The sequence below is a fragment of the Bifidobacterium sp. LH_730 genome (assembly GCF_056355835.1).
Genome location: NZ_JBKETB010000002.1, coordinates 223,353 through 281,023 on the forward strand (window position 1 = coordinate 223,353; position 57,671 = coordinate 281,023).

50 protein-coding genes and 1 riboswitch (2 of these 51 cut by a window edge) are annotated in these 57,671 nt (G+C 65.6%); of the genes, 34 read left to right on the forward strand and 16 right to left on the reverse strand.

Annotated elements, in window-relative coordinates; all coding sequences use genetic code 11:
• The 23 genes from AC1AUD_RS03750 to AC1AUD_RS03860 form a co-directional block, all read left to right on the forward strand.
• Positions 1–120, forward strand: partial view of a terminase small subunit gene (locus AC1AUD_RS03750; RefSeq protein ID WP_476572216.1) — the 3' portion only. The gene continues 240 nt to the left of window position 1, outside the view; only the last 120 of its 360 coding nucleotides appear in the window; the start codon falls outside the window, past its left edge; it ends in the stop codon at positions 118–120.
• A 14-nt stretch (positions 121–134) separates the two neighbouring features.
• Positions 135–1,745: a terminase gene (locus tag AC1AUD_RS03755; RefSeq protein WP_476572218.1), complete on the forward strand. Its 1,611-nt coding sequence runs from the start codon at positions 135–137 to the stop codon at positions 1,743–1,745.
• A 22-nt stretch (positions 1,746–1,767) separates the two neighbouring features.
• Positions 1,768–3,174, forward strand: a complete 1,407-nt coding sequence (locus AC1AUD_RS03760; RefSeq protein ID WP_476572220.1) for a phage portal protein — start codon at positions 1,768–1,770, stop codon at positions 3,172–3,174.
• Positions 3,171–3,920, forward strand: a complete 750-nt coding sequence (locus AC1AUD_RS03765) for an HK97 family phage prohead protease (RefSeq protein WP_476572222.1) — start codon at positions 3,171–3,173, stop codon at positions 3,918–3,920. Before AC1AUD_RS03760 ends, AC1AUD_RS03765 begins: the two co-directional genes overlap by 4 nt.
• A gap of 11 nt (positions 3,921–3,931) precedes the next feature.
• Entirely contained in the window at positions 3,932–5,137 is a 1,206-nt protein-coding gene (locus AC1AUD_RS03770; RefSeq protein ID WP_476572224.1) for a phage major capsid protein, read from the forward strand.
• Positions 5,138–5,148: 11 nt separating this feature from the next.
• Complete coding sequence (locus AC1AUD_RS03775) at positions 5,149–5,427, forward strand: hypothetical protein (RefSeq protein WP_476572226.1); 279 nt, start codon at positions 5,149–5,151, stop codon at positions 5,425–5,427.
• Between the two features lie 122 nt (positions 5,428–5,549).
• On the forward strand, positions 5,550–6,086 hold the full coding sequence (locus AC1AUD_RS03780) for a hypothetical protein (RefSeq protein WP_476572228.1): 537 nt from the start codon (positions 5,550–5,552) through the stop codon (positions 6,084–6,086).
• On the forward strand, positions 6,083–6,472 hold the full coding sequence (locus AC1AUD_RS03785; RefSeq protein WP_476572230.1) for a hypothetical protein: 390 nt from the start codon (positions 6,083–6,085) through the stop codon (positions 6,470–6,472). The genes AC1AUD_RS03780 and AC1AUD_RS03785 overlap by 4 nt, the downstream gene beginning before the upstream one ends.
• Positions 6,473–6,474: 2 nt before the next feature.
• Positions 6,475–6,765 (forward strand): HK97 gp10 family phage protein, encoded by a 291-nt coding sequence (locus AC1AUD_RS03790; protein WP_476572232.1) that lies wholly within the window; start codon positions 6,475–6,477, stop codon positions 6,763–6,765.
• 1 nt (position 6,766) lies between these two features.
• Complete coding sequence (locus AC1AUD_RS03795; RefSeq protein ID WP_476572234.1) at positions 6,767–7,189, forward strand: hypothetical protein; 423 nt, start codon at positions 6,767–6,769, stop codon at positions 7,187–7,189.
• A gap of 80 nt (positions 7,190–7,269) precedes the next feature.
• The gene (locus AC1AUD_RS03800) at positions 7,270–8,124 is read left to right on the forward strand and encodes an Ig-like domain-containing protein (protein WP_476572236.1); all 855 of its coding nucleotides are present in this window, start codon (positions 7,270–7,272) and stop codon (positions 8,122–8,124) included.
• 164 nt (positions 8,125–8,288) lie between these two features.
• The gene (locus AC1AUD_RS03805; protein ID WP_476572237.1) at positions 8,289–10,529 is read left to right on the forward strand and encodes a hypothetical protein; all 2,241 of its coding nucleotides are present in this window, start codon (positions 8,289–8,291) and stop codon (positions 10,527–10,529) included.
• 365 nt (positions 10,530–10,894) lie between these two features.
• Positions 10,895–11,962, forward strand: coding sequence for an RNA-directed DNA polymerase (locus AC1AUD_RS03810; RefSeq protein ID WP_476572238.1), 1,068 nt, complete (start codon positions 10,895–10,897; stop codon positions 11,960–11,962).
• On the forward strand, positions 11,959–12,267 hold the full coding sequence (locus AC1AUD_RS03815; RefSeq protein WP_476572239.1) for a hypothetical protein: 309 nt from the start codon (positions 11,959–11,961) through the stop codon (positions 12,265–12,267). Before AC1AUD_RS03810 ends, AC1AUD_RS03815 begins: the two co-directional genes overlap by 4 nt.
• A 130-nt stretch (positions 12,268–12,397) precedes the next feature.
• Positions 12,398–12,862 (forward strand): hypothetical protein, encoded by a 465-nt coding sequence (locus tag AC1AUD_RS03820; protein ID WP_476572241.1) that lies wholly within the window; start codon positions 12,398–12,400, stop codon positions 12,860–12,862.
• Positions 12,863–13,002: 140 nt separating this feature from the next.
• A complete protein-coding gene (locus AC1AUD_RS03825) occupies positions 13,003–13,155 on the forward strand; it encodes a hypothetical protein (RefSeq protein ID WP_476572243.1) in 153 nt (50 codons plus the stop codon).
• Positions 13,156–13,171: 16 nt separating this feature from the next.
• Positions 13,172–17,185 (forward strand): phage tail tape measure protein, encoded by a 4,014-nt coding sequence (locus AC1AUD_RS03830; protein WP_476572244.1) that lies wholly within the window; start codon positions 13,172–13,174, stop codon positions 17,183–17,185.
• A 1-nt stretch (position 17,186) separates the two neighbouring features.
• Positions 17,187–17,987 (forward strand): hypothetical protein, encoded by an 801-nt coding sequence (locus AC1AUD_RS03835; protein ID WP_476572246.1) that lies wholly within the window; start codon positions 17,187–17,189, stop codon positions 17,985–17,987.
• 11 nt (positions 17,988–17,998) lie between these two features.
• Positions 17,999–21,619: a phage tail spike protein gene (locus AC1AUD_RS03840; RefSeq protein ID WP_476572248.1), complete on the forward strand. Its 3,621-nt coding sequence runs from the start codon at positions 17,999–18,001 to the stop codon at positions 21,617–21,619.
• A gap of 90 nt (positions 21,620–21,709) precedes the next feature.
• Positions 21,710–23,839, forward strand: a complete 2,130-nt coding sequence (locus AC1AUD_RS03845; protein WP_476572250.1) for a collagen-like domain-containing protein — start codon at positions 21,710–21,712, stop codon at positions 23,837–23,839.
• A 12-nt stretch (positions 23,840–23,851) separates the two neighbouring features.
• Positions 23,852–24,253: a hypothetical protein gene (locus AC1AUD_RS03850; protein ID WP_476572252.1), complete on the forward strand. Its 402-nt coding sequence runs from the start codon at positions 23,852–23,854 to the stop codon at positions 24,251–24,253.
• Positions 24,253–24,720 carry a holin gene (locus AC1AUD_RS03855; protein ID WP_476572254.1) on the forward strand — a complete coding sequence of 156 codons (468 nt, stop codon included), beginning with the start codon at positions 24,253–24,255 and terminating at the stop codon, positions 24,718–24,720. Before AC1AUD_RS03850 ends, AC1AUD_RS03855 begins: the two co-directional genes overlap by 1 nt.
• Positions 24,717–25,529, forward strand: a complete 813-nt coding sequence (locus tag AC1AUD_RS03860) for an N-acetylmuramoyl-L-alanine amidase (protein WP_476572256.1) — start codon at positions 24,717–24,719, stop codon at positions 25,527–25,529. The genes AC1AUD_RS03855 and AC1AUD_RS03860 overlap by 4 nt, the downstream gene beginning before the upstream one ends.
• Positions 25,530–25,840: 311 nt before the next feature.
• On the opposite strand, the gene AC1AUD_RS03865 is transcribed toward AC1AUD_RS03860, so the two are convergent.
• The gene (locus AC1AUD_RS03865; RefSeq protein WP_476572258.1) at positions 25,841–26,266 is read right to left on the reverse strand and encodes a DUF3052 domain-containing protein; all 426 of its coding nucleotides are present in this window, start codon (positions 26,264–26,266) and stop codon (positions 25,841–25,843) included.
• A gap of 74 nt (positions 26,267–26,340) precedes the next feature.
• Complete coding sequence (locus AC1AUD_RS03870; RefSeq protein WP_476572260.1) at positions 26,341–27,171, reverse strand: YlbL family protein; 831 nt, start codon at positions 27,169–27,171, stop codon at positions 26,341–26,343.
• Between the two features lie 116 nt (positions 27,172–27,287).
• On the opposite strand from AC1AUD_RS03870, the gene AC1AUD_RS03875 reads away from it, so the two are divergent.
• Positions 27,288–28,961 carry a zinc-dependent metalloprotease gene (locus AC1AUD_RS03875; protein WP_476572261.1) on the forward strand — a complete coding sequence of 558 codons (1,674 nt, stop codon included), beginning with the start codon at positions 27,288–27,290 and terminating at the stop codon, positions 28,959–28,961.
• A gap of 55 nt (positions 28,962–29,016) precedes the next feature.
• Here the strand turns inward: AC1AUD_RS03875 and AC1AUD_RS03880 are convergent, their stop codons facing one another.
• A complete protein-coding gene (locus AC1AUD_RS03880) occupies positions 29,017–30,531 on the reverse strand; it encodes an ATP-dependent helicase (protein ID WP_476572263.1) in 1,515 nt (504 codons plus the stop codon).
• Between the two features lie 183 nt (positions 30,532–30,714).
• On the opposite strand from AC1AUD_RS03880, the gene AC1AUD_RS03885 reads away from it, so the two are divergent.
• Positions 30,715–32,256, forward strand: coding sequence for a phosphotransferase (locus tag AC1AUD_RS03885; protein WP_476572572.1), 1,542 nt, complete (start codon positions 30,715–30,717; stop codon positions 32,254–32,256).
• A gap of 44 nt (positions 32,257–32,300) precedes the next feature.
• Positions 32,301–32,525, forward strand: a complete 225-nt coding sequence (locus AC1AUD_RS03890) for a DUF3107 domain-containing protein (RefSeq protein WP_476572264.1) — start codon at positions 32,301–32,303, stop codon at positions 32,523–32,525.
• Positions 32,526–32,529: 4 nt separating this feature from the next.
• Here the strand turns inward: AC1AUD_RS03890 and AC1AUD_RS03895 are convergent, their stop codons facing one another.
• A complete protein-coding gene (locus AC1AUD_RS03895; RefSeq protein ID WP_476572266.1) occupies positions 32,530–33,411 on the reverse strand; it encodes a PHP domain-containing protein in 882 nt (293 codons plus the stop codon).
• 96 nt (positions 33,412–33,507) lie between these two features.
• Here AC1AUD_RS03895 and AC1AUD_RS03900 point away from each other — a divergent pair, with 96 nt between their 5' ends.
• The gene (locus AC1AUD_RS03900) at positions 33,508–34,155 is read left to right on the forward strand and encodes a vitamin K epoxide reductase family protein (RefSeq protein ID WP_476572267.1); all 648 of its coding nucleotides are present in this window, start codon (positions 33,508–33,510) and stop codon (positions 34,153–34,155) included.
• Positions 34,156–34,170: 15 nt separating this feature from the next.
• Here the strand turns inward: AC1AUD_RS03900 and dapF are convergent, their stop codons facing one another.
• Complete coding sequence (gene dapF, locus AC1AUD_RS03905; protein WP_476572268.1) at positions 34,171–35,118, reverse strand: diaminopimelate epimerase; 948 nt, start codon at positions 35,116–35,118, stop codon at positions 34,171–34,173.
• Between the two features lie 96 nt (positions 35,119–35,214).
• Here dapF and murI point away from each other — a divergent pair, with 96 nt between their 5' ends.
• Together murI and AC1AUD_RS03915 are read left to right on the forward strand one after the other, a co-directional pair.
• Positions 35,215–36,000: a glutamate racemase gene (gene murI, locus AC1AUD_RS03910; protein WP_476572269.1), complete on the forward strand. Its 786-nt coding sequence runs from the start codon at positions 35,215–35,217 to the stop codon at positions 35,998–36,000.
• A gap of 97 nt (positions 36,001–36,097) precedes the next feature.
• A complete protein-coding gene (locus AC1AUD_RS03915; protein ID WP_476572271.1) occupies positions 36,098–36,958 on the forward strand; it encodes a patatin-like phospholipase family protein in 861 nt (286 codons plus the stop codon).
• Positions 36,959–36,996: 38 nt separating this feature from the next.
• On the opposite strand, the gene AC1AUD_RS03920 is transcribed toward AC1AUD_RS03915, so the two are convergent.
• Complete coding sequence (locus AC1AUD_RS03920; protein ID WP_476572272.1) at positions 36,997–37,917, reverse strand: SPFH domain-containing protein; 921 nt, start codon at positions 37,915–37,917, stop codon at positions 36,997–36,999.
• A gap of 260 nt (positions 37,918–38,177) precedes the next feature.
• Between AC1AUD_RS03920 and AC1AUD_RS03925 the strand changes: the two genes are divergently transcribed.
• Together AC1AUD_RS03925 and AC1AUD_RS03930 are read left to right on the forward strand one after the other, a co-directional pair.
• Entirely contained in the window at positions 38,178–39,827 is a 1,650-nt protein-coding gene (locus tag AC1AUD_RS03925) for a peptide ABC transporter substrate-binding protein (protein WP_476572274.1), read from the forward strand.
• Between the two features lie 272 nt (positions 39,828–40,099).
• Complete coding sequence (locus AC1AUD_RS03930; RefSeq protein WP_476572276.1) at positions 40,100–40,666, forward strand: hypothetical protein; 567 nt, start codon at positions 40,100–40,102, stop codon at positions 40,664–40,666.
• Between the two features lie 259 nt (positions 40,667–40,925).
• Here AC1AUD_RS03930 and AC1AUD_RS03935 read toward each other — a convergent pair whose 3' ends face one another.
• The 4 genes from AC1AUD_RS03935 to AC1AUD_RS03950 all read right to left on the reverse strand — a co-directional run bounded on the left by AC1AUD_RS03935 (position 40,926) and on the right by AC1AUD_RS03950 (position 43,815).
• Complete coding sequence (locus tag AC1AUD_RS03935; protein WP_476572278.1) at positions 40,926–41,183, reverse strand: glutaredoxin domain-containing protein; 258 nt, start codon at positions 41,181–41,183, stop codon at positions 40,926–40,928.
• 61 nt (positions 41,184–41,244) lie between these two features.
• A complete protein-coding gene (locus AC1AUD_RS03940; protein ID WP_476572280.1) occupies positions 41,245–41,922 on the reverse strand; it encodes a methionine ABC transporter permease in 678 nt (225 codons plus the stop codon).
• Complete coding sequence (locus tag AC1AUD_RS03945) at positions 41,915–42,964, reverse strand: methionine ABC transporter ATP-binding protein (protein WP_476572282.1); 1,050 nt, start codon at positions 42,962–42,964, stop codon at positions 41,915–41,917. Before AC1AUD_RS03945 ends, AC1AUD_RS03940 begins: the two co-directional genes overlap by 8 nt.
• The gene (locus AC1AUD_RS03950) at positions 42,961–43,815 is read right to left on the reverse strand and encodes a MetQ/NlpA family ABC transporter substrate-binding protein (protein ID WP_476572284.1); all 855 of its coding nucleotides are present in this window, start codon (positions 43,813–43,815) and stop codon (positions 42,961–42,963) included. The genes AC1AUD_RS03945 and AC1AUD_RS03950 overlap by 4 nt, the downstream gene beginning before the upstream one ends.
• A 305-nt stretch (positions 43,816–44,120) precedes the next feature.
• On the opposite strand from AC1AUD_RS03950, the gene AC1AUD_RS03955 reads away from it, so the two are divergent.
• A complete protein-coding gene (locus tag AC1AUD_RS03955) occupies positions 44,121–45,467 on the forward strand; it encodes an O-acetylhomoserine aminocarboxypropyltransferase/cysteine synthase family protein (RefSeq protein ID WP_476572286.1) in 1,347 nt (448 codons plus the stop codon).
• 123 nt (positions 45,468–45,590) lie between these two features.
• Here AC1AUD_RS03955 and AC1AUD_RS03960 read toward each other — a convergent pair whose 3' ends face one another.
• Positions 45,591–46,748 (reverse strand): amidohydrolase, encoded by a 1,158-nt coding sequence (locus AC1AUD_RS03960; RefSeq protein WP_476572288.1) that lies wholly within the window; start codon positions 46,746–46,748, stop codon positions 45,591–45,593.
• 127 nt (positions 46,749–46,875) lie between these two features.
• A complete protein-coding gene (locus AC1AUD_RS03965) occupies positions 46,876–48,126 on the reverse strand; it encodes a trans-sulfuration enzyme family protein (protein ID WP_476572290.1) in 1,251 nt (416 codons plus the stop codon).
• Positions 48,127–48,504: 378 nt separating this feature from the next.
• Between AC1AUD_RS03965 and AC1AUD_RS03970 the strand changes: the two genes are divergently transcribed.
• Both AC1AUD_RS03970 and AC1AUD_RS03975 read left to right on the forward strand, forming a co-directional pair.
• Positions 48,505–49,260, forward strand: a complete 756-nt coding sequence (locus tag AC1AUD_RS03970) for a 3'-5' exonuclease (RefSeq protein ID WP_476572292.1) — start codon at positions 48,505–48,507, stop codon at positions 49,258–49,260.
• A 37-nt stretch (positions 49,261–49,297) separates the two neighbouring features.
• Positions 49,298–49,407, forward strand: a riboswitch (TPP riboswitch).
• 40 nt (positions 49,408–49,447) lie between these two features.
• A complete protein-coding gene (locus AC1AUD_RS03975) occupies positions 49,448–50,173 on the forward strand; it encodes a TenA family protein (RefSeq protein ID WP_476572294.1) in 726 nt (241 codons plus the stop codon).
• Positions 50,174–50,398: 225 nt separating this feature from the next.
• Here the strand turns inward: AC1AUD_RS03975 and AC1AUD_RS03980 are convergent, their stop codons facing one another.
• From AC1AUD_RS03980 to AC1AUD_RS03995, 4 genes are all read right to left on the reverse strand, one after another.
• Positions 50,399–51,442 carry an NAD(P)-dependent oxidoreductase gene (locus tag AC1AUD_RS03980; RefSeq protein ID WP_476572296.1) on the reverse strand — a complete coding sequence of 348 codons (1,044 nt, stop codon included), beginning with the start codon at positions 51,440–51,442 and terminating at the stop codon, positions 50,399–50,401.
• A gap of 52 nt (positions 51,443–51,494) precedes the next feature.
• Positions 51,495–53,750: a GTP-binding protein gene (locus AC1AUD_RS03985; protein WP_476572573.1), complete on the reverse strand. Its 2,256-nt coding sequence runs from the start codon at positions 53,748–53,750 to the stop codon at positions 51,495–51,497.
• A gap of 178 nt (positions 53,751–53,928) precedes the next feature.
• On the reverse strand, positions 53,929–57,258 hold the full coding sequence (gene ileS, locus AC1AUD_RS03990) for a mupirocin-resistant isoleucine--tRNA ligase (RefSeq protein WP_476572298.1): 3,330 nt from the start codon (positions 57,256–57,258) through the stop codon (positions 53,929–53,931).
• Between the two features lie 316 nt (positions 57,259–57,574).
• Positions 57,575–57,671 carry the 3' portion of an NADAR family protein gene (locus tag AC1AUD_RS03995; protein WP_476572300.1) on the reverse strand. Its footprint extends 380 nt past the window's final position, so the window shows 97 of its 477 coding nt (coding positions 381–477); its start codon lies beyond the right edge, outside the window; it ends in the stop codon at positions 57,575–57,577.

The following is a 57,671-nucleotide window of genomic DNA, read 5'->3' on the forward strand; positions in this document are numbered from 1 at the left end:
GCGCTCGGTCTGACGCCGGCCGCGGCCGACGCGAAGGCCACGCGGACCGCGTCGGCGGGCGATAGGCCGAAGGCGAGGCGGAAGACCGCCATGGAGGAGTACATGAGCGAGTTCGGCTGACGGGAGGCGGCGTCATGGAGGATTGCATCATCGCCGGCGAGGTCACGGACGCCGATCATGGCGTGACCGTGCCGAGGATCTACACTCCCCCGCTGCGCAAGCTCGACAAGACGACGAGCAACGGCTATTCGGTCATCGCGTTCGCCGAAATGGTGCTCAAGGTGCACCTCTACCCATGGCAATGCTGGCTGCTGATCCACGCGCTCGAACTCAACCCGGACGGCTCCTACCGTTTCCGCAGGGTGATCGTGCTGGTCGCCCGCCAGAACGGCAAGACCACCACGATGGGCGTGCTGGCCGCGTGGTGGCTGTTCGTCGATTCACAACGCCATCCCGAGCGCGTGCCCCCATTGAAATTCCTCGTGGTCGGCGCAGCCCAGACGCTGGACAACGCCAAGGGCCCCTACGAGACGGTGAAGAACTGGTGCAACCCGCAGCCGCAGACCGACGAGGAGTCCGAGCTGGCCGTCCCGGACCTGCAGGCGCTGGTGCAGAAGATATCGAACGTGAACGGCGAGGAGGCGGTCATCTGCCGCAGCAAGGCGAAGTACATCGTCCGCGCGGCGAACAACATCCGCTCCAAGAGCGCCGCCCGCGCCATCTTCGACGAGCTGCGCGAGCAGCATAACGAGGATGGCTGGAATTCCGTCAGCCAAATCACCAAGGCCGTGTGGTCCAGCCAACTGTGGGGCATCAGCAACGCCGGCGACTACCGAAGCGTGGTCCTCAAGAAGCTCGTCGACGCGGGACGCGCGCTCGCCGACTCGTGGAGGGCATACGTCGACGCGGGCCTCGGCAAGGCCGAGGAGTGGGCGAACGACCATGACCCGACCTACGGATACTTCGAGTGGAGCGCGCCGGACAAGTGTGAGCTCGACGACGACGATGCGATACGCCAGGCGAACCCGTCCCTCGGATACGGGGCCATGACGCTTCGCAGCGTGAAGGCCGACATCAACACGATGACCGAGGCCGCATACCGCACCGAGGTGCTATGCCAGTGGGTCACCGCCGACGTCATCCCCTACATTCCGCCAAGACTGTGGCGAGAAGGCATCGACCCCACGTCCACCATCCCCGACGAGAACCGAGTGGTCCTCGCCATCGACACCAGCGCCGACCGCGAGACCACCTACATCGCGGCCGCCGGCATGCGCGCCGACGGATTGCCACACGTGGAGGCCATCGCCAGACGCGACGGCATGATGTGGGTCCCAAGATACCTCCGCCTGCTCAAGGAAAAATGGCCGGCCATCCACGAGATAGCCATCCAATCCAAGGGCTGTCCCGCCGTCGACTTCATCGACCCGTTGACCGAGGCCGGATGGACCGTGCATCTCATCGAGGGCTTCAAGCTCGGCGCCTGCACAGGCCGGTTCCTCGACCGCATCAAGGAAGGCAAGCTGCGCCACCTGCCCCAGCCGCTCGTCGAGCAGCAGGCCGCGCTCGCCGTCACCCGGCGGCTCGGCGAGGTCATGGTGTGGGACCGTGCGAACGCCGCGACCCACACGAGCATGCTCATCGCCGAAAGCGAGGCGTTGTACGCGCTCGAGACCTGCGACGGAGAGCCCGACAAACCGAAATACAACTCAACCAACGGGGACATAAGGATGTCCTTCGCCTAACCGAATCGAGAGGAGGCTTATTTTGAGTTTCCTCGACAGTCTCTTCCATGGCCCGGCGGCCATCGACCTGAAGTCCGGCGAAGCGGATTCCACGGCCGTGACCGTTCCGGCGACCTCCACCCAGTCCGACGTGTCGTGGCCCGACGAGTGGGATTTCATCGGATGGGCCAACGGCATGTACACGCGCCAGTACGCGGTTCGTGTCGTCGTCGATTTCATCGCCCGCAACATCGCCTCGCTGCCGTTCAAGGTTTACCGGCGCGACGCGGACGGCGACGCGATGGAGGTGCGCGACGGATCCTTGGCGCAGCTCATGCGCCGGCCCAGCATGCTGCCGGGCATGACGCGCTACCGGTTCATCGCGCGTCTGCTCGAGGACATGCTCCTCGAGGACAAGTGGCTGTGCGTGCTTGGCATCTCCAAGGGCCGATGGACGCTGCGCCGCATACCGGCAGACTCCTACCAGCTGGAGGGCAACGCGCTCGGCGAAATCACCGGAGTGCGCATCACCGCATCGGAGTCCATGCCGGGAGTCCACTACGACCTGCCAGACCCGCGCATCGCGTTGGACATCGGCTACATCGACGGGCTTCGCTTCGGCAACCCAGTGACCGACGTGCTGCGGCCCTTGCTGGCCGAGGCGCGCGCCCTGGAGCGATACCGGCGCAACATCGCCGAACGCGGAGCGCAGATCCCCGCCTACGTGTACCGGCCCAAGGAGATGGAGTGGCCCAGCCAGGAGGCGTACGACGCGTTCGTGCAGTACATGCGCAACTACACCGCCAACGGGGGCATGGCCGGACGCCTCCCCGTGTTCAAGGACGGCATGGAGATCCGCACCGTCGAGAACCTGTTCAAGCCCATCGACATGAACGACCTCGAGGCGCGCGACAAGATCAACGTGGCCGTGTGCAACGCGTTCCAGGTCTCACCTGAGAACGTGGGCTTCCGTGAGGGCACGAACAGCAACATCGCGGCCTACAAGGAGAAGATGTGGAACGTCGAGCTGATGCCATACATCGTCGCCCTCGAGGAGGCGCTGAACCTCACGCTGCCTGACGCGGTGGGCGAGCCCGAATGCTACGTCAAGGCCAACATCGACGCGAAGCTGCGCGGCACGCTCGAAACCCAATACCAGGCGCTCTCCACGGCCACGGGCCGTCCGTTCATGACCACGAACTACGCGCGCCAGCTGCTCGACATGCCCAGGGTGCCCGGCGGAGACGAGCTGATCACCCCGCTCAACGTGAGCGAGGGCGGCCAGCCCAGTCCGCAGGACGGCGGCGTGACGCAGAACGCGCAGACCAACACCAGTCCCAACGGCAAGACCGCAGCCGGCATGCTGTTGGCCGATTTCAAACGTGCCTACCAATATGACGCCGCATTCCGGCGCGACTGGGACGAACTCACTGGAAGGAACGAATCATGAGCCTCGAACACACCGGGTATCGGATAGACCTCAAGGAGCTCGACACCGGTGACGGCGAGGGCACGTTCACCGGGTACGCGTCGACATTCGGCAACAAGGACCTCGACGGCGACGTGATCCTACGGGGCGCGTTCGCGGACACGCTCGCCAACGACTTCAAGGCCGGCGGCGCGGGAATCCCATTGCACTGGCAGCACAAGGACGGCTCCCCGAACGATGTGATCGGCGAGACGCTGAGCGCCGTCGAGGACGAGAAGGGCCTGCTCATCACCGGCCGCCTCGACATCGACGTGCCCGAGATCAAGCGCGCCTACGACCTGTTGAAGCGCGGGCTCATCCACCAGATGAGCATCGGCTACATCGCCGAGCAGAGCGCGTGGGTCGACGGCGAGAAGGGCTGGATCGACGGATACCGGGAGCTGCGCAAGGTCAAGCTGTTCGAAATCTCGCTCGTGCAGATCGCGGCGAATCAGGAGGCCGAGGTCATCGAGGTCAAGGCCGGACGCGCCATCAGCAAGGCCAACGAGTCGAAAATCCGCACCGCCTACGACGCGCTCGGCGAACTGCTCGACTCCATCACCGAGACCCCGGACGACCGGACCGAGCCAGACCCGCCGAACGATCCCGACGACGACCCGGATGACGCCAACGACGATAAGCCGGAGTCCGGCGCGAAGAGCTTCGCCCCCGAATGGGAGCGGGAATACAAAACCATCAGCGACTTCTTCTCGCTGGCCAACCAATGAAAGGAGATTCCATGACACTCATGGAGCAGCTCGCCGCCGAGAAGAAGGCGGCGAAGGCCATCCTCGCCAAGGGGATGGAGAACATCACCGACGACGAGCAGACGCAGCTCAAGGCGCACTACGAGGAGACCAAGCGCCTCTCCGAGCGCATCAGCCTGTTCAAGGCCGCCAACGACGACCTCGACGAGATCGGCGAGGACGGCGACTCGAAGCGTAAGCCCAACGGAGAGGCGAAGAGCCTCGGCATGCTGTACGCGATGGAGCTCAAGGAGGCCGGCCTGACCGCCAAGGCCGGAGCCAAGCACGGTTTCGCGACCAGCGACTTCAAGGCCGCGACCGACGTGCAGGCCACCGGCGGCGCCGATGGCGCGTATTCGCCGCTGCTCGTGCAGGTCGACCAGAACGGCGTGTGGCCCTTCGAGCGTCCGCTCGTGGTCGCCGACCTGTTCTCCAGCGGCACGATGAGCGGCAATTCCATCAAGTACCCCGTGTACGGCGCGCTCGAAGGCGGCGCCAACATGGTCGCCGAGGGCGCGCAGAAGCCGCAGCTGCATCTGCCCGACCCGACGTGGAAGCTCGACGCCTTGCACGAGGTCGCCGCATGGTGGAAGATCACCGACGACATGGCCGAGGACCTGCCCTACATCGTCTCGGAGATCAACTCTCATGCGCAGTACAACCTCAAGCTCATGGAGGAGATCCAGCTTTTGACCGGCGACGGCACCGGCCAGAACATCGAGGGCCTCCTCACGCGCGACGTGCAGACCCTTGGCGCCGGCGCGGACACGGACCCGGACCGCGTTTTCAAGGCAACCACGCTGATCAACACCGCGACTGGATTCAGCGCCGACGCCGTGGTCATCAACCCGGCCGACTACGAGACGCTGCGCCTTTCCAAGGACAACAACGGCCAGTACTACGGCGGCGGCTTCTTCAACGGCGCGTACGGCAACGGCGGCATCATGCAGAACCCGCCCCTGTGGGGCCTGCGCACCGTGGTCACCGAGGCGATCGCCAAGGGCACCGTCGTGGTCGGCGCGTTCAAGGTCGGCGGCACCGTCTACCGCAAGGGCGGCCTGCGCGTCGAATCCACCAACAGCCACGACGTGGACTTCACCAACGACCTGATCACCTACCGCGTGCGCGAACGCCTCGCCCTGCAGGTCAAATACCCCAAGGCGTTCGTCAAGGTCACGCTCGGCAAGGCCGGCAAGTGAGGCGGTGAGCGATGGCAAGGCAACTTCGAGTCATCCCCGCCGCGCAGGCCACGCCTGACCAATTGCAGTACGCCGCCGAGGTCGCGTTCGTTGACGAAAACGGCAACCCCGTCGACATCGGCGGCGGCTCCGCCGCATCCAGAGTCGCGTGGAGCGACGTGACAGGCAAACCGGCCGCCGCAGCCGCCATCGCGGACCCGGCAGACAACGCCGACGCCTCCGCATTGGCCGCGAACCAGAAGAAGATCCTGGCCGCGCTGCGCACGTGGGGAATCGTCAACCCAAAATGACGGTCGCCGGACTGCGCATCACCAAGGATGACGGCAGTCCGGTGCCCGACGCCATCGACGCGGGCTCGACCCTTCGCATCAGTGTCCTCGCGGAAACGGAATGAACGACGGGAGGCGAAATCATGGCCGACGAACAATCCATTGTGATTCCGGACATCATCGCCGACCCGTCGTCCTTCGACGCGAACGCGGCGTTCTGGCTCAAAGCCGCGCAGGCGGCCATACGCCGCCACTGCGGATGGCACGTCACCCCGAACTGCGAGCTGGCAGGCGTGGCGAACACGCGCGGCGGCAAGGTCCTGCGTCTTCCCGCCCGCAACGTCACCTCGCTGGATGAGCTCACCGACAGGCGTGGGCGCAGCCTCATGCCCGGCGTCGCCTACGATCCGGCGACAGGACTCGTCGAACGCATCGACGGCCAGGCCTTCCCCGAGGGAGTGGCCGCCGTGCGCTACCGCATCCACGCCGGATACAACCAATGCGACGACGTGCGGTCCGTGCTCATATCCGCCGCGCAACGCGCCAGCCTCGCCGCAGGCCCCGGACTGGTCGCAAGCCAATCCACGAACGGCTCCACCGTCACCTACGCCAACCTCGTCACCCTCATGGACGACGAGAAGGCCAAGCTCAACCCATACCGGCTGGAGGCGCTGCCATGAGCCTGCTCGACAGCCTAGGCAAGGCATCCTTCGCTATGGGCGGGGCGACGCCATTCGTGCGCATGCGCGCCGGCCGCAAACCAGACCCATACGACCCCGGCCAACAGATCGAGGACTGGGACCACCCCGATGAGCTCCGATTGCGCGGGGCGCTCGCCAGCTCGTCGAGCACGCGCACGCCCGACGCGTTGCGAGACCAGACGTCGTCCACCGCCTATCTGACGGTGAACGACCCGTTGGCCGACGTGCGTGTGGGCGACCGTATCCGCGCGGATCCCGACGACGGGCGCAAGTGGGAGGTGTCTGGCTTCCCGTCCAAGGACGTGAACGCGTTCACCGGATGGCAGCCGACCTTGGAGATCGCATTGTCGGAATGGAGGGGCTAGGCATGGCGCGCGCAGGCCAGACTTACATCGATTTCAACGATTCGTTCTTCGACGAGATCCTCAACAGCGCGGGAGTCAACGCGTTGACGCAGGCAGCCGCCGAACGAGCGCTGGCCGAGGCCAAGGCCAACGCCCCGGTCAAGACCGTCGCATACCGCGATGGGCTGCGCATCGAGCAGGTCAAACGAGCGCACCGCACGACCCAGATGGTCGTCGGCCACGATCCCAAGACCATGCTCATCGAATCCCAGACCGGCAACCTCGCCAAGGCGTTGAAGAAAGCGAAGACCTGACATGACGTTGGTGCTGCCTCCCGACCTCGAACTGTGGCTGTGCGGATACCTGCGCGGCCGGCTCTCCGACGTGCCTGACCTGCGGGTCTCGAACAAGGAGCCGCCGATGTACGACGGCTCCCATCCGCTCGTCGTCGTGCGCGACGACGGAGGCGCCCAGTCCGAGCGTATCCTGTTCGACCGCAGCATGGGAGTGACCGTGCGCGGCTGGACCCGTCAGAACGACAAGCCCTGCAAGGACTTGGCGCGCCGCGTGTACGCGCTGCTCACCGACGATCCCGGCATTCTCAGCAACCACGCCGAAAACAGTCCGATACTCGCCATCGACGAATCGGGCTGCAACGGGCCCTACCCGGTCACGGAGGACGCGGATGTCTGCCGCTTCTACATGACCGTCGAATACACCGCGCAGGGCGATTACTAGCACCCCGCGCATCAAAAACAAAGACCCAACCCCTTGGCGGAGACCCTGCCAAGGGGTTTCTCACAGGAAAGGAAACCTCAATGGCAAGGGATTCTCAGGGGAACAACCTCGACGACACCGACATCACCGTAACCGGCCGAATCATCCTCGTGCCCTACGCGGCCGAGAACGTCATCACACCGCAGATGATCGCCAGCGACGTGGCCGACCCAGAGCTGCCGGCCGCTTACAATCCCGACGCATGCGTCGGCCTGATCACCAGCGACGGAGCCCCGCAGGACGGCCGCGAGGCCGGCGACGACAATGAATTCTGGCAGCAGGGCTACACGCTGTCCGGCGACCCGACGCTGACCACTCAGTTCACCACGGCCGAGGACAATGACATGACCCGCCGCGTCACCATCGGCGACCCCGACGAATACGGCGTCTACCACGTCACCGACATCGTGCAGAACAAGAAGTGGATGGCCTACAAGGAGAACGTGCTGCGCTCCGGCAAGGTGCGCCGCCGCGCAGGCGTCGTGCAGGTCACCAACAACGAGCCCGGCCAAGAGACGCGAGGCAGCGTCAAGGGCAACGCGCTCACCGCCACATGGCAGGCCGACAGCCTGTACGGCAACGACCGCTACATCGAATCCACGTACGATCCGAGCCAGCACATCGCCGTCACCTCCATCACGGCCAATCCGGCGTCCGTGTCCGTCGAGGTCGGCAAGACCGCCACCGTGGCGCTCGCGATCCTTCCCGCGGAAGCCGCGAACCAGAGGATCACCGTGGAAAGCTCCGACGAGGCGAAGGCCACCGCGACGGTCGACGGCACGTCCCTGACCGTCACGGGCGTGGCAACGACCGAGGACGACAAACCCGCTCAGGTCACCGCCACCGTCGGCGGCAAGAGCGTGGTCATCCCCGTGACCGTCTCCCCAAAAGCGTGACCGGCGTCCGCGTCGCGTTGGCGGATGGCGGTCCGGTGCCGGCTGAAATCGCTGCTGGCGGAGAGCTGCGGTTGCGCGTGTTCGCGCAATACGACGATTGATGGGATCGGAGGGGGCGACGTTGCGGCCGTCCCCTCCGTTTGGAGAACGTTTGGAGTTTGACGATGGCTGAAGAGGATGTGACCGACCGCGCCGATTACACGGTGACGGGAGGGTTGACGCCCGTCGAGGGCGAGAAGGCCGCGTGGCATGTGTCGGAGGACGAGGGGCCGGTGAGCGTGACCGCCAGTTTCGGCGGCAAGAGCATCACGGCGGACTCGCGCATCGTGGGCACGCTCGCGGACATCAAGGTGAGCGTGCGTGCCGAGGAGGCTGGCCAGCGTGTGGCCGCCACGCCCGCCGTGGCCGCGAACCGTCTGCGCCTGTACCACGTGGATGACGCGGACAAGCTGCCGGACGTGAGTTACGGCACGGTGATCGCGGAATCCAGTAATTGGAAGGAACTGACCGCAAACCGCGTCCTGTATGGCACGGAGGGTCAGGTCGTGACGGTCGTGGACGTGGATTCCACGAGCCGCAAGGCGCGCGGCAAGGGCAGCGCCACGCTGCCCGCGCCATTGCTGGGCGCGCTGACCGTGAGTGCGGAGGCCCGGTTGAACGGGCAGACGGTGACCGTTTCGCCCGCTCCGTCGGGAGATGATCTGCGCCGTTACAAGATCACGAACGCGGATGCGAGGCCGACCGTCGAGTGGGGCACGCAGTGCGCGACCGCCGACGGTTGGACGGACCTGCCCTCCAACGGCGAGGTCTCGGGCGCGGAGGGGCAGGTGGTCACGGTCGTGGACCTGACCAACAGCGGAGCGTATGCGCGCGCGAAGGGCGAGACCACGTTGCCGGCGCCGATCTCGGGCGATCTCGAGTGGGACGCGGATGCGGGCGAGTACGTGAATTGGGCGGACTGGGCCATGGCACGCCGCGACGGCAGGCAGTATGGCGTGAGTTTCCCCAAGTATTCGGCCTCGAACTCGCCGGATGGCGAGAAGACCATGGACAACGCCGGTCTCGCGGATCCCGTGGCGAGCACGAACGAGACGGCCGGCGCGGACCCGTACCAGTCGATCCCGCTGTTCGCCACCGTGGACTGCAATGCGACCATCGACGCGGACGGCGTGCCGCACGTGACCGCCATCGACGGCATAGACGACCGCTTCACCCGCACCGGCGCCGACGTGTATGTGATGCAGATGCCCTTCTACTGGAAGTACACGGAGACCGACACGCACAGGGACATCGCGATCAGCGACACCAAGCTCTCCGGCTACGTGCCGTTCGAGGGCATGCTCCTGCCCGACGGCAGCGAGCGTCCGGTGCTCCTGTACGCCAAGTACATGGCCTCCAAGGGCGCGGACGACGTGCCGATGAGCGTGTCGGGCAAGCGTCCCGACTCGTATTTCGGCAGCGTGGCAAACATGTACGACAAGGCTGGAGCGAAGGGCGCGGGCTATTCCGGCCATTCGCAGGCCGACGCCCTATACGTGCAGGTCATGCTCATAGTCAAATACGCCACGAAAAACCTTCAGGCCGCGTTGGGAGGATGCTCTTCGTACGGGAACGCGGAGACGCTCGCGGCAGCGGTGGCGAACTCGAACCGCGTCCCATTGGCCAAGGGCAAGGGCGGCGCGTACGTCCCCGGCTCGCAGGTCATGGTCAACGCGAACGGAGACCACGGCACGGCCGGGGTCACCGGAGTGCGCACCATCACCAGCATCGACACCGATGACACCGCATACGACTACGTCATCCTCGACGGCGACCCGTTCGACGCGGACACCAGCATGAAGCTCGCGACCGCGCCCTACGACACCGGTTTCTGCGACCAGGTGAAGGGCAGGGACGGACGCACCCTGGCGCACGCCGGCCGCGACAGGCAGCCCATCCTCCTGCAGGGCATCGAGATGATGCTCGGCGCCATGGAAACCGACGCGGACGCGATCGTCAGGAACGTCAAGGACAGCGACACGCAGGCCCACAGCGAACTCTGGCGCTGCCACGACAGCCAAAGCATAAACTCGAACGGCGAAGGCTACGTGAAGGTCGGCGACTACCCGGCCACACAGAAACTCGACGGATCGGAGAACTTCTACCTCGAGGACTTCGAACTCCACGAAGGCGTCCTCCTGCCCATCGGCAGAGGCGCGACCAGCACCACCGGCCTCACCGACGCCATATGGGTCAACAGCGGCAGCAGCAGCAGCAGCAACTTCGCCAACCGCCGCTTCGGCACGCTCTGGATCAACGCCTACGCCGGCGCGTTCTACGCCAGCGCGTACGACACGCTCGGGCGCACCTGGTGGGGCTACGCGGGCCGGCTGTCTGCGTTGGGCCGGTCGAAGCCGCAGGCGTAGACCGGTGGGGGTGAAGCCATGGGCGAGGGGGCGAAGCCCCCTCATATCATCCCCACATATTCTTGGGATTTGCGGCCGCCCCCGCGGCCCCGCCACCGGGCTTGCTTCGGCACGCTCAGGAACAACGCCAACGCCGGCGCGTTCTACGCCAACGCGAACGACACGCTCGGGCACACCAGGTGGAACTACGCGGGCCGGACATCTGAACCATTTTTCGAAGACCGCATCTCGCCTCCCATCGATTTGAGGAGGCCCCAGCCACGACGCCAGAAACGGCGTCGAAAATACCCTGACCAACAAAACACGGCCGGTACCCGAACCACTCCAGCACCGGGGACAGCCGTTGGAATCCAGATAGCCTGACAATGAGAACCTTTTGCAAGCACACGCATATCGCCAACCAGGCGATGATGAGGCAGGCGATCGACCATTTCCTCAAGGGCAAACGAGGCCGCAGGGACGTGATGCGTTGGCTCGACGAGCATCCAGACCTCGACCTGACCGCGTTGGACATGGCCATCGCCCTGCAGGAGCATCGCACCGGTTTCCCTCCGATACACTACTTCGAGCGCATCGAACCCATCACCGGCAAGCACCGGGTCATCGGACGCGAGAGCATCGACCAGCAGATCTACGACCACGCGGCCGTGCTCGCGTTGAAGCCGTTGACCGAGGCGCGGATAGGACGCTGGCAGACCTCCACCATCCCCGGGCGCGGCATCCTCGACTCGAGGAACGCGATCAAACGATGGGTCAACGACGGACGATCCCGCTATTTCGTCAAGCTCGACATCGTCCACTACTATCCCACGATCCCGCGCGACCGGTTGAAGACGATGCTCGCCCGTGATGTCGGCGACAGGACCCTATTGTGGCTGATCGGCCGGCTCATCGACACCAACCAAGGCGGCACGGGATTGAACATCGGCTCGTACCTGTCGCAGACCCTCGCCAACTACTACCTGTCCGGCGCGTACCGGCGCGTGCTCTCATTATCCAAGACACGGCGCGGCAAACGCCGCAGGCTCGTGACGCACGCGTTGTTCTACATGGACGACATGCTGCTCATGGGCCGTGACGCGCGCGACCTGACCATGGCCGCGCGCAGCCTCGAACGACACCTGCGCGACAAACTCGGGTTGCGCGTGCATCCCGACTGGCACGTCCAGCGCATCGGTCGCACGCCGGTCGACATGGTCGGATACCGGTTCCTGCCCGATCGCACCACGTTGAGGCCCGCGTTGTTCCTGCGCGCCAGACGCGCCTTCGCCCGCGCATCCAGACCCGACGGCATGTGCCGCTCACGGGCCAAAAGGTGCGCCTCCTACTGGGGGTGGCTGTACAACAGCGACTCCATCCACTTCCGCAAGACCCACCGCATCGACCACACCATGCGCCGGGCCAGACGATACCTATCCAAGGAGCATCAATGACACAGAAGACCTACAGCCTCAACCCATTGGAGGAGATCGACTACTACCCGCGCTACGACGGACTGGCCGACGTGCGCATCCGCGAGAACATCCGCAAGGTCGACCACGTGGGCGAGTTCGGCGACGGCACCGAGTTCGACGAGACCGAATGGGAGGCCGACGAGACCTATCTGGTCACCGACATGACCCTCGAACAGGTCCAGGCCAACAAACAGCACCTGCTCGACTCCAACAAGGACACTTACGCGGCGCGCGTCATGCTCGCCGACATGCCCCGCGCCGACGGCCCCACTGTCGGCGACTGAACCCGTGCCCGCCGGCCTTCCTTTCTTCACGGCGGGCACCCCTACCTGTCCCCATACGGGCTTCCTATCCGGCCCGCATGGGGATTTTCATACGCGGATAGGAAAACACACAAGGATAGGAAACAACATCATGGATGAGAACACCAACACCATTCCCGTCGCAGTGCAGGCCGCGCAGCCCTCGCCGGTAGCCGCGACGGCCCCCGCATCCGAACCGTCGGACGCGGATTTCATGGGAGTCGACGACACCCGTCTCGCGGATGAGATCGCGCGGGCCGGGGAGCGTATCCGCAACAAGTACCTCGTGCGGTTCCCGAATCTGGTCGTGCTCGCTCCGAGCGGCCGGCGCTACCGTCTGCCGTTGAACCCCGAACGTGACCTGATCGAAAGCCTCCGGGACGATTCCGCGCCTGCCGACATCATCTCCAAGCTGCTCGAATCCGTGGACCCTGAGCAAACCACCTTCATCGGGCGCGAGGGCTCGTCCACGCTGGTGTCGATGTTCAACGACTACATGAAGGTCATCGAAAGGGTGCAGGACGCCAGCGTGGGAAAATCCTCGACTTCCTCGCCCGCGTCAGCGAAGACCGAGTAGAGGCCGCTGCCGATTTCGCCCGCCACGGGTGGAGCCTGACGGGCGACCTTGGGGGCCGTCTCCGTTACGGGGATGCGATCGCGCTCTACCTGTCCCTGCTCGCCGACACGTCGACCCTGACCGGCGCCAAGCACGCCGGCTTGGAGTATCCGGTGCGCCGCGAATGGCTGCTCGACCATTACGAGGGGTTGCGGTCGCCCATTCCAGAGCGTGAGGATGCGGCGGCGCCTGTCATCAGCGAAAAGGAAATCCGCAATGCCGAGACGCACTTGAGCAGCGTGTTTGGCCGATGAGACTTGGAGGTGGACCATGACAGGAGGATCGGAGGTCGGCACCGGCCACGTGTCGGTGTTCCCGGTGATGACCGGCTTTCGCAACCGGGTCGCAAAGGAGATGCAGGCATCTGGAAAGTCCGGCGCCAGCATGTTCTCCAAGGCGTTCAACGGGGCGAAGGCCGGCCGCGACGCCGGCCGCGAGATGCGCAAGACCTTCGAGCAGGCCACGCAGGGATTGGGCGGCGCCGGGTTCAAGCGTCTGGCGTCCGCCGCATCGGATGCGGGCCGTCAGATGTCGACGGCCCGCCAGCAGCAGCGGGCCGCAGCGGCGCAAGCCGAGATCGCCGAGCGCAAGCTCGCCGAGGCAATCGGCAAGTATGGCGAGGGATCCTCGCAGGCGTTGGCCGCGCAGGAACGCCTCACGCAGGCGCAGGAGAAGAGCCTGTCCTCGTCCGACCGGCTCACGCAGGCGCAGGAGAAACTCGCGCAGGCACGCAAGGCTGTGTTCGATGTCGCCGCGGATTCCGGAGACAACGGTCTCGCATGGCTCAAAACCGAGACGGAGAACGCCACCCGAGCCGTCGAAACCTCACGGACCCGATTGGCGCAGGCGAACCAGAGCGTCGAGAAGTCCGAGGAGAACCTGCGTCAGGCCATCGCCAAATCCGGCGCGGACAGCGAAGCAGCGGCCAAGGCACAGGCCCGCCTCGCGTCCAGCAAGGCCAGGGCCGGCACCGCCAGCGACCAGCTCGCCGCAGCCGAGCAACGCCTATCCTCGGCGCAGGAAGAGACGCGCAAAGCCACCGAACGCGCCGGTCAGAGCCTCAAGGAAAGCGAATCCGACGCAGGAGCGTTCAAACGGGCCATGGCGGGCGCTCGCGAAACCCTAGCTGGCCTCAAGGGCGGCGCGGACGACGCGAGGAACGGCCTCGAAGGTCTCAAGGGCACTCTCGCGACCATCGGCGTGGGCACCGCGTTCGCCGCGGCCTTCAAGTCCGGCATCGAGCAAGCCGACCTGCAGGGCACCATGAAGGCGGCCCTCGGGGACACCACGGCCGCCGACGAGGCGGCCAAGGTCGCCAGCGGCATCTACATGGACGGATGGGGAGAAAGCCTCGACCAGGTCAACGAGGCCGTCATCCAGACCAAGAACACGCTGCGCGACATCGACCCCGCCGGCCTCGACAAGGTCACGAGAAGCGCATTGGTCATGTCCGACACGTTCGGCGCCGACGTATCCGAAAGCGTGCGCGGCGTCAACGTGCTCATGGAACGCTTCGGACTGAGCGCCAACGAAGCCAGCGACCTGATGGTCGCGGGCATGCAACGCGGCCTGAATTACACCGACGAGCTGGGCGACAACCTCGCCGAATATTCCGGACGGTGGGCAGACGCCGGCATGAGCGCCAGCCAATACTTCAGCCTCCTGCAGGCCGGCACCGACAACGGCGCCTACAACCTCGACAAGGTCGGCGACTTCCTCAACGAATTCCTCACCAGCCTGTCCAACGGACGCCTCGACGAAGGCATCGGGAACTTCTCCGAAGGCACCCAGAACGTCTTCGACAATTTCAAAAACGGAAAGGCCACCGCACAGGACGTGCTCAACGCGGTCATCGGCGAGATGGACAAGATGACCGACAGCACCAAACGCGCCAGCATCGCCTCCGAACTATGGTCCAGCCTCGGCGAAGACAACGCATGGAGCATGATCGGCGCGCTCGCCGACGTCAAGGACTCGTATGGCGATGTCGCCGGCGCGGCCGACAAGGCCGCCGGGAACGCCCAGAGCATGGGTCAGAAATGGCAGGCGTTCGTGCGAACCCTGACCGGTTCGGTCAGCAACGGGCTGATGCCGGTGATCGAGCAGGCCACTTCGTTCGTGGAACGCAACGGCGACAAGATCTCCCGCACCATCGAGGGCGTCTCGCAGGTCGCGGGGAATCTGGTGTCGGCGTTCCTCGACCTTCCCACGCCGGTCCAGGCCGGCATGACGGCGATCGCCCTGTTCGGCGGCAAGCTCAAGCCAATATTCTCCCTTGCTTCTTCGGCGGCGTCGGGCATCGGCGCTGTCGTCAAGGCCGTGGCCGGATTGGCCGGCGGCAGGTCCAACGCCGCGTCCAATCTCGGAGCCATCGCCAAGGGCATGGAGCATGCCGGCGAGTCCGCCGGAACCGCCGCGGGAAAGACGTCGGGATTGTCCGGAGTCCTCGGCGGATTCGGCCCGGCCGGCCTCGCGTTGAGCGCCGCGCTCGGCATCGCTGCCACCGGAATCATCGGATACCAGGAGCAAGTCGAAAAAGCCAAGAACCTGTCCAACGAGCTCAAAACCGCAATGCAGACAAGCGCGGACGCTGTGAAGCAATTCTGGAAAGGAATCGAGCAAGGAACCGATGAGAACGCCGATTTCTCGGTGTTCGAGAAGCTGTTCCAAGGCGTCAACGCCGACAACATCAAGGAACTGGCCGACCAGTACGGCGTCAGCATGAAAACGATCCAAGATGCCGTCGCCGGATCATCGAAGGCATTGGACGAGATCCAAGCCAAAGTCAAGAATTCTCCCCCCGGAAATGCTTTTAAAGGCAAAATCAGCGAATTAGGGAATGAATATAAGACTGCCATTTCCGAGATGATTGCGGCATCACAAGATCTGAAGTCCATTGACTCGGTTTGGTCGGGTGTCAGCGCTTCGGTGTCTGACGTCGGCACCTCACTGAAGGCGAACGGTGATGCGACGAGGGATTTCGCGTCCATGACGGGTGCGAGCAAGTCCGCGCTCGAAGGGTTCTCGGCGTCGGTGCTGCAGAACGCGGCCAGCGTCGTGGCCAACGCCAGCGCGTACGGCGGCATGGACCAGGCGTTGCAGACGGCGAAGAACCGCGTGCAGGAGATGCGCGACGCGCTCGTCAGCCAGCTGACCGCGTTGGGGCAGACCCCGGAGCAGGCGGCGGCCGTCGCGGATTCGCTCGGCCTCATCCCCTCGGACATCACGACGCACATGACCTTCGACGGGGAGAACGCCAAGGCCGAGATTCAGGCGTATGTGGACACGCTGAGCCTGACGCCCGAGCAGAAGACGACGTTCATGAACGCGCTCACCGACGCGGCGAACGGCAACGTCGCGGGGTTGAAGCTCAACATGGACACATTGCCCGATGTGGTCAACACGTTTCTGAACGCGGACCCGTCGAACGCGAACGCGCAGACGAAGGCCGTGGAGGACGAGCTGGTCAAGCTGGGACTCATGCAGCCGACCGCGAAGCTCAAGGCCGACAAGTCCGACGCCGACGCGAAGACCGACGACGCCAAGAGAAAAGTCGACGCATTCGGCGCCACCAAGGCCACGGCCGGTCTCGCCGCCGACAATTCGCAGGCAGTGTCAGGCATCGGCGCGGCGCAGGGACTGGCCGACAAGTACGGTCTCACCAACGCGTCCGCGAGACTCGGCGCCGACAACGGGCAGGCCATCTCGCAGACCACCGCCGCCCAGGTGACGGTCGACAAGTTCGGCAACTGCCACGTCAAGGCCACGGTCGGCGTCACCGACAACGCCAGCGGCCCCATCAACTCGATCCTCGGAGGCTTGCGGAGCATCGCGAGCAACGCGTGGAACGCGGTCGTGAACGTGTTCAAAGGCGGCGACGGCAAGGCCGCCGGCGGACTCATCCGCCGGGCGACCGGAGGAATCGTCGGAGAAAGCCGGTTCGCGGCCCTGAGCGCATACGGTCCGAGCGGACTCGTATCCGGCCCCGGCTCGGCGACATCCGACAGCATCCCCACATGGCTGTCCAACGGCGAGTACGTGATCCGCGCGGCGTCGGTCAGGAAGATCGGCGTCAGGACCCTTGACAGGCTCAACCGCGACGGGACCGTGGGAACCACCGTGGTCAACGGCGGATTGAGCGAGGAGACTCTGACGTCGGCCTTGGTCTCGGCGCTCGCCACGCTCCCAGTGGTCGAGGTGAAGACCCCGCAGGGCATGGCCATGGCGCTGGCCGGCCCGTTGGACGACGAGATAGCACGCAGAGGCTCGAGAGGAGTGAGGTGACATGCCCGCATCCGAACACGGATATTTCCGCCGTCTCGACATACCGCAGGACGACACGGGCCTGTCCCTCGCCGGTTTTCCCTTGTCGGACTACGGGCTGTGGCTGAGACGCGCCGGATGGAGCCTCGGCGAAGGCGACCATAGGACCAGCATGACCGACATGCCCGGCAGGAACGGCACGGTGGACATGAGCCAGCGCGACGAGATGGGCAAGCCCTACGTCGCGCGGCGCACACTCGCCCTGCAACTGGCGACCACAGGCGACGAGGACGAGTACTGGGAAACGCGCCGCAAGCTCAAGCGCATCGATGGCATAGAGACCGACGTCGGCTGGCGTTCCATGCCCGGCACACTGACCGGCATTCCCACGGTGGGAGCGTGGGAGGAGACGCGCACGAGGACCGGAGTCTTCATGTGGGCGAACGTCGAGCTGACCGTCGAATGCGACCCGTTCGCGCGCGGCAGGCTCGAACGCTTCACCGCCACCGTCTCCCCGAAGGATGTGTGGGTCGACACAGACCGGCCCACAGCGCCCACCATCACGACCGTTCCGCCTTACGGCACGAAACGTCTCTACCTGACCATCGGCGACCGCCAGCTCGTCTACAACTTCGACGGGAACGGGGCCGACGGCTCCACGACCCTCAAAGTCGACTGCGACGCCAAGACCAGCGTCTACGGGAGCACTCCGGTGTTCCCGACCATCGACAGCGACTATCCGACGCTCGTGCGCGGATCAAACACTGCCAGCACGACGGCGGGAAGCATGGACGTCGTATACCGGCCGCTCTACGAGTTCTAAGGAGGCCTCATATGCCAGCCACGCGTTTCCTCCTCTATGACGCAGTCGGGAACCTGCTGGATGATTCGCTTCCCGTTTGGTCGGCGACGCGCAAGCAGTCGCTGCAGGGCGCGGACTGGTCCGACACGCTGAACCTCGACGTGGATAAGCCCGTGGAGAAAGGCCGTTACGTGGTGTTTCGCACGGAGGACGGCGAATGGTGCGAGTACCGGGTCACCTCTCCCGACGACATCCGCGAGGACGGATTGCCGTCGTCGAACGTGCAGTGCGTCAACAGCGTGCAGGAGCTTGCCGCGACCCGTCCCGTGCAGTGGATGCGCGAGACGGATGTGGCGGCGAGGACCGTGGCGGACATGTGCACGCAGGGGACGCGATGGAGCGTGGGCACGGTCGACGACGTCATGCTCGAGGAGTTCGAGATGTCGGGCACGAACGGGTGGGACGGATTGAAGAAGCTGGCCGCCTCGGCCGGCTTGGAGATCATCACCCAAGTGCTGCCGGACTCGTCCGGCTCGCGCATCGGCTCCCGCACGGTGGGCCTCGTCAAGCGGCGCGGCTCCGTCTCCGGCAAACGCTTCGAATACGGCGCCGACTTGGAGAAGGTGAGGCGCACATATGACGCGGACGAGGTGTACAGCCGTGTGATCCCGTTGGGCAAGGACACGGACTCCGGCAGGCCTTTGACCATTGCGAGCGTGAACGACGGGCTCGATTACCTCGATTCCATCGACCCGACGTTGTTGGAGCGCTGGGGCATCCCCGACGGGTCCGGCGAGCTCGCGCCACCCACGCTGGTCGTCGTGCATTCCGACATCGACGACCCTGGTTTGCTGAGGACCACGGGTTACACGGATCTCGACGCGCATTCCATGCCGCTGGTCACCTATGAGGCGACCGTGGCCGGCTACGCGATGGCAGGGTTCGACGCATCCGGACTCAAGTTGGGCGACACGGTGCAGATCGTGGACCGCAGCTTCGCTCCACCGCTGCGTCTCGAGGGACGTGTGAGCGGCTTGGAGGAGGATCCGCTGGCGGGCGTGGACTCGACCGTGGTCACGCTGGGCAATGTGATCGAGAGCCTGTCGCAGCGGCAGGCGGTCAATGACAGGACCACGTCGACGGTGAACGTCGGCAAGCCGGTGTGGGACGCGGCGAGTGGTTTGGCGAGCTCGGCGCATGACACGGCGCAGTCGGCCATGAGCGATGTCAATCAGGTCGGTCAGACGGTGCTGACGGTGCAGCAGGTCGCGGAGGCGGCCGGCCAGCAGGCCAATGACGCGCGTTCGGCCGTCGCTCTGATAGGCAGTCCGATTCCCGTCACGTTCCCGGCCGCGTCGTTCGCTTCGAACGTGTGCGACGTTCCGGTCGCGGGTCTTGGCGAGGCGAACCTGATCTCGCCGTACGACCCGTTGACGGAGCGCGCCGACTGGGATGCGTGCCGGCCGGTGTTCGCGTCGCACTCGATGCTGGACGCGGTTCCGGCCGGCAGCATCCGCGCGACGTGCGCGGCCACGCCGGCGAAGGATCTGCGCGCCATGGTGACCGTGCTGCGCGCCCCGGGAGGCGTGGACCGTCTCATACAGACGTATTGGGCCGGCAGCGGAGGCGAAGCGCCGTCCGTGAAGCCGGTGACCAAGCTGACGCCGAGCGTAACAAGTCTGACGCTCACCCTCGCCCCTGCGACGAGGGACACGGGCGCGAAGACGTTCGACGTGACGGTCGAGCCCGCTGACGCGACCGATAGGTCGCTGACCGTGTCCAGCGGAGACACGGCGGTGGCCACGGCGACGGTGGATGGCGCGACGGTCACCGTGGCCCCGGTGGCGGTCGGCTCCACGACGGTCACCGTCGCCAGCAGGGCATGGCCGTCCGCGACCGCCGTGGTGCAGGTGACCGTGGTGGCCCAATCCGTTCCCGTCACTGCCGTGACCGCCGACAAGACGTTGCTGTCCGGCACCGTCGGCGAAACGGGGACGGTCTCGTTCACGATCGAGCCCGCTGACGCGACCGATAGGTCGCTGACCGTCGTCAGTTCGAACACCGACGTGGCGACCGTCACCGGCTCCAATCCATACACGGTCTCTTACGTCGGCGCGGGCAGCGCCGTGATCACCGCGGCCAGCAACAGCGATCCGTCCGTGAAGGCGGAGACGCAGGTCGCCGTGGCGCCCGTGGTCGTGCCGGTCACCGGTGTCTCCGCGTCCCCCACGAGCCTTTCGGGAGAGACGGGAGGAAGCGGAACCATCACGTTCGCGGTCGAACCCTCCGATGCCACTGACCAAACATTGGATGTGTCGAGTTCCGACGAGAAAGTCGCCACCGTCACCGGCGGCAATCCCTGCACGGTCGACTATGTGTCGGCCGGCGAGGCCGTCATCACCGGCGCGAGCCGCTCCGACCCGTCGAAGACGGCAAGCGTGCCGGTGACGGTCACGGACCCCGTCATACCGGTCACGGGAGTGACGGTAAGCCCGGGCAGCGCCACGCTGGACGTGGGCCAATCCATCACGCTCACGGCCAAGGTCAAGCCCGACGACGCGTCCGACAAGTCCGTCGCATGGGCCTCGTCCGACCGAAGCGTCGCGACCGTGGACCAGTCGGGCCGCGTCACCGCGTCCAGCGCCGGCAGCGCGACGATCACCGCGACCAGCGGCATGGATTCCTCCAAGCAGGGGTCCGCGAGCCTGACCGTGCGCGAGGCGTACAGTCTGCGGGTCGATGTGAACGGCACGCGAGTGTCCAACGGCGGAAGGGTGACGGTCGGCGACGACGGGGCGGTGAGCATCGGCTTCACCATCACGGACAGCGCCGGCGGCTATGTCTCCGACAGCATGGACTCCGCGCCATCCGTGTCAGGCGGATACCCCGACACCATCTCCGTCGCCGGCGTGTTCTGGTACCAGATGGACCCGGGCAGCGCGACCATCGCGCTCTCGAACCTCACGTACGACGGGCGTGACTTCGGCACGTTCCGCGTGACCATCACCGTGCCCGAGCCATCGTACGAGCTGCGCCTCGTGTCGGACTCCGATGGCGAGATCACGAGCGGGTCGAGCGTCTACCCGTCGGACGGCAGCTACAGCTTCAGCTACGCGGTCTACAAGGGAGGCTCGTTCGTCTCCTCCAGCTTGGACTCGCCGCCGAGCGTGAGCCCGTCGACCGGCGTGGAGACCGCGTCGTTCCGCTATTTCTACGGGCAGGTCTCATCCACCACCACGTACACGCTGTCGAACCTCACGTACGACGGGCACGATCTGGGCACGTTCCGCGTGACCGTACGCTACACGGCGCCCGTGGTCACATGGAGGGCCTACATCCAGGGCGAGGACAGCGCGACCGGCGGAGCCTCCTACGGCGGCACCGTCTACGTGAAGGCGAACAGCAGCAAGGTCAACTGGAAGTGGTGCGTCATCAAGGAGACCTCCGGCTCGGACAACGAGTACTACGAGAGGGTCACGCTCGACAGCGTGCCGACCGTGTCGGGCAGCGCCTCGTACGGGCACGCGAGCAAGACCGGTCTGGCGTTCAAGCCATACGGCTCCTCCTCCGACAACGGGACCCTCACCGTGAGGGGTCTGTACTACCAAGGCCATTCGCTGCCAAGCCTGACGTTCAACGTCTACTACCGGTAAGACGCAAAGCCGCATCCCATCAAGCCCCGCAAGGCACACGCCCTGCGGGGCTTTCTCATACCCAAATCACAAGCAATCGAAGGAGAAACCATGGCTGTGGAGGACTACCGCACCACGACCGTCCACATGGACCAGGCCGACCAGTACATGAAACCGGTCAGGCTCAACCCCGACGACGTGGACGGGCGCGTCATCAAGGCGGTGCTGACCGACGACCACCGCACCGTCCCGCCGCTCAACAATCTGAAGGCACGGCTGACATGGAACGACCAGCCCGAGAACCCCGCCAACCCTGGCTCCTACGTGGAGATGACCGCCACCAGCGACGAGTCCGGCACGGCGGCATGGTCGACGCCCATCCCCATGGCCGCGGCGCGAGCGGTCCGGCGAGGCCAGATCAGCATGGGCGTGCAGATCCTCGACGGCGACACCGTCATCGCCAGCCGCCCATTCGCCGGACTCATCGACGCGAGCGTTCTCAACACGCAGGGCGGCAAGGACTGGTACGAGGAGCAGACCGCGCAGATCAAGGCCATGGCAGCGCAGGTGCAGGCCATGTACCAGCAGGTCCAGCAGGTCGCCAGCAACTTCGACCTCGAGATCGGCACCGTCACGTCCGGCACGCCGGCCGCCGTGACCGTGCGGAAGAACAACGGTCTGAACACGCTGGACTTCACCCTCCCCAAGGGAGACAAGGGCGACCAGGGCGACCGCGGCCCGTCCGGCGTGGACACCGTGAGGGTCAGCCAACTGGAGCCCGGCGCACTGCCCACCGCAAGCGTCAGGGACGGCGTGCTCTATCTGGGTATCCCGCAGGGCCTGCGCGGCCTGCAGGGCGAGCAGGGCCACGGCCTGCTCATCAAGGGGCAGGCGTCGGATGCGAGCGGACTGCCCGCCTCTGGCAACCAGATCGGCGACGCGCGCCTCGTGGGCGACCACGTGTACGTGTGGTACCAAGCCGACGGCGAGACCGCGCCCGCATGGCACGACGCCGGACAGCTGCAGGGTCCCTCGGGCCATGGCATGTGGACCATGAAGGCCGAGCACGGCAAGGCCGACACGGTCCAGTTCACGGAGTTCAACGGCGTGACCGGCGTGTACAAGCCCATCGCCGGCGACGTCGTGCTCATGCCCTCGGGCAAGGTCTTCTACGTGCTCTCCGTGGACGCGACGAGCGCGATCATCGGCGACCAGTACGCCAACCTCAACGTCGGCGAGCAGGGACCCAAGGGGGACACGGGCGTCACCGAGGTCACGGTCAACATGCTCGCCCCGGACGCGCAGCCGACCACGCAACTGGAGGGCCAGCACCTGACGCTGGGCATCCCCCGCGGCCAGCAGGGAGTCCAAGGCGACCGGGGTCCGTCGGGCGTGCGGTCGGTGACCGCCACCGTCATCGAGGAGGGCCAGCAGCCCGACGCCGACTACAACGCGGACACCGGCGCGTTGACGTTGAAGCTGCCGATGGGCGGCGTGCCCGGCGCGACCCCGGTCATCGGCGCGAACGGGAACTGGTGGGTCTCCGGTGTGGACACGGGCAAGCCGTCCCGCGGCGAGCCGGGCTCCAAGGGCGACCCAGGCGAGGACGGCAAGCAGGGGCCCGTCGGCGTCACCTCGGCCACGGTGACCATGCTCAACGAGAACGCGGAGCCCACCGTCAGCCTCGCCAACCAGCAGCTGCGCCTCGGCATCCCCCGTGGCAAGACCGGCGAGGCCGGCAAGGACGGGGTCCAGCAGTCCGACGTCGACTCCTCGATCAACGAAAAGCTGCAGGACTACACGTCGACGCGCGACCTCGAGAACACGTACGCGACGAAACAGTACGTGGCCGACTCCATCAACAACCTCGACACGTCCCCGAAGCTCGACCACGACGACGGCACGCTCTCCGGCTCGAGCCTGACCAACGGCGCGTCGCTGGGCAGCATCAGGGCCGGCGAGCCGGGCACGTATCTGATCTACTGGACCGCGCGCATCGGCAGCCTGCCTGGCAACGGCACCACCTCTTGCTCGATTCGATGCTCGGCGGGAGGCAAAACCCAGTGCGCGATCGCGGTCGGCGGTGACGGAAGCACCAGCGGCGGCGCCCAATCCTGCACTGGCCTGACGATGGCGTCGCTCGCCCAGGGACAGACCGTCAGCTTCTCGTGGGAGACGACCGCCGCCGGCGGCGCCATCAGCGACGGACGATGCGGCATGGTCCGCATCAGCGGAGACTGAAAGGAGCCGCGGATGACCGGAACCATACCCATATGGGCGACGCTGCTGATCGCCGTCATCGGCTCAGGTGGCTTCGGCGCGTTCGTTCCATGGCTGCTTAACCGACTCGACCACCGGCCGACCGCCGCGCAGAAGTCCCTCGAGGAACGCCTCGACCGCATCGAGGCGCGATACGAACTGCAGTCCGAGGGCATGCGCGTCCTGCTGCGATGCAAGCTCGAGAAAATCGAGACCGACATGGTCAACGCCGACGGCGTATGCGACCTACACACGAAAGCCAGCGCCGAGACCATCTACAACGCCTACGCGGCGCTCGGCGGCAACGGCTTGGGCACCCAGATGATCAACGACATCCGGAACGCCCACATCGAACCAAACGACAGCCAGGACATTCCTGGCGGAAAGGAGGCCTGATGGCCGATCACAAGGAAACCGTCAATTGGGCGCTTGCGTCCATGGATTTCTGGAAGGACGCGTTGGAGCGTGCCATCAAGACGGGAGCGCAGGTCGCGGTCGCCACCATCGGCACCGGGGCAGTCGGCATCCTGCAGGTCGACTGGCTCAACCTATTGTCCGTCACCCTGATGGCGATGATCCTATCCGTGCTCACGTCCATCGCGTCGAGCGGCAAGACGGACACCATGGGCGCGGCCAGCCTCGTGCGCAGCAGCGACGACGCGGCCCTCGCAGGACAGCAGCTCACGGCCGCGTTGCGCGAGACCGGCACGCTGCCGTTGGGCATGACCGCCGGCAAGCGGCAGATCGTCGCCACCGCCAGCGGAGCCGTCCCCGAAAGCATCGCGCCGGAGGGCGAACCCGAGCCGGTCGCCGCCCCCATCGAGGGCGAGGAGCCGGCCCCGCAGGCGGGTGAGACCCTATGAGCGGATACGCGCAGGCCATCTGGAGGGGCAGCCCCAACCATTACCAGGGGCGCAACGGGTATGCGGTCGACCACATCACCCTGCACATCATGGTCGGCAGCCTGTGGGGCACCGACTCCTGTTTCCAACAGGCGTCGTTCCGCGCCGCCAGCCACTACGGGGTAGGCACGGACGGCACCGTCCTGCAATGGGTCGACGAGGACAACGGCTCGTGGGCGGACGCGAACGCGGCGTCCGACTGCTCCGGCGTGACCATCGAACACGCCGGCGGCCTCGCGTCGATCCCCGTCACCGACGAGGAGGTCGAGGCGTCCGCGCGCCTGTGCGCGGACATCAGCCGCCGCCACAACCTCGGCCGCCTGTGGCACGACGGATTGAACGGCAACGTCTATCTGCACAGGGAGATTCCCGGCACCGACCACTACGGGTGCCCCGACAACACCATCAACGGCCTGCCCGTGGACCGCGTCATCGCACGGGCGAACGAACTATTGGAAGGAGAGGACATGCCCTCTGCACAGGAGATCGCCAACGCGGTCTGGAACTTCAACCAAAACGGGACCCTCATGCGCGACCGCATGCAGGGAACCGACGCGGCGGCCAACAAAACGCTGGCGATCCTGAACAACGAGAAGACCGAACGCGACTGGAACAACAGCCGCACCTACCGCACCATGCTCATGCTCAAACGCCTCGTCGGCATGAAGGACAACGACACCACCGTGCCGGCGGCACCAGCCGCACGCATAGAGCTAACAGACGAACAGCTGGACGCCATCGCCAGCAAGGTCGCAGCCAAGCTCAAGTAACCCACCTAGGACGCCCCTCCCCGCACGCCGCGGCGGAGGGGCGTTTTCGTCGTCCTGGGGACGGGTTTCGCGCCCATTTTCTGCCCACATTTTGCCCACATTTTTACAGGAAAAGGCATGATTTCGAGGGAATACGCGGGAATTGTAAAACCATAAAAACCCTTGGAAACACTGGGGAAACCAGCAATATTCCAAGCATCCCGTAACACGGGCGACGACGGTTCGAGCCCCTCATCGCCCACATATCCCGCATGGGCATGCGGCGACGATGCCGCGGCCATGCCCCGTCCCAGCGCCCCGGGCGCCGGGATTCAGCGTCCTTTGCCGTATGCGCGCAGCAGGATGCCGTTCCAGTCGTCGCTCACCGTCAGCGGGGTCGCGGCGTTCATGCCGGCCGTCTTGGCCGCCGACTGCACCGTGCTGCTGCTGGCGGCGCCCGGACGCCCGGGCTTGGGGGTCAGCACCCACAGCGGGCCGTCTTCGCCGAGCACCGCATACGCGTCCACGATGGTGTCGGACAGCTCGTCCTCGTCGTCGCCGTCACGCCACCAGATGATCGTTCCATCGACCGCGGAGGCGTAGTCCTCATCGACGAGTTCCTCGCCCGTCAACTCCTCGATGCGGGCGCGCACCGTGTCGTCCACATCGTCGTCCCACAGCCATTCCTGCACGACGTCGCCCTGGGCGAACCCGAATTCCTCAGCCTTTTGCGATGCTGTTTGATTCACGAGGCACACCTTACCAATATCCTGCGAACAGGCCTGTTACGAACCCGTTCCATGGACGGCGGACGGCGGACGGCGATGCGCCGCTACCTCGCCGTGCAGTGCGGCAGATCGTCCCCATTGCCCCGCCCGATGGCGACCAGCGCGTCGTAGGCCTCGGACAGCGTGGACACGCGCACGTCGCGCAGCCCATCGGGCACATGCCCCGCCACCTCGTCGCAATTGCCGGCGGGCGCGAGGAACCAGGTGGCCCCGTCGCGTTTGGCGCCGAGCATCTTCAATCGTATGCCGCCGATCTCGCCGACCTTGCCGTCGGAGTCCATCGTTCCGGTGCCGGCGATGACCTTGCCCCCGGTCTCCTGTTCGGGCGTGAGTTTGTCGATGACGCCGAGGGCATACATCATCCCCGCCGAGGGACCGCCGATGTCGTCGATGTGCATGCTCGCCTCGATGCCATCGACGTCCTTTCCGCGCGCCTTGAGCAGGGCAAGCGCGGCGTCGGCGGCCGACTTCTGGGAGTCGGTCATGTCCTTTTCGCTTTCCTTTTGGTATTCCTCCGCGGTCTGTCCGATGGGGACGACCGCCTCGCGGGGCTGCACGACGCTATGGGGGTCGATCCACGCCCACAGCACCTCGGCGTTGGTGACCGGCGCGCCGGGGATGCCGGAGGCGTTGACGGTGGTCAGCCGCAACTGGCCTTTGTCCCGGTGCGTCGCGGCGCCGGTGAGCGAGATGATGGGCTCGTCGCCGTCCTTGCCGAGCACGTCGCGCGTGGGGCCGGGGCGTTCGACGGAATATGCGCTCGGCAGACATAGGACGAGCGCCGAGAGGACGACGGCGACCGGACCGATGAGATGGCGCGGCCGGCGGACGGCAAGGTAGCGGCGAGCGCGCCGGACGATGTGCTTGGGACTCATGTGCACCAGTGTAGGCGGCGCGCTGGGTAAGCGCTGGGCATGACGGGCGCGGGTCGGCCCTAGTATGGAGGGGTACATACGACGCACGACGCTCGAGGACTCAAAGGGACGGGGATATGGACGACAACGCGATGCGACAGTGGCTGATCGAATGCTTCGGTCCCATCCAGGGAGAGATGGCCTGGCAGCAGATCTCGCAGCTGCCCGACATGGTCAGGGACCAGATCATGAGCCAGGATCCCTCGACGCTGCCCAAGCCCGATCAGGTGCAGTCGCTGATGCAGGCGTTCACGGCCGGCGGTCTCAACTCGATGGGCGATATGAAGCGCACGGTCGAGGAGGGGCCGATCAATGTGAAGCTGGCCAAGTCGCTGGCCCTGCAGCGCGCGAACGGCGCGGGCAGCGAGACGACGGTCAGCGCCGCGACGGGCACGGCGTTGCGCGGGGCGTTGAGCGAGGCGAACCTGTGGCTGGATTCGGCCTGCCAATTCGATCCGGCGCCCGGCGAGGCGCAGGTGCTCACACGCGCCGGCTGGGTCGAGGGCACGCTGGATGCCTGGGCCAAATTCGCGGCTCCCGTGGCCGCCTCGATGGGCGACGCGCTGGCCTCGGTGATCTCCGAGCGTCTGGGCGGCGAGATGGGCGGAGAGGTGGCCGGCATGTTCGCCGGACCAGTGCCGATTCCGATCCCCGACGACATGAAGGATCCGGGGCAGCTTATGAAGCTGCTGGGCAACACGTCCTTCGCGATGCAGCTCGGACAGGCCGCCGGCATGCTCTCGCACGAGGTGCGCGGCGGCTTCGACCAAGGCATCGCGCTGCTGGCGAATCCCGCCGGCGCGCTGATCGCGCAGAACGTCATCGAATACGCCAAGGCCCTGAACGGCGAGGCTCCGGCCAAGGCCGACGAGCAGGCCGGGGCTCCGGACTCCGTCGCGGGCGGAAGCTCCGAGTCCCACCCGATCGGCTTCGTGGCGCCGACGGCGGATGCTTCCTCCGAAGCCGCGACGCAGGGCGACGTTCCGCTGGAGGGCATCGGAACCGGCCCCGACATCCCCCTGGACGAGGTCGCGGCCTATCTGGCGCTGCAGGAGACGGCGCACGCCCGTCTCTACGCCTCGGTGCCCTGGCTGATGCCGCGATTCGAGGCGCTGATCGGCAAATACGCGCGCGGCGTGGCCATCGACCTCGATGCGATGGAGGAGCAGTTGCGCGACGCCGGCACCATGGATCCCGAGTCCATCTCGGGCGCGGTGAATCTGACGAAGGTCGGCATCCCCGACACCCCGGAGCAACAGGAGGCGATGGCCTCGCTGGAGACGCTGCTCGCGCTCGTCGAGGGATGGGTGGATTGCGTGACCTGGCGCGCCGGCATGGCGCATATCCCGCATATCGAGCAGCTGCGCGAGATGACCCGCCGCGAACGCGCGGTCGGAGGCCCGGCCGAACGCACCTTCGAGAATCTGCTCGGCCTGGAACTGCGCCCCAGGCGCATGCGCGAGGCGGCCTCCCTCTGGGAGCGCATCACCGCCGGGGAGGGCCCCGAGGCCCGCGACGCCAAATGGGGACACCCCGACCTGCTGCCCGCGCTGCCGGCCGACGGCGGGTCCGGCGAAGGAGACGACGCCGATTCCAAGGGGCTCGACTCATCCGGCGCCGCGAACGCCGCGTCACCGGCCCCGGCCGCCGCATCCGGCGATGCCATCGACTGGGACGCCGAGCTTTCCAAGCTCCTCGACGAACAGCCCGGTGACAGCGGCGACGATAACAACCCCACCGACAACCGGTGATATGCATGCGGATTCCCGTCCACCGGGGACCCGCGCAGATCCCGTCCGCCAGGCCCTAGGCGAGCAGCCGCGAGACGCGACGCCGCTGCGGGCCATAGCCGTCCTTGGAACGGGCGTATGACAAGTGCAGCGACGCCTCGGCGCGCGTGACGCCGACGTAAAACAGACGCCGCTCCTCCTCCAGCGCATCCCCGGGCGGAGGCGAGCCATAGGGCAGCAATCCCTCCGAACAACCCGCCAGGAACACATGCGGGAACTCCAGGCCCTTGGCTGCATGGATCGTGGATACCGTCACGGCCCCGCCGTCCTCGCCCGCGCCCAATCCAAGCGCCTCCAGGGCGGCGCGGCGCATCGCCTCGTCGCCGACCGCGGCGCCATCCGACCATCCGGCGTCCCGACGCACGCGATGGCGCAGCCCCGCCGCGCGCAACGCGGCGCATATCGCGCGCTGCTGGGCGTTGATGCGGGTCAGCACCGCGAAATCCGAGGGATGCCCGATCCCCCGATCCACTGCGCGGCGTATGCGCGCGGCGATGCCCTGTGCCTCCTGTTCGTCGCTGTCATAGACCAGCCGGCTGATGCGCGCGCCATCCGGCCTGCCGGCGGCGAGGCGCAGATAATCCCCGCGCCGCGGCGATGCGGCGAGCACGCGGTTGGCGTACCCGACGATCTGCGGGGTCGAGCGGTAGTCGGTGCCCAGGCTCACGTCGGCGGCCAGCGGACCGAACTCGTCCGCGAAACGCAGCAGATACCAGCTCGAGGCGCCGGCGAAGGAATATATCGTCTGCGCGGGGTCCCCCACGACGCACACATTGCGGTTGCCGCCCTTCCCCAGCCACAGCGACATCAGGCGGTGCTGCAGCGGGGAGACATCCTGGTATTCGTCGACGGTCAGCCAGCCGACCGAGCGGCGGATCTCCGCCGCGGCCTCGGGAAAGGCATCAAGGATATGGCATGCGATGAGCAGGATGTCGTCGAAATCAATCTGTCCGCGGGAGGCCTTCTCCTGTTCGTACGCCTCGTATATGGCGCCCATGCCCGCCGCGTCGAGACCGGCGGGGATGTCGCGGTGCGTGGCCGCGACGACGCGCGCGTATTCGCCCGGCGCGACCAGCGACACCTTGCACCAGTTGATCTCGTCCGCGACGGCGCGCACGGTCGGATCATCCTCGTCGAGGCCGGGGGCGGCGCGGCGCACGGCCCGCATGACCAAACCATGCCGGTCGTCGGACAGCGCCGGGAACGGGGCCTCGCTGACCTCGGTCCACACGCGGCGCACCTGATGGAGGGCCGCCGAATGGAAGGTGGCGGCCCGCACCGCCTCGTCGACGCCGAGGGCCGACAGCCTCGAGCGCATCTCCGCGGCGGCCTTCACCGAAAAGGTGACCGCCAGCGTGCGCGCCGGATCCCAGGCGCCGGTGGCGCAGGCGTGGGCGATGCGGCGCGTCACCGTGCGCGTCTTGCCCGCTCCCGCGCCCGCGACGATGCGCACGGGCCCCTCGAGCGCGCACGCCGCCTGTCGCTGCGCGTCGTCGAGTCCCTCGAGAATCGCGTCCGCCGATGCCGTCATGGGCCCCATTGTGACAGCCGCCCTGCCCCTCGCGGCATTCCCGCCTCGCTCCGCCTCCACGCGAAAGGGCGGTTCCATGCCTCCCACACCGTCCGCGATGCGGCTTTTGCGGCCGGGTTGTATTAGGGTGGAGATGTGACTCAACGAAACAAACTGACGCTGGCGGCGCTGGCCTCCGCCGTGATGCCTGGGACGGCCCTGGCCGGCGTGCGCGAAGGGGCGTATGCCGTCGCGGCGGACAGCGAGCACGGCATCGACCGGGCCGTGGTCCAGGACACGGCGGGGCACCTCTACGACGTGTGCGCCTCAACCGCCGTCGATGGGCGCGGACGGCTCAGGGGACGCGTGCGCGCGGCCCGCACCCTGCGCGAGGCGCGCGAAACCGGCGGCCTTGGCTTCGCGTTGGGCCGCGTCGTCGCCTATGACGACGGGGAATCGGAGCGGTCGGCCACCGGCGGCGTCGCCGTGCTCATCGGCGAGCACACCGAAGGGCAAGCGCGCGAACTCGATCTGCTCACGCTCGACGACTGCTCCGCCGTGGGCACCGCCATCGGCGCGATACACCGTCTCAATCCATCCTTCCTCGAGGAGGGGAAATACCCGGTCTTCTCCACCGGACAGATCCGGGCGCAGCTGACCGCATGGATCAAGCGGCTGCGCGCCGCCGGCCACGTTCCGTCCGAAATCACGACCAGCTGGGCGTCCATCCTCGAGACCGAGGGACTGTGGTCGTTCTCCACCTGCCCGGTGCACGGCGGATTCACCAGCGGAGACATCCTCTTCTCCGGATCGACGATCACGGCCATCGGCAACTGGCAGGCCATGCAGGTCAACGACCCGGCCAAGGACCTGGCGTGGATCTTCGCCAAGCTCGACGAGAACCACCGCAACGCGGTGCTCGCATCCTACGGACGCATGATGGGCGCCCGGCTCGACGATCTCATCATGCTGCGCGCGAATCTATGGCTGCAGATGGAGCAGGTCGGCGATTTCATCCAGGCGTTGAACCGAGGGGACAACGACCGCATCATCGAGTTCAAGGCGCAGGTCGAACGGCTGGCGCACCAGCTGAGCGAAGTGATGCGCCGCACGCGCCCGGCGGGCGGAGTCAACGCCGGGGCCGCCTCCGGCGCAGCGGCCCCGGGATCCGGCTCCAAGTCCGGCTCCACGGATGATGCGGACGAGACGGGCGATTCCGCGGCGGCCTCCGCGCATAACCCCTCCACCATCACCGTGAGCACGCTGCTCGATGAGCGCGAACGCTGGCGCCGCAACCCAGCTTCCACCGGCTCGACCGCCGTGTCGTCGAACGACGCCGCGCACGAGGACCGCACCGGCTCCTCCGAGATCAAAGCGGCGAACGAAGTGCGGCTCGATGACACCGCCGACCGCCCCGCTTCCGCGACTCAGGCCGCCACGGTGACGATTTCCCAGGCCGGTGCGACGGGCGACTCAACCGTCGGCGGCTATGCCGACGATTCGACCCCCGACGCCACGACCGCGGTGGACGCGCCGACCATCGCGATACCGTTGCTCGAGCGCGAGGAACGGGCGCTGCGCGACGCGCGCGCCGGACTCGACGGCTTCGACGCCGACGACAAGCCGATGGACGAATATGATCCGTTGGACACCACCGGCGTTCCCGACGGGAGCGACGCGGCCGACACGACTGACGCCGCGGCCGACGAGACCCACGACACGCACGAATCGTTGCCGAAGGCCTGAGCCCGAAGCAAAGCCATAACCCCACGAACCCACAGGGAGGAACCATGAACATCGAACTGGGCATCCAGAACGTCGCCAAGGCCGTGACCTTCGAATCGGACGAAACCGCCGATGAGATCGGCAAGAAGATCGGCGAAGCCATGGCGCTCAGCAGCGTCATCGACCTGACCGATACCAAGGGCCGTCGCATCCTTGTGCCGGCCAAGGCGCTTGGCTACGCCATCGTCGGCTCCGAAACCAAGCACGCCGTCGGCTTCGGCAATCTGTGATTGCCTAGATAGCTTCGATGGCGCCGCGGCGGATGATCTCGGCGACCGTGGCGTCGTCGGTGAGGTTCTCGCCCAGCTCGTTCGGCTTGCCGGCGCCATGCCAGTCCGAGCCACCGGTGACCAGCAACCCGTGCCGACGCGCGATGGCGAGCAGCCGTTCGCGTTGTTCGGGTGGATTGCCGCGGTGCCAGACCTCAAGGCCGTCAAGTCCCTCCGCGACCAACGCCTCGATCTGCGCGTCCGACAGGCAATGGCGGTTGCGGCTCGGGTCCCCCGCATGCGCGATCAGGCACACGCCGCCGGCCCCGCGCACCGCCGCGACCACCTCATGCGTGGTCGGCGAGGGCGTGGGAAGATAGTATTTGCTGCCGGCCGACACCGCGCCGGCGAAGGCCTCGGACCGGGTGCGGTAGACGCCCGCGGACACCAGCGCGTCGGCGATATGCGGACGCCCCACCGTCGTGCGCGATCCTTGGCGCACCTGCGCCATCACATCGTCCCAGGTGATCGGATAATCCCGGGACAAGAGCTCCACCATGCGTTTCGTGCGCTTGAGGCGGGCCTCGCGCGTGCGGGCGAACAACGTCTCGATGCCCGGATCCGCGGGGTCGTATTGCAATCCCAGCATATGCACCGACACATGCTCGTCATCGGCCGTGATTTCGCTGCCCCGCAGCAGGGGAATGCCCTCGGCCCGCGCGGCACCGACCGCCTGCTCCCAGCCGGCGGTCGTGTCATGGTCGGTGATGGCGACTCCCCTGAGTCTCCTCGCCTTCGCTTCCGACACCAATTCGGCGGGCGTCTTCGTGCCGTCGGAGAACACGGTGTGGCAATGGATGTCCCAGCCGGCCGTCGGCGGCACGCGGGGAATCTCGTATCGCGTCATACGCCTATCCTAGCCCTTTTCCATCCCCCACCGGGAACGGAGGAGGCGATGCGCTAAGGTTGTGGCAGCACACGCATCCGTCACAAGGAGGTCTCCATGGCCGGCACCGACACCGTTCTCGACGAGGGTTTGCCCACCGGGGCGCGGCACCGGGCGACCTGGACCTATCTGGTCGCGCTGCTCGCCTCGGCCATGGCGCTTGTCGTCTCCTTCGTGCTCGCCGCGGAGACGCTGCAATTGGCGCGCCATCCCGAGGCGCAGCTCGGCTGCGACGTCAATCAGGTGCTCTCCTGCTCGACCGTGGCGGAATCCTGGCAGTCGGAGATCATCAAATTCGGCGGACTGTCCTATCCGAACGCCTTCTTCGGCATCGCGGCCGAATCGGTGTTCGTCACCATCGCCGTGCTCGGACTGGCGCGCGTCACGGTGCCGCGCTGGTTCGCGACCTGCACCTGGCTGGGGTCGCTGGCCGCGCTGGCGTATTCGTGTTGGCTCACCTCGCAGTCGATGTTCGTCATCAACGCGCTGTGCCCGTGGTGCCTGTGCCTGATGGCCTCGACCACCGTGCAATTCATGGCCTTCTCTCATGCCACGGTGACCGTGCAGGAGCTGCCCGCCGGGCACGCTGCGAATGGTCTGCGCAGGTATTACCGGCTCAACTTCGATCTGATGGTCGACGTGCTGTGGATCGTCGCGATCGCGGCGCTGGTGGTGTTCAAATACGGGGCGGCGCTGTTCGCCTGAGGCTCCGCCTGCGCGCTACTCGCGTCCCATTAGCTCCACGCGCCCGACCAGCGTGGCCGAGCCGGTCAGGGACACGGCGTCGTCGCTCACATCGACGCGCAGCGTGCCGCCGCGCACGGTGATGTCCCAATGGTCGATGCCGGTGTGGGCGCGCAATGTGATCGCCGTGGCGCACAGTCCGGTGCCGCAGGACAGCGTCTCGCCGCAGCCGCGTTCGTTGACGCGCATCGTGGCGCTTCCCCTGTTCTCGGCGCGGTCGATGCCGTCGATACGCGTGAATTCGACGTTCTGATCGGATTCGATGGCCGGGGCGACCACCGGCTTGGTGGCCAGATCGAGTTCCGGCACATCCGGCAATGTGGAGGCGGGCAATGCGGCGCGCACCGCTTCGTCCACGCCATCGGCCCCATCGGCCGCACCGAGCACCGCCACGACATGCGGATTGCCCATATCGACGAAAGTGCCGCGCGCCGAGCCATCCGTCCCCGGAATCGTCACCTCATAGGCGTCCTTCTCCCCCATATGCCACGCGCCCATATCGACGCGCAGCACGTCACGGCCATAGGGCTCGACATCGCCCAACGGCACCAGAACCTTGACGCCGGCGCGAGTGCCGAGCCGGAACGCCTCGGCTTCCCCGGCCAGCCCCGACTTCATCGCGAACAGCGTGATCGCGCGCGTGCCGTTGCCGCACATCTCCGCCAGAGACCCATCGGCGTTGCGATAGTCCATGAACCATTCGGCCCCGCCCTCGCGGCAGGCCTCGATCTGCTCGGCGCTTAAATCGGACACGTCCTCGGGACGGGCGAGGCGGATCAGGCCATCGCCTCCGATGCCGAAGTGACGGTCGCATAGGAACCGCACCTCGTCGGCGGTCGGCTCGAAACGGCCGTCCGGATCGGCATAGACGACGAAATCGTTGCCGGTGGCGTGGGCTTTGACGACATGCTCGGGAATGCTCATGCAGCCAGCATACGCGAGCGTCGGGCGAGGGCCCATGTCGCGCCCGGCATCCGGCCGGCGGGCCGAGTAGGCTGGTCAGCGGACAAGGGAGGCAGGATGGTTTCTTCGGCACCGATCGGCGTGTTCGACTCCGGGCTGGGCGGCATCTCCGTGGCGCGGCGGATCCGGCGGGACATGCCGCATGAGCGCGTGCTCTACTTCGGCGACTCGGCGAACGCCCCCTATGGCACGAAGACGCCGGAGCAGGTGCGGGAACTGAGCTTCGCCATCGTCGAGCGCTTCGTGCGCGAGGGCGCCAAGGCCATCGTCATCGCCTGCAACACCGCCACATCCGCCTCGGTGGAGGCGCTGCGCGAAGCCTACGACATTCCGATCATCGGCATGGAACCGGCCCTGAAGGTCGCCTGCGACCGCGGGCATGGCATGCGTCAGCGCGTCATCGTGGCCGCCACGCCGCTGACCCTGCGCGAACGCAAATTCGCCGCCCTCATGGGCCGTTTCAAGGCCGATCACACGATTTTCCCCGAGCCCTGCCCCGGGCTGGTCGATATCGTCGAATCCGGGCGGCTCGGCGACCATGATCTCGTCATGGACACGCTGCACCGGTATTTCGACCGCTACGACCTCTCCTCCATCGACGCGGTGGTGCTCGGCTGCACGCATTTCGTCTTCTACCGCGACTATTTCCAAGAGCTGCTGCCGCCCACGGCCGCGATCATCGACGGCAACGAAGGCACCGTGCGCCATCTGGGCGTCGTGCTCGAGTCCTTGGGCAAGCTCGCCCCCGAATCGCAGACCGGCTCGGTCGAGCTGTCCAATTCCGACCCGTCGAAGCGCATCGCCGCCCTTGCCCGGCAACTGCTGGAGGGCCGGGAAGGCTGAGCTTCCGCTCCGGCGGCTCCTGACTCTTGTCCGCATATCGCACGTAAGCTCAAATCAATCGAACATCGGCTGTGCGCATATGGGAAGGATGGACGGCATGAGTGGAACCAACGGACATAGGACGGCGCTGATCGACGTGGGCGGAGGATTCCGCGCGATCTTCGGCTGCGGCGTGATGGACCGGTTGCTCGAGGACGGCATCGATTTCGACCATTGCTACGGTGTGTCGGCGGGCGCCGCGAACCTCACCTCCTATCTGGCGCGCCAGCACGGCCGCAACCACACCTTCTACACGAAGTACGCCTTCCGCAAAGAATATGCAAGCGTCGACAGCTTCGTGAAGAACCACAACTTCGCGAATCTCGACTACATCTACGGCACGCTGAGCAACCACGACGGCGAGGACCCGCTCGACTACGAGGCGCTGATGGCCAATCCGACCGGGTTCACGGTCGTGGCCTGCAACGCCGAGGATGGCTCGACCAAGTATTTCGACAAGTCGCGCATCCGATACGACGATTTCGACATCATCAAGGCCTCGTCGGCCGTGCCGGTGGCCTGCGAGCCGTATGTCGTGGACGGTGTACCGTATTATGACGGCGGCATCGCCGACCCGATTCCGGTGCAAAAGGCCATCGACGATGGATACGACCGCGTGGTCGTGGTCCTCACGCGCCTCAAGGATGTGCCCCGCGAACAGAAGAAGGACCTGGGCCCGGCGAAGATCCTCGAGCGCACGCATCCCGAGGCGGCCGAACGCCTGCGCGACCGGTACCAGACGTATAACGACGAGGTCGCGCTGGCCAAGCAATACGAAGTCGAGGGACGCGCGCTTATCCTCGCCCCCGAGGATCTCTATGGCCTGAGCACGCTCTCCAAGACCTTCGAGGGGCTGGAGCGCATGTATCGCGCCGGCTACGCCGCCGCCGAGGCCATTCCCGCCTTCCTCGAAAGCTAAAAAATGCTCCCCTTGTCAGGGGAGCATGAAAGCGGAACCTACTTGGTTTCCGAAGCCGTGAGCATCGCCTTCGTGACCTGTTCGTAGAGGTCCTGGTATCCGCCGGGCGTGGAGGCGGGCAGCACCACCGTCTTGGTGTTGCCGGACTCGGACAGCGAGCGCATCACGTCGAGATACTGGTTGAACAGCACGACATTGTTCACGTCGGTGATCGACATGCCCACGTTCTGCAGGCTCTTGATCTGGTCGACGATGCCGTTGGCGATCTCGCGGCGGTAGTTGGCCTGGCCCTCGCCCTGCAGGCGGGTCTTCTCGGCCTCGGCGGCGGCCTGCGTCTCGATCTGGATCTTCTGGGCCTCGGCGCGCTGGCGCGTGGCCTCCTTCTCGCGCTGCGCGGCGTTGATCGAGTCCATCGCGTTCTTGACCTGCGGCGACGGGTCGATGGCCGTGATCAGCGTCTTGACGACAGTGAAGCCGAAGCGCGCCATCTCCTGGCCAACGGTTTTCTGCACGTCGAAGGCCACGTCGTCCTTGCGGGCGAAGGCGTCGTCGAGCGTCAGCGCCGGGATGGCCGAGCGCAGCGCGTCCTCCATATAGGAGCGCAGCTGACCGGCCGGATCGCGCAGCTCATAGTAGGCCGTGGCGACGTTCTCGGGATTGACGCGGAACTGCGTCGAGGCGACGACCGTGACGAACACGTTGTCGAGCGTCTTGGTCTCCAACTGCACGTTGAGTTGGTTGACGCGCATATTCGTCTTCATCGCGATGCGGTCGACGAACGGAATGCGCACATGGATGCCGGCGAACTGCACCTTCAGGTATTTGCCGAATCGCTCGATGATATAGGCCTGCTGCTGCGGCACGATGAAAATCGCCGCGAACAACAGCGCTATGAGCAATACAATCACGACGATGGCAATGATCAGGCCGACCATGCCGGCGGCTGCTCCTGCGACCATATGAATCCCCTCCTTCGGGTCCGGGACGGCGGCGATCCGCCGCCCACCGTCTTCCAGTGTATCGGCGCCGCGCTTCGCCGGCCATCATCCCACGCGAATCGTCGACATTTGTGGACGAATAGCGGCCCGCGATCACGGCGCGCGGACGCTGCGAGGCGCCCGTCCCACATCGTGAGGCGCCGACGACGAAACACGCGTTTCGAGGGTATCCTTGACACGGTGAAAAGCGAGATTCGCTTCACAGATAAGAGAGGAACCCCATGCACATCACGAAACGTGCGGCCGCGGCCATCGCGGCGGCCTCCGCGCTCGCGCTGACACTGTCCGGCTGCGGAGCCGGCGGCGAAGGAACGGCGAGCGACGGGAACGAGACGCAGGCGAACTTCGTCTCCTATGCCAGCTTCGAGCCGAAGTCCAAGCTCGTGCCCGGCAACACGAACGAAACCGCGACGATCATCGTGCTGCGCGAACTGTTCTCCGGGCTGGTCTCCTATGACCGCACCGGCAAGACCGTCAACGAAGTCGCCTCGTCGATCGAGCCGAATGGCGACGCGACGCAGTACACGATCAAGATCAACGACGGCTGGAAGTTCACCGACGGCACCCCGGTGACCGCAGAGTCCTTCGCCAAGGCATGGAGCTACACCGCCAACGCGGCCAACGGACAGCTCGCCTCGTCCTTCTTCTCCTCGATCAAGGGATACGACGAGCTGCAGGACGAGAACGGCGACAAGAACGCGCAGCTGTCGGGCCTGGACGTGCAGGACGACACGACGCTCGTCGTCACGCTGAGCCAGCCCAATTCGACGTTCCCGACCATGCTCGGCTACCCCGCGTACTCGCCCCTGCCGGAATCCTTCTACAAGGATCCGAAGGCCTTCGGCGAGAAGCCGGTGGGCAACGGCCCCTACAAGCTGGACTCCTGGGAGCACAACCAGTCGATCCGCATCTCCCCCAACCCGGATTACAACGGCCCACGCAAGATCAAGAACGAGGGCATCGAATTCCGCGCCTACACGGACACCAAGGCCGCATACGCCGACGTGCAGGGCGGCAACCTCGACATCTCCACCGTGCCCGCCTCGGCCCTGAAGACCTTCAAGGCCGACAAGAACGTCAAGGCCTACAGCGAACCGGGATCGAGCATCCAGTACCTCAGCATCCCCGGCCGCCTCAAGCACTTCGCCTGGGGCTCCGAGGAGGGCAGCCTGCGCCGCCAGGCGATGTCGCTGGCCATCAACCGCGACGAGACCACCGAGAAGATCTTCTCCGGCACCGCCACGCCCGCGGACGACTTCCTGGCCCCGCCGATCCCCGGATACTCCGACTCCCTCAAGGGACGCGAGGTGCTCGACCACGACGCGGCGAAGGCGAAGGAGCTGTGGAAGAAGGCCGATGCCATCTCCCCGTGGGAGGGACCGCTCAAGATCACCTATGCCGCCGACCATTCCGGTTACAAGGAGGCCACCGAGGCCATGGCGAACTCCATCCAGCAGGCGATCGGAATCGAAACCGAGGCCGTGTCCGTGCCGACGTGGAGCCAGTTCTATGACTCGCTGACCAGCAAGACGATCGACACGCCGTATCTCAACGGCTGGTCCGCCGACTACCCGGCCGCCGACAACTACCTCGTGCAGCTCTACGCCTCCTCCAGCGCGGATGGCAAGGGCGCGAACTTCGTCGACTACAAGAACCCCGACTTCGACGCGTTGATGGACAAGGCGCTGTCTTCCCCCACCGCCGACCAAGCGGCGTCGTACTACCAGCAGGGCGAGGAGCTCCTGTTCAAGGATCTGCCGAACATCCCGCTGTGGAGCCTCAACGCCACCTTCGCGACCACGCCGCAGGTGAAGAACATGCAGTTCGGCTACGACAACGTTCCGCTGCTCGACCAGGTGAGCAAGAACTAGGTTTGCGCTGGTTCGTTCGGTTTCCACACGAATCAGCGCAAACCAGAAGGACGGCCTCGCGACACCAATCGCGGGGCCGTCCTTCGTTGCGTTTTGACACAAATTGCATGGCATAGACGGTGCACCCATTTCACCGCAACGGTATGTAAGAGTCGTCATCGGATTACGCCCTTAGAGAACAGCCTCCGACCACACCGGCCGGTTCGAATGGACGACTCGGGAATGGCAGGACTAGTCTCTGAACCCAACGATTGCCCAATCGAAGGGGGTCGATGATGACGACGGCATGGGGCGACGAAAGCATACGGAGCAAAGGCTTCGAAAGACCGGTGTACCTGTTGGGCGCATCCGTCGTGCACTCGGATGTCGACCGGGCGTGCGAGTTGCTGACCGCCCTCAAACCACGGCACGCGAACAAGCTACATTGGCGCGACATGGACCGCGCGCACCAATGGGTGTCCATCCACACCATCAACGCACTCGACGCGACTCATACCGTCATCGTGGGGACGCGCGCCTCGCCGGAGAAACTCGAACGCGCACGCCGGGAATGCCTCAAGCGCATGCTGACCGCGCTCGAGGTCGACTGCATAGATGAATACCGAATGGAAAGCAGAGGACCGGACTTGGATCAGAAAGATCTGAATCTACGCAACTATCTTCGAAAATCCCATGTGCTTTCCAAGATCCAACTCGGACATGTCAAGGCCGACAAGGAGCCACTGGTCTGGATTCCCGACCAAGTGCTCGGTGCCTACGGTAACGCCATGGAAGGCGAGACGGAATATCATCGATTCCTTGACGAGAAGGTTCTTGACGAAGTATTCGCCTTGCGCTGAATACCAAGCCCATGTCACCGATGCATCCTAAAGTGAAGATTACGAGCCAGCCATTTTCGAATCGGTCTGGAAGTAGGGGACGGAGCATCCTGTGTTTCATAGGACCCGACCCACGCGAACGAAGGGTGGCCCGCGACATCAATCGCGGGCCACCCTTCGTGCATTCGCCAGGCATGCGCCGAACTCAAGGCAAGGCTCGAGCTCGAGCTCGAGCTCGAGGGCAGTCTGCAGCCCGAACCGTTGTGTTGCCCAGAACGACTCAGACCAAGCCGAGCTCCTTGACCTTGGCCTCGAGCTGCGGGTTGGTGGGCTCGACGAAGACGGTGCCGTCGGAGAAGAGCAGCACCGGGATGTGCTTCTGCCCGCTGATCTCGACGGCGCGCTCGGCCGCGCCCTCCTCGTGCTCGATGTCGTGGTGGTCATAGGCCACGCCGAGCCGGTCCAGCGTCGCCTTGGCACGGCGGCAGTCGCCGCACCATGCGGCCCCGTAGAATTCGATGCTTGCATTGTCGGCCATATCGGCTCCCTTCGTCATGTCATTGAGCGGACGATGCCTTCCAACCTAGCAGACGCGTGACTCAGTGGGTCTCGGCATGCCGCGAGCGACGCGCATACCAATTACCGAAGGACTGCACCAACTGCACCACGGCGATCAGAATGACGACCGTGATGAGGATGACGATGGAATCGAATTGCTGGTATCCATAGGAAATCGCCAGATCGCCCACGCCACCGCCGCCGATGGTGCCGGCCATCGCGGTGGCGCCGATCAGACCGATGCACGCCGTGGTCAGCGCCAGGACGATGGATCCCTTGGCCTCGGGCAAAATGAAATACCGGATGGTCTGCGCCACGCCAGCCCCCATCGATTCCGCAGCCTCGTAGATCCCCGGATCCACCTCGAGGATGGCGCTTTCGATGAGCCGGCCGATATAGGGCGCGACATACACCACCAATGGCACGATCGCCGCGTTGGTGCCGATCGACGTGTGCACGACCAGACGGGTGAACGGCATGATGGCCACCATGAGGATGATGAACGGCACCGAACGGATGACATTGACCACCGTGTTGAGCACGAGATACACCACGCGGTTCTCCAGCAACCCGTTCGGACGTGTGATGGCCAGCGCCACCCCCACCGGAATGCCGATCAGCGCGCCCAGGAACAGCGCGATGCACACCATGTACAGCGTGTCGCCGAACGCCTCCGCATACTGGTCGAAGGTGACCGTGGAATCAAGAAAATCAGACATGAAGCACCTCGAATTCCAAATCATCGTTTTCGACGGCGGACAAGCGCCTGCGCAGCGCGTCCCCGTCCGCGGCATCCGAGGCCGGCAGCCCCTCCAGGCCCAGCACCAACTGTCCCAGCGTCATGTCGCGCAGCCTGTTCTCATTGGCGTGCAGCAGATTGATGCGCTCGGGATGGACCGCGCTCCCAAGGATATCGACGATATGCCGCACGGCATCCGCACGATAGCGGACGCGCACCACCGTCGATTCCTCGCCTGCCTCGATGCGCGTCGTCAATTCCTCGGGAAGCTGGCGCGGAATCACGGTTTCCACGAACTGCCGGGTCAAATCATGCGCGGGGTGGGAGAACACCTCGCTGACCTTTCCCTGTTCGATGACCTTGCCCCCGGCCATCACCACGACCTGTTGGCAGGCGCGTGCGATCACGCTCATCTGATGGGTGATCAGTAACACGGTGATGCCGGTCTTCGCGCTGATGTCATTGAGCAGATCGAGGATCTGTCGCGTGGTGATCGGGTCGAGCGCACTGGTGGCCTCGTCGGAAAGCAGGATCCGCGGGTTGGTGACCAGCGCGCGGGCGATGGCCACGCGCTGGCATTGCCCACCCGACAATTGCGAGGGAAAGTGCTCGGCCCTGTCGGCAAGGCCCACGAGCTCAAGCACCTGCGCCACACGGGCCTTGATGTCCTGCGGGGAGGCATGGCCCAGCACCAGCGGAATGGCCACGTTCTGGGCGATGGTTTTGGACGCCAGCAGATTGTATTGCTGGAAGATCATGCCGATGCTGCGACGCAGCTCCGCCAAGCCATGCTTGTCCAGGGAATCCGGATCGCGGCCGAGCGCGGTGACCGTGCCGTCGGACGGTCGCTCAAGGCCGTTGACGGTGCGGATCAGCGTCGACTTGCCCGCACCGGAGGAACCCATCACTCCGAAGAACGAGCCCTCGGGCACTTCGAAGCTCACATCGTCGAGGGCCTTGAACTCGCCGTTCCTCGTCGCGAAGGTCTTGCTGACGTGATCGAAGACGATGGATGCGCTCACTGCCGCAGCTCCTCGGGCACGAACCAATAGTCATTGGCGTTGTTCTTGTCGAGGTAGTCGAGGAATTGCTTGGACCGATAAGCCGCGGCGACGTCCTTCGCCCACTGCTTGTCCTTGTCACCCTGCTTGACCGTGGCCTGCAGCAGGTATTCGGGCTTGAGGGTCTCCTGCGCAAGCTGCAGCTTGGGATCGACCTTGGAACTGTAGGAGATGCTGCCGGGAATCACGGCGTAATCGACGTCGCCGAGGCTGCGCGGGATGGTGGCGGAATCCACGGGCTTGATGTCGAGGCCCTTGTCATTCTTCGCGATGTCGTTGACGGTGACGGTCACCGGGTCGGCGTCGGCCTTGAGCGTGATCCATCCGATCTTCTCCAGAAGACGCAGTCCGCGCGACAGGTTCGACGGATCCTGCGAGATGAGGATCAGGTCTCCCTTGGCGATGTCGTCCAACGATTTGTGCGTCTGGGAATACAGGCCGGCGGGCACGGTGGGAATCGGGGTCAGTCCCGTCAGATCGCCGCCCTTGTTCTTGTTGAAGGCTTTCAGATAGGCGGTGTGCTGGTCGACGTTGAGATCGACGCTGCCTTCGTTCAGCGCGATGTCCGCGGTCTGCAAATCCGAGAAGTTGGTGTATTCGACGTCATATCCCTGCTTTTCGAGCACGGGGGCGACGCCCTTCTTGAACAACTCGCTGTAGGGTCCGGGCGAGGTGCCGACGTTGATCTGCTTGCCGGCGTCGCCTCCCGACGCGCTGGCGCTCGAGCCGCAGGCGCCGAGGCCCACGGCGACGGACACGACGGCGACGGCCGCCGCGACGGTTCGGATGGTCTTTCCTACGATTGCATTCATATCGATTCCCTTCTCGTTCGATATCCCCATGGACGAGGTTCCGTATATTTTCATTGCAAGGCGGAAGTCGTTCCCCCTGTCCGCCATGTCTGCATCATATGACGGCGCGACGGGCGCCACGGCCCCGCCGTCATACGCAAAAGTTTGAACGCCTTGACAATCGGCCCCGTCGCCGCGCATTCGCACAATCGATAGATTTTCCCTATCCCCCACACCGCCAGCCGCCAGCCGCATCCTGATAGGTTGTTCAGCGCACACCGGTGCCACAAGAACACCGGATACATACAAGGGGGCCATCAGAAGATATGAACAGGGGATTCGCCACCGACGCCGTGCACGCCGGATATGACATCGATTCCAACAAGCACGCCGCCAGCGTGCCGATATACGCCACCGCGGCCTTCGATATGGCCGACGCGCTCAACGGGGACGCGCTGGCCGCCGGGCAGCGACAGGGATTCTCCTATTCCCGCGTGGCGAACCCGACCGTGGATATCCTGGAACGCCGCCTGGCGGTGCTCGAGGGCGGCGAGTCCGCGGTGGCCGTCGCCTCCGGCATGGCGGCGGTATCGTATGCGCTGCTGTGCGCGGCCGAAGGCGGCGGACGCATCATTTCCCCCACCGACCTGTACGGAGCCTCGGTGGATGCGATGGAGACATTCTTCCCGCAATTCGGCATCCATACGGATTTCGTACGTGACATCAACGACCTGGATGAGGTCGAGGCCGCCATCGGACCGGACACACGCTGCATTTTCGCCGAATCCGTGGCCAACCCCAGCACGGCGGTCACCGACATCGCGGCATTGGCCAAGCTGGCCCACGATCACGGCATCCCGCTGATCGTCGACAACACGGTGCCCACGCCTTATCTGCTGCGCCCGATCGAGTTCGGCGCCGATATCGTCGTGCATTCGACGACCAAAGGCATCACCGGCCATGGCAACGCGCTCGGCGGTGTCATCGTCGACGCGGGCAACTTCGACTGGGACAACGGACGGTTCCCCCAACTCACGCAAGACGAGTTGGTCATCAGCGACGAGCGGAACGGCGAATGGAAAAGCTTCGTCTCCGCGTTCGGCCGGCAGGCGTTCATCCGGCGCATCCGCACGAAATACCTACGCACCTTCGGCGCGGTGGAAAGCCCGTTCAACGCCTATCTGCATCTGATCGGCCTAGAGACGCTGCCACAGCGCGTGCGACAGGAGGTCGCAAGCGCCACGGCGATCGCGGAGCATCTGACGCACACCCCGCATGTCACGCAGGTGAACTATTCAGGGCTGGCTCTGGCAGCCGATGCACGGACCGACCATCCCGATGCCGTCTTTCGGAACGACGATGGCCGTCAGGAGGCGTTGGTACGCAGGTATCTGCCCAACGGCGTGGGCACCATCCTCTCCTTCCTCGTCGAGGGGGACGAAACCCACGTCTCCCGCATCATGGATGCGGTCAGGGTGTTCACCTATATTCCCAACATCGGCGACGCCCGCTCGCTGATCGTCAATCCGGCGCGCATCACGCATCGCGAGGTGCCGACGCGTTACCGCGAGGCCGCGGTAGTGACCGACAACCTCATCCGCCTGTCCATAGGTCTGGAGAACGTCGACGATCTCATCGCCGATCTGGACCAGGCCATCGCCGAGGCATACTGACGACAATGATTGTGCGTCCCGGTCTCCTTGTGAGATCGGGACGCACAATCATTGCCAGATCGACTGCAACTGACAAAAGAGCGGCGCCTTGATGGCACCGCTCATCACTTACCCGGTCTTGGCTTATGCGAGTTCGTCCAAGGCCTTTTCGGCCAGGTTCCTCAAGAGCTTGGCGCCGGCGATGATGCCCGCGGGATCGGGGGCGAAGGACGGCGAGTGCGCGGCACCGGTCGCGCCCGCGCCGATGCGCACGAAGACGCCCGGGGCCTTGTCGAGGTAATACGAAAAGTCCTCCCCGCCGAGCCCGGCCTTGCCCTCGAACACCTCGAGCCCTTCGTCCGCGGCCGCCTGGCGCGCCACTTCGGTCCAGTGGGCGTCGTTCTGCACGGACGGCGAGCCGAAGAACCACATCGTCTCCGCCGTGGCCCCGTAGGCGGCGGCAGTCCCCTCGATGACGCGCAGGGCGGCCTGCTTGGCGATCTGCCGGTCCTCCGCCTCGCTGGTGCGCACGGTGCCTTCGAGGAACGCGGTCTCGGGCAGCACGTTCCATGCCTTGCCGGCCTCGATATGGGTGACCGACAGCACGCGGGGATGCGTGGGATCGATGTCGCGGCTGACGACGCTGTGCAGCGCCTGGGCGATGGCGGCCGCGGCGAGCACCGCGTCGACGCCGCCGGTCGGCGACGCCGCATGCGTGCCCCGGCCACGCACGGTGACGGCGAATTTGTCCACCGCGCCGCTCGCACCGCCCGCCTTGAGATAGATGCCGCCGACCTCGCCGGGCGCGTCGTGCGTGCCGAAGAAGGCCCGCACATCGTCCAGCACGCCGGTCTCGATGACCTGCACGGCTCCGGTGGGCTGCTCCTTGGTGGCGCGCCCCTCCTCGGCGGGCTGGAAGATCACCTTCACCGTGCCCTTCAGTCGTTCGCGCTCCTCCTGGAGCAGCAGTGCCGCTCCGAGCGCGACGCTCAGGTTGAAGTCATGGCCGCAGCCATGCATCACGCCCTTGTTCCGCGAAGCATAGGACAGACCGGTGGCCTCGTCGATGGGCAGCCCGTCGATGTCGCCGCGAAGCGCCACCACCGGACCGTCCTGCGAGCCCCGGATCGCGGCCACCAGACCGGTTTTGAGGCCCGAGTCGAGGATCTCGATGCCATGTTCCTCGAGGATGGCGCGGATCCTGGCCGTGGTTTCAAATTCCTGATACGACAGTTCCGGATGACCGTGGAACCAGCGGTACCATTCCCGCAGTTCGGTGTCCAATTGCTGTGTCGTTGCCATGGTTCGTTCTTTCCCCCTGTCGCCGCACGTTCGCACCGATTCCCCTCGCGGCTGCGCGGCATATGATCGAATTTGTGTTCGGTGATTTTCCATATACGACGCGGGCTCGCGGGACCCGCGCCACAGTTCAGACGGCCACCGCCCGGATATCGGACAGCGCGTCGATGTCGGCGTCGTCCGCGGCGCCGCGGCCCGCGTCGAGCGCGTCATACGCCTTGTCAAAGGCCTGTCCCAGATCTTCGATCAAATCGTTGACGTCCTCGATGCCGACGGACAGGCGGATGAGCTCGTCGGTGATGCCGACCTTGAGGCGCTCCTCGCGCGGCAGCTCGAAATGCGTCATGCGACACGGCAGCTCGGCCAGCGACTCGACGGCGCCCAGCGAAACGGCCAGACGGAAGACCTTCAGGCTGTCGAGGATGATGGCCGGATCGACGCCGGGCACGACCTCGAAGCTCAGCACGCCGCCGAAGCCCTTGAGCCCCTTGGCCGCGAGCGCGGTGTCGTCGCCATGTCCGCCGGGCAGGCCCGGGTAGTGCACGGTCTTCACCAGCGGATGCGCGAGCAGATAGCGCGCGATCGACAGCGCGTTCTCCTGCTGGCGCTCCATGCGCAGGGCCAGCGTCTGGATGCCACGGCGCACGGCGTCGCATTCGGCCGGAGCGAGTACGCCGCCCAGCCGGTTGAGCGCGAAATAGACGCGCCCCGCCAGGTCCTCGTCCCTGACGACGACCAGACCCGCATTGACATCGGAGTGGCCGGCGAGGTATTTGGTCGCCGAATGGATGACCACATCGGCGCCCAAGTCGAGCGGCTGCTGCAGATACGGCGTCACGAAGGTGTTGTCGACGATGGACAGTGCGCCGGCCTCGTGGGCGATGCGCGAAATCTCGGCCACGTCGTTGACCTCGAGCAGCGGATTGGTCAGGGTTTCGAAGTAGACGGCTTTGGCGGGCGCGACGCCGTTCGCGCGATCCCCCTGCACCGCGTCCCGCAGGGTCTGGGGATCATGGGTGTCGGCCGCTTCGACCGACAGCCCCCAGCGGGAGAAGAACTCGTGGAACAGCGAATAGGTGCCGCCGTAGATGTTGCGGCCCACGACGATGCGATCGCCGGGCTCGAAGATCGAGAGCACCGCGTGGATGGCCGCCAGCCCGGAGGCGAAGGCGAAGCCGCGCGTGCCGTGTTCGAGCTGCGCGATCTGACGCTCCAGGAACTCGCGGGTCGGGTTGCCGGAGCGGGCGTAGTCATAGCGGGGCATGGCCTCGACCGATTCGAAAGCATAGGTCGTGGAGTTGTAGATCGGCGGGTTGACGGCTCCGGTGATGTTGTCGTTCACCGGCAGGCCGTGGACCAGCTGAGTGTTGAAACGTGCCATGGCACCCCCTTGCGTATGTGTTCGGCGCGACCCCCTGCCGCGCCAGTGGTTCCCACCATAACCACACGCGACGCGTAATGGAACGGCGTTGCTATACGCCTTGCCTATAGGGCGTTATCCCTCCCATCCGACGCGAACGCAACCGAGCCCCTGCGACCGTTGCCGTTGGCCCGCGCGAACCCCGACCGACGCATAGGCAGCCAAGCCTCCTCCCGCGCCGCGATATCGGAACCGCCGGCGGCCGCCCCGTCCGCCCATGCCTCCGCGCTCGGCGATACGTTCGAGGACCATACCGGCATCGGCACCGCGCACGGAGACACGGCGCGGGACCGCGTTACGTTACGATATGAACCGTTTGATACGGCGGGAAGGAGAGATATGGCTGCGGTGTACGGAGCGACGGAAAACGGCGCGTCGGACGGGGACGGAACCGGATTCCCCCGCGATTACGTCGCGCTCGACCTGGAGACCACCGGTTTCTATCCGAATTCCTGCCGCATCACCGAAATCGGCGCGGTGCGCGTGCGCGGCGGCGCCATAGTCGACCGTTTCCAGCGTCTGGTCAATCCGTTGACGCCGATTCCGGCACAGGTGGTGCGTCTGACCGGCATCAACGATGCCATGGTCGCCGACTGCGCGCCGATCGACGAGGCATTCCCCGAATTCCTGGCATGGCTGGCGGACGACACGGCGAGCGACGCGGTCGACGGCGCGACTGTCCGCCGCATGGACGTCGACGAAGTTACCGAAGACACAGCGACAAACCTCCCCCTGCCGATCGTCGGCCACAACGTGAGCTTCGACATCCGCTTCCTCGACCATGCGGCGCGCCGCGTCGCCGGCTGCGCCTTCGCCTGCGTCGACTACGACACCATGCAGATCAGCCGGGCCCTGTTCCCCGCCCAACGCAAGCACCGGCTCGTCGATCTCATCCAGCGCTTCGGCATCGCCGACACCGAGGAGCACCGCGCGCTGAGCGATGCGATCCAGACGCACCAGTGCCTCGAATGGATGCGGCGATACGTCCTCGACAACGCGGGACTATTCGGCGGCGAGGCGCATTGGACGACGGCCGGGGCCACCGATGGCACCGAAGCCCTGCACCAACGACTGCGCTACGCCCAAGGCGCCTAGGCCGTCGCGCGACGTCCCGTCCCTCAGCGTAGACTGAACCCGACCACAGGGGAGCGCAACCGCACGGTTGCCGCTGAGAGTGCCTTCGGGCTGACCCTCGAACCTGATCCGGACAATGCCGGCGCAGGGAGTGGCATGCGGTTCCGCCCATCCCCGGTCAACCATCGAACCGGCAGAAGGGACCGATATGACCACCGCAACACCCAACCATCACATTCCGCACGTCGAGGCCGTCCACTCGGGAGACTGGGCCTGGCTCGGCGCGACCGCCGGCTCGACGGCGGACCGCTTCTACGTCTCCGCGGCCGGGGATTGGCTCGGCGCGGTCAACTCGCGCTACGTCGACGAGATGCTCGACGACACGCTGCCCGAGAAGGTGCTCAAGTTCTATCTCATCCAGGATTTCAAGTTCTTCAACGCGGGTCTGCTCGACCATATCATCGAATTGGCGCCGCGCCAGGAGACCAAGGCCATGCTGCTGCGCCAGCAGGAATTCTTCGCTTCCGAGGAGGCGCCGTACTTCCGCGGGTTTTTGAAGGCATACTCGATCACGGACGAGGAATACGAGCGCACGCCACAGACGCCCGCGAACAAGGAATATTGCGACGAACTGGCGCGTCTGCGCGCGTCGGACTCCTTCGGCGAGACCATCACCGCGCTGTGCTGCATGGAATGGGTGTATCTGGGATGGGCCAAGCGCACCGTCGACGCCGGCGTGACGCAGCAGGTGCCCGCGCACAAGGGCTGGGTCGACCTGCACGAGGGCGAGGGGTTCCGCCGCTGGGTCGGCGATCTCATCGCATTGGTCAATGAATACGCCGATCCCGACCCCGACGGCCCGGACGCCAAGGTGTTCCGGAACGTCACCCGGTTGGAACGTCTGTTCTTCGAGCAGAGCTACGACATGGCGTGAGTCCATCGGTGCGGTTTTCCGCACGCCGACGGAGGATGTGCGGAAAACCGCACCGGAAACATGCGTGTTGAGTACGGTTTTTCGCAGGGCAACGGACGGTATGTGGAAAACCGTAACGGGAGAGGGGCCTTCGCGTACGGTTTTCCGCAACGGCTTCGTCAGGTTGCGGAAAACCGTATTCGGACCGACCGCTGTCACCGACATGCCCATCACGCCGGAGACTGCTCACGCCACGACCCGAACCGCACGTCCTTGCAGGAAGCCGATCATATCGTCGACCATCTGACGGGTCAGCTCCTCGAAGGCGGCGTCGGTGCGCCAGCCGACGTGGGGCGTGAGCACGATGCCGGGGATGGCGCACAGCGGATCGCCGGCGCGGACCGGCTCGCGGTCATAGACGTCGAGCGCGGCGAGCACGTCGCCGCGATGCAGGCGGGCGAGCAGCGCGCCGGGTTCGATGACCTCGGCGCGCGCGGTGTTGACCAGCATGGCCCCGGAGCGCAGCCGGTCGAGGTCCGCGGCGGTGATCAGCCCCTGCGTGCCACCCGCGCCCTCGATCAGCGGCAGGTGGATGGATACGACGTCGCAGGCCTCCATGAGGTCGCCGATGGAATCATATGGCTCAATGCCGAGGGCGTCGAAGTCGCGGTGACCGACGGGCGAGCGCCAGGCGGCGACCTTCATGCCGAAGGCCCGCGCGATGCGCGCGACGGCCAGCCCGATGCCGCCCAATCCGATGATGCCAAGGCGTTTGCCGGCCAGCTGCGTGCCATCGCCGCCCTTCCACGCCCAGTTTCCGGATTTGACGTTGCGGTCGAGCTCGCCGACGCGGCGCGTCAGTTCGAGCATCAGCGCGAAGGTGTGCTCGGCCACCGAGGCGTCGCCGTAATGCTCGGCGTTGCACACCGTGACGCCTAGTTCGCGCGCGAGGGCGAGGTTGACATAGCTGGCCACGCCGGTGCCGCAGAAGACGATGCACCGCACATGGCCGGCCTCGCCGCCATCGGCGGACGCCGCTCCCCCGCTGATGCGACGCAGCAGGCCGTCGTCGATATGGTATCCGCCGACGAACAATCCGTCCGCGCCGCGCAGACGCTCCGCGATGACGTCGTCGTCGCTCGTGAACTCCTCGTATATCCTCACGCGCGCCTTGTCCTTGAGCCGCGCCGCCTGCGCCTTCATCGGCGCCAGCATGGCATCAAGCACCGCCGGCATCACCACCAACGGCAGATCGGTGCGTTCGGGCTGCGTCTCGTAAATCGTCGTCATATTCCCACCCTGGGTCCTTCGCGAATGTCTTGTGTCTTGTCCCGGCGCCGTCTCAGCTCCGCGCGCCCCAATCGAGGTGCATGAAGGCGGGGACCCGATACCATTTGACCGGGTAGCCCGCGCCGTGCGCGCAGAACACGGAGTCGGGCGTGTTCTCGAGGTCGGATTCGGGGGCGTAGGCCGCCTCGGCGATGACGCGCTCCTCGTCGTGGCATGGGCGGTAGCCGGCGAAGGTGACCGACAGGCGGCCGTGGCCATGCGTGTAGGCGTTGACGTCCATCGCATAGTCGCGCATCTCGGAGACGGGGCACTCCCCCGCCAGCGTGGCGTAGTCGCCGTCATCCGAGGGCGGTTCGAAGGTTCCGGCCATGCGCTGGATATCGCTCATCGCGCGGCCGAGCATCTCGGAGGGCACTTCGAGGCGGAAGGCATACCACGGCTCGAGCACGCGGCAATTGCCGGGGCCGAAGTCGGGAACTGCTTCCGCAGCGGCGTCGGAAGAGATATCGGCGGCATCGGCGTCACCGGATTTCGTTCCGCTCTTCGCAGCCGACGACGCAATGCCACGCTTGGCATTCGCCGTATTCGATGGCTCCTCCTTGGAAACGGAACGCCCATCGGAATCTTTGCCGGATGCACCGTCTTTCTCCGCACCTTCCGGCCGTACGGCCTCGATCTGCTCGGCGGACGGGCGCCCGACGACCCCGGCGCGGGCCTCCATCAGCCCCTGCCGTATCGCGCGGTAGGTGGCTTGGCGGAAGTCGCCGCCCTCGGTGTGCTTCAGATGCGCCTTGCCCGCCACCAGCGTCATCTTTATATCGGTCAGCGGCGCGCCGATCAACGTGCCCAAGTGCTCTTTCTCGCGCATATGGGTCATGATGAGCCGCTGCCAATTGCGGTCGAGCTCGTTCTCGCTCAGCGCTGAGGCAGCGACGATACCCGTCCCCGGTTCGCCGGGCTCGAGCAGGATATGCGCCTCGGCATAGTGCCGCAGCGGTTCGAAATGGCCGACGCCTTCGATCGGCGCGGTGATGGTCTCGCGGTAGAGGATGCCGCCCGGGCCGAACGACACCTCGAGTCCGAAACGTTCATGCAGCGTGGATTGGATGATCTCGAGCTGCACCGCGCCCATCAGCTGCACATGGATCTCGCCGAGCCGCGACACCCAGGCGACGTGGAGCAATGGCTCCTCGTCCTCGAGCTCGCGCAGGGCGGCGAGCACCTTGTGCAGGGTGAGGTCGTCGAATCGCGGCGTCTCCTGCGTCGGCGCACCAGACGGCACCGACGCTCCCTCGCCATCGTCTGCGCCGCCCGGCAGCACGGTGTAGGTCAGCACCGGCTGCAGGCTCGGCGCGCCGGCATCCGGCTCCGCGCCCAACCCCTGCCCCGGGAACGTGCGCGTCGGACCGGTGACGGCGCATATGCCGCCGGCGGGTATCTCCTGCTCGATATCGAATTTCGCGCCGTTATACACGCGCACTTGGTCGGCCTTCTCCTGGCCGTCCGAACCATCCAACGTCGACTTGGCCTTGAGCGAGCCGCCGGTGACCTTGAGCCAGGTGAGGCGGTTGTGCTGCGCGTCGTGGGAGACCTTGTATACCCGCGCGCCGAAATCCGCCGGCCAAAGGGGCTCGCGGGCGTAGGTCTCGAGTCCGGCCATGAATTCGTCGATGCCATCGAGCTTCAGCGCCGAGCCGAAATACACCGGGAAAAGCGTGCGGTCGGCGATCATCGCTTGCAGTCGCCCGGTCGATATCTTGCCCTCGGAAAGATATTCGTCCGCCGCCGCCTCGTCCAACGTGGCGATGTCCTCCAGCTCGTCTTGGCTTGGGCCGGCCGGACCGAAGGCGAAGGCCGCGTCGGACAGCCTGCGGCGCAGCTGCGCGAGCACGGCATCCCGGTCGAAGCCGTCGGCATCGCATTTGTTGACGAAGACGAAGGTCGGCACATGGTATCGGCCCAGCAGACGCCACAGCGTTTCGGTATGGCCTTGGATGCCGTCGACGCCGGAGACGACGACGATCGCATAGTCGAGCACGGAGAGCACACGCTCGGTTTCGGCGGCGAAGTCGACGTGCCCCGGGGTGTCGAGCAGGGTGAGCTCGAGGCCGTCGGTCGTCACGCGCGCCTGATGGGCGTGGATGGTGATGCCGCGCTGCTTTTCGAGCGTCTCGGTGTCGAGGAAAGCGTCGCCGTGATCGACGCGCCCGAGTTTGCGCACGCCGCCGGAGCGATAGAGCAGCGCCTCGGAAAGCGTGGTTTTGCCGGCGTCGACGTGCGCGACGATGCCTGCGACGATATGCTTCACCATATGCCTCTTTCAGCGAATCGTTCTCATTAAGAAAAGTGCGGACAAACGCACGTAATCGCACAATCGCACAAATGCCAAGGTTGGCTTGGTTTCAGCGAAAACCAAGCCAACCTTGTTCGTTTCCGAAAGCGTCTCGCTCGCACTTTTCCTAATGAGAACGATTCGCTGTTGGGAATCAGGCCTTGGCGACCTCGACCGACAGCTCCTTGACCTCCGCCGAGGAGACGACCTCAAGGCTCGTGGCCAGCGTCTCATGCGCGATGAGATCCTTGAAGGCCTCGGCCTTGGGCGCGTCGGCGGCCGGAACCGTCAGCGTCAGGGAGATGCGGTCGGCGATGTCGAGGTCGGCGGCCTTGCGGGCGTCCTGCACAGCGCGGATCGCGTCGCGGGCATAGCCCTCGGCCACCAGCTCGTCGGTCAGCGCGGTGTCGAGGATCACGAAGCCGCCGTTCGGCAGCGCCGCGGACACGGAGGCGGCGGCCTCGGCCGCATCCTCCTCCTCGACCTGGTTGATCAGCTCGTATTCGCCTTCCTCAAGCGCCACCTCGCCCGAGGGAATCGTCACGACCGGGGCGCCGGAGGCATCCACATGCCAGTCGCCGGACTTGGACGCCTTGATCGCGAACTGAACGTCCTTGCGCAGGCGCTTGCCGGCCACGCGCGCGTTGACGCGCAGCTCGCGCACAATCTTGAGGCCGTGCGCGGCGGCGTCCTCGAGCGTCGAGAACTCGATGGACTTGACGTTGAGCTCGGACTTCAAAATCTCCTCGTAGGCCTTGACGGCGGCCGGGTCCTCGACCACGACGGTGAGCTTCGACAGCGGCTGGCGCACACGGATCTGCTCGGCCTTGCGCAGCGAAAGGGTGCCGGAGACGACCTCGCGCACCTTCTCCATCGCATCGACCAGCGCATCGTCGGCGAGCAGCACGCGGCCCAGCTCGGTCGGCTCGCCGGTCTTCGCGTCGGCGAGGAACGGCCAATCGGCCAGATGCACGGACTCGCCGCCAGTCAGACCACGCCACACGGTCTCGGCCTCCATCGGGGCGAGCGGCGCCAGCACGCGCATGAACGCCTCGAGCACGGTGTAGAGCGTGTTGAACGCGGACTCATCCTCGCTCCAGAAGCGGTCGCGCGTGTTGCGGATATACCAATTCGTCAGCACGTCGATGAAGTCGGAGACGGCGTCGCAGGCGTCGGAGATCGCGAACTCGTCGAGCGAGCGCTGCGTCGTCTCGATGAGGCGGCGCAGGCGGGCCAGCAGGTAGCGGTCCATCTGAGGCAGCGAGGCGACCTCGTCGGCGCGCAGCGTGCGCGCGTCGAATCCGGCGCCGCCATTGGCGGCGTTCGCATACAGCGTGAAGAAGTAATACGAGCTCCACACCGGCAGCATCACCTTGCGCACGGTGTCGCGGATGCCGTCGGCCGTGACGATGAGGTTGCCGCCACGCAGGATCGGGGACGACATGAGGAACCAGCGCATCGCGTCGGAGCCGAAGTCGTTGAACACGCCGTTGACGTCCGGATAGTTGCGCAGGTGCTTCGACATCTTCTGGCCGTCGGAGCCGAGCACGATGCCGTGGCAGATCACGTTCTTGAACGCGGGCTTGTCGAACAGCGCGGTGGCCATGACGTGCAGCAGGTAGAACCAGCCGCGGGTCTGGCCGATGTATTCGACGATGTAATCGCACGGGAAGTGCGTCTCGAACCAGTCCTTGTTCTCGAACGGGTAATGGCACTGCGCGAAGGGCATGGAGCCGGATTCGAACCAGCAGTCGAGCACGTCGGTGATGCGGTGCATATGGCTCTTGCCGGTCGGATCGTCGGGGTTCACGCGCGTGAGCTTGTCGATCCACGGGCGGTGCATGTTGATCTCGCCCTTGTCGTCGCGCGGGTAGTCGCCGAAATCGGCCTTGAGCTGCTCCAGGGAGCCGTAGACGTCGACGCGCGGGTAAGCCGGATCGTCAGAGACCCACACCGGAATCGGCGAGCCCCAGAAGCGGTTGCGCGAGATGGACCAATCGCGGGCGTTGGCCAGCCACTTGCCGAACTGGCCGTCCTTGACGTTGCCCGGGATCCAGTTGATCTCCTGGTTGTGGGACAGCAGACGGTCCTTGATCTTGGTCACCGAGACGAACCACGAGCTGATCGGCTTGTAGATCAGCGGCGTGGCGCAGCGCCAGCAGTGCGGATAGGAGTGGACGTAGCTCTTCTCCTGGAAGAGGATCGCGCGGCGCTCCTCGGGGATGGACGCCAGCGGGCCGTCGCCGGCGCGCAGGTTGCGCAGGATCGGCAGGTTCGCGTCGAAGACATACATGCCCTCGTATTCGGGGCACAGAGAGTTGAACACGCAGCCCTCGTCAAGCACGTCCACGCTCTTGATGTCGTGCTTGTTGAGCGTGGCCATATCGTCCTCGCCGTAGGGGGCCTGATGGACCAGGCCGGTGCCCTCGACGGTGTCGACGTAATCGGCGGTGAAGATCTGGAAGGCGTTGGGACCGGGAACGCCGCCCTCGGCCAGCGCGTCATCGCCGGCGAAGAACGGGAACACCGGCCAATAGCGCCAGCCGGCCATCTCGGCGCCCTTGAGCTCGCGCACGATCTCGTAGTCCTCGCCGAGCTCCTTCTCATAGGATTTCAGCAGGGGCTTGCCGATATAGAACTTCTTGCCGGCGAATTTGCCGTCCTTGACCAGCACCTCGACATAGTCGATGTCGGCGCCGACGACGATGGCGAAGTTCGTGGGCACGGTCCACGGGGTGGTGGTCCAGAAGACGGCGTAGGCGTCCTCCTCGTCCTTGAGCTTGACGGCGACGGAGACGGTGGTGTCCTGACGGTCCTGGTAGACGTCGGCGTCCATCCTGAGCTCGTGCGCCGACAGCGGCGTCTGATCCTTCGGGCAGTACGGCAGCACGCGGTAGCCCTGATAGGCCAGGCCCTTGTCGTAAAGCTGCTTGAAGGCCCACATCACCGATTCCATGTAGGGGATGTCGAGGGTCTTGTAGCCGTGCTCGAAGTCGACCCAGCGAGCCTGACGGTGCACGTAGGTCTGCCATTCGTTGGTGTATTTGAGCACGCTGGCGCGGCAGGCGTCGTTGAACTTCTCGATGCCCATCTCGTGGATCTCGTCCACGGAGTCGATGCCGAGTTCCTTCTGCGCCTCGAGTTCGGCGGGCAGGCCGTGGGTGTCCCAGCCGAAGACGCGGTTGACCTTGTGGCCCTTCATCGTCTGATAGCGCGGGATCACGTCCTTGGCGTAACCGGTCAGCAGATGGCCGTAGTGCGGCAGGCCGTTGGCAAAGGGCGGGCCGTCGAAGAAGACGAACTCGTTCTGGCTATGGTCGCCGCTTTCGCGCCGTTCGATGGACTTCTGGAAGGTCGCGTCCTGGTCCCAGTAGTCGAGGACCGCCTCCTCCAGCTTGGGGAAGCTGGGATTGGGGGCCACATGCTCGGTCGCCTCGCTGACCGCGGCCTTGGGATACACGTTCTTGTCGCTGGTGTCGCTCACCGCTGTTCTCCTCGTGCGTCGCTTCGTTGATATCGCACGAGGACGATGTCTCGGGGCTGTTTTCGCTTGCCCTGTGCACCGCGGTACCACCTCGTTTGCCGCGCCCTCTTCGGGTCTCCCCTGGGATGCGCGACCCCTTACTGTTCCGGCTGTCTCGGGCCGGTCCCGTCGGTTCTACTGAGGGCCGCGCGACCGCCGCCCCGTTCTTCCGATGACTCCCCGCTGATAACGGATCATCGCCTCACAACGGTGGATATAGTAGCACCGCCGGCCGGACAGCTCCGCGTCGGTCTCGCCATTGTTTTACCTATGCCAGCTAGAGTTTTGCCCTCACCATCATCAAGGCGTAGCCAAGTAAGTTTCGTCCACGCCATTGAGCGGGGTCAAGTCTTGCGGGATCGGTCATGGATAAT

Coding starts and splice junctions, on each gene's coding strand:
- dapF (WP_476572268.1), bottom strand. CDS start 35,118: ATGAGCATTCCCGAGCATGTCGTCAAAGCCCACGCCACCGGCAACGAT.
- AC1AUD_RS03820 (WP_476572241.1), top strand. CDS start 12,398: ATGGATGAGAACACCAACACCATTCCCGTCGCAGTGCAGGCCGCGCAG.
- AC1AUD_RS03895 (WP_476572266.1), bottom strand. CDS start 33,411: ATGACGCGATACGAGATTCCCCGCGTGCCGCCGACGGCCGGCTGGGAC.
- AC1AUD_RS03980 (WP_476572296.1), bottom strand. CDS start 51,442: ATGACGACGATTTACGAGACGCAGCCCGAACGCACCGATCTGCCGTTG.
- murI (WP_476572269.1), top strand. CDS start 35,215: ATGGTTTCTTCGGCACCGATCGGCGTGTTCGACTCCGGGCTGGGCGGC.
- AC1AUD_RS03925 (WP_476572274.1), top strand. CDS start 38,178: ATGCACATCACGAAACGTGCGGCCGCGGCCATCGCGGCGGCCTCCGCG.
- AC1AUD_RS03810 (WP_476572238.1), top strand. CDS start 10,895: ATGAGAACCTTTTGCAAGCACACGCATATCGCCAACCAGGCGATGATG.
- AC1AUD_RS03935 (WP_476572278.1), bottom strand. CDS start 41,183: ATGGCCGACAATGCAAGCATCGAATTCTACGGGGCCGCATGGTGCGGC.
- AC1AUD_RS03890 (WP_476572264.1), top strand. CDS start 32,301: ATGAACATCGAACTGGGCATCCAGAACGTCGCCAAGGCCGTGACCTTC.
- AC1AUD_RS03860 (WP_476572256.1), top strand. CDS start 24,717: ATGAGCGGATACGCGCAGGCCATCTGGAGGGGCAGCCCCAACCATTAC.
- AC1AUD_RS03875 (WP_476572261.1), top strand. CDS start 27,288: ATGGACGACAACGCGATGCGACAGTGGCTGATCGAATGCTTCGGTCCC.
- AC1AUD_RS03920 (WP_476572272.1), bottom strand. CDS start 37,917: ATGGTCGCAGGAGCAGCCGCCGGCATGGTCGGCCTGATCATTGCCATC.
- AC1AUD_RS03755 (WP_476572218.1), top strand. CDS start 135: ATGGAGGATTGCATCATCGCCGGCGAGGTCACGGACGCCGATCATGGC.
- AC1AUD_RS03885 (WP_476572572.1), top strand. CDS start 30,715: ATGCCTGGGACGGCCCTGGCCGGCGTGCGCGAAGGGGCGTATGCCGTC.
- AC1AUD_RS03775 (WP_476572226.1), top strand. CDS start 5,149: ATGGCAAGGCAACTTCGAGTCATCCCCGCCGCGCAGGCCACGCCTGAC.
- AC1AUD_RS03765 (WP_476572222.1), top strand. CDS start 3,171: ATGAGCCTCGAACACACCGGGTATCGGATAGACCTCAAGGAGCTCGAC.
- AC1AUD_RS03850 (WP_476572252.1), top strand. CDS start 23,852: ATGACCGGAACCATACCCATATGGGCGACGCTGCTGATCGCCGTCATC.
- AC1AUD_RS03965 (WP_476572290.1), bottom strand. CDS start 48,126: ATGGCACGTTTCAACACTCAGCTGGTCCACGGCCTGCCGGTGAACGAC.
- AC1AUD_RS03835 (WP_476572246.1), top strand. CDS start 17,187: ATGCCCGCATCCGAACACGGATATTTCCGCCGTCTCGACATACCGCAG.
- AC1AUD_RS03900 (WP_476572267.1), top strand. CDS start 33,508: ATGGCCGGCACCGACACCGTTCTCGACGAGGGTTTGCCCACCGGGGCG.
- AC1AUD_RS03795 (WP_476572234.1), top strand. CDS start 6,767: ATGACGTTGGTGCTGCCTCCCGACCTCGAACTGTGGCTGTGCGGATAC.
- AC1AUD_RS03855 (WP_476572254.1), top strand. CDS start 24,253: ATGGCCGATCACAAGGAAACCGTCAATTGGGCGCTTGCGTCCATGGAT.
- AC1AUD_RS03880 (WP_476572263.1), bottom strand. CDS start 30,531: ATGACGGCATCGGCGGACGCGATTCTCGAGGGACTCGACGACGCGCAG.
- AC1AUD_RS03785 (WP_476572230.1), top strand. CDS start 6,083: ATGAGCCTGCTCGACAGCCTAGGCAAGGCATCCTTCGCTATGGGCGGG.
- AC1AUD_RS03840 (WP_476572248.1), top strand. CDS start 17,999: ATGCCAGCCACGCGTTTCCTCCTCTATGACGCAGTCGGGAACCTGCTG.
- AC1AUD_RS03970 (WP_476572292.1), top strand. CDS start 48,505: ATGGCTGCGGTGTACGGAGCGACGGAAAACGGCGCGTCGGACGGGGAC.
- AC1AUD_RS03830 (WP_476572244.1), top strand. CDS start 13,172: ATGACAGGAGGATCGGAGGTCGGCACCGGCCACGTGTCGGTGTTCCCG.
- AC1AUD_RS03815 (WP_476572239.1), top strand. CDS start 11,959: ATGACACAGAAGACCTACAGCCTCAACCCATTGGAGGAGATCGACTAC.
- AC1AUD_RS03975 (WP_476572294.1), top strand. CDS start 49,448: ATGACCACCGCAACACCCAACCATCACATTCCGCACGTCGAGGCCGTC.
- AC1AUD_RS03770 (WP_476572224.1), top strand. CDS start 3,932: ATGACACTCATGGAGCAGCTCGCCGCCGAGAAGAAGGCGGCGAAGGCC.
- AC1AUD_RS03930 (WP_476572276.1), top strand. CDS start 40,100: ATGATGACGACGGCATGGGGCGACGAAAGCATACGGAGCAAAGGCTTC.
- AC1AUD_RS03870 (WP_476572260.1), bottom strand. CDS start 27,171: ATGAGTCCCAAGCACATCGTCCGGCGCGCTCGCCGCTACCTTGCCGTC.
- AC1AUD_RS03845 (WP_476572250.1), top strand. CDS start 21,710: ATGGCTGTGGAGGACTACCGCACCACGACCGTCCACATGGACCAGGCC.
- AC1AUD_RS03780 (WP_476572228.1), top strand. CDS start 5,550: ATGGCCGACGAACAATCCATTGTGATTCCGGACATCATCGCCGACCCG.
- AC1AUD_RS03800 (WP_476572236.1), top strand. CDS start 7,270: ATGGCAAGGGATTCTCAGGGGAACAACCTCGACGACACCGACATCACC.
- AC1AUD_RS03955 (WP_476572286.1), top strand. CDS start 44,121: ATGAACAGGGGATTCGCCACCGACGCCGTGCACGCCGGATATGACATC.
- AC1AUD_RS03805 (WP_476572237.1), top strand. CDS start 8,289: ATGGCTGAAGAGGATGTGACCGACCGCGCCGATTACACGGTGACGGGA.
- AC1AUD_RS03940 (WP_476572280.1), bottom strand. CDS start 41,922: ATGTCTGATTTTCTTGATTCCACGGTCACCTTCGACCAGTATGCGGAG.
- AC1AUD_RS03790 (WP_476572232.1), top strand. CDS start 6,475: ATGGCGCGCGCAGGCCAGACTTACATCGATTTCAACGATTCGTTCTTC.
- AC1AUD_RS03950 (WP_476572284.1), bottom strand. CDS start 43,815: ATGAATGCAATCGTAGGAAAGACCATCCGAACCGTCGCGGCGGCCGTC.
- AC1AUD_RS03915 (WP_476572271.1), top strand. CDS start 36,098: ATGAGTGGAACCAACGGACATAGGACGGCGCTGATCGACGTGGGCGGA.
- AC1AUD_RS03960 (WP_476572288.1), bottom strand. CDS start 46,748: ATGGCAACGACACAGCAATTGGACACCGAACTGCGGGAATGGTACCGC.